The following is a 57671-nucleotide window of genomic DNA, read 5'->3' as shown; positions in this document are numbered from 1 at the left end:
AGCACGGTCAGCGCGGTCGACAGGGCGTCGGCCAGCATGCATTCGGCATGCAGCACCGTGACCGAGGCCAGCGCGTGGCTGGCCGGATAGCCGGTGCGTGGGTCGAGCGTGTGGGCATAGCGGCGGCCGCCGCAATCGAAGTAGCGGCGGTAGTCGCCCGAGGTGGCCACCGCCAGGCCGTAGAGCGCGACCAGCGTGCGGGCGCCGCCCGTATCCGCGGCGGGCGTTTCCAGCTCCACCCACCACGGCGTGCCATCGGGCTTGGTGCCCGCGCCGCGCAGTTCGCCGCCGATCTCCACCAGGTGGTGCGGCAGGCCGAGCGCCGCCAGCCGGCGCGAGACCGCGTCCACGGCGAAGCCTTTGGCGATGGCGCACAGGTCGAGCGAAAGGCCGCCGGGCTGCTGCAGGCGGCGCTCGGCCGCGTCGAAGCCGACGCGTTGCCAGCCGCAGCGCGCGCGTGCCAGCTCGACCTCGGCCGGCGCGGGCGGCGTGCTGCGCCGTGGCGCCGGCCCGAAGCCCCACAGGTCGACCAGCGGGCCCGCGCTCGGGTCATAGGCGCCGCCGCTGTCGCGCGCCACCTGCAGCGCACAGGCGACCACCGCGGCCGCGTCGGCGGGCAGGGTCAGCCAGGTGCCGGGCGCGGCGCGGTTGTAGCGGCCGATGTCGGAATCCCCGCGCCAGTTGCTCATCTGCGCGACCACGCCGGCGAGCACGCCGTCGATGGCGGCCTGCACGGCGTCTGTGCTTTCGACCCCTGCCAAGCCTTCCACCGCGTCCCTGCCTTGCGCACCGTCCGCGACGCCGGTGCCCGCCCGCGCGGGCAGCGCCGCCAGGACCGACCAGGTGGTCCCCATCGCTTCGCCCTGCCAGCGGCACAGGCGCGCGCCGGGCGCGTGCGGTGGCGGTGCCTGACCGGCCGCGGGCGAGAGGGGAATGAGGACGCGGTTCATCGGAGCGGGTGCGGGACGGGATGGTGCGGGACGGAGGGGACGGTGCGGGACGGCCGCCGCCGTCCCGGCGCGGCTTACTGCGGCAGGACTTCCACGGTGGCGGCGTAGCTCGCGCGGCGCTGCCTGGCCGGCGCGATGGTGGCCTTGTCGTCGCGCACGTCGGCTTCCAGCCAGTACATGCCGGCGGACGGCCACTTGACGCTGAACTTGCCTTCGCCGTCGGTGGTGGCGTGGAGTTCGTTGAGCTGGTCGCGGTAGCGGATGCCGCCCGGCACCACGTCGACCTTGACGTTGGCCGCGGGCTTGCCGTCGAGCAGCAGGCGGAAGCTGGCGGCATCGCCGGCGACGAGATCGTTCGGGTGCGTGATCGGCACCAGTTCGAGGCCGTGCCCAGTGGGCTTGAGCGCGTCGCCACCCGGCTTGCCGGCGGTGACGAAGGTCTCGACGCGGCCTTCGGCCTGGGTCACCTGCAGGTCCTGCGCGTTGGCCGGCACTTCCTTGGCGAAGGCCTCGGCGGTACCGCGCCAGCGCTTGGCCTGGCCATCCACCTTGTAGCTGGCGAACAGGCCGCTGTTGACCACCGCCACGCGGTAGGTGCCGGGCTTGTCCAGGCGCACGTCGAAGGTGCTGCGGTAGCGGCCGGTGGAAGCGTTCTCGGCCTTGGCGGCGGCGCCGTCGGGGGCGGTCACGGCCAGGCCGTCCAGGCGCAGCGGGAAATGCTCGAAGTAGAACAGGTCGTTCGAGACGGCGGCATCCACGGTCACCCAGGCGTCGCTGCCCGACAGCACGGTGGCCGAGGGCAGCAGCCACTGGCGGTGCGCGTGGGCGGCCAGCGGCGCCAGCGCGGCCAGGGCCAGCACGGCCACGCGGGTGGCCAGGCGCCGCGCGGGCCGGGCGGACGGACGGGACGGGTGGAGGCGTGCGGAAGTCTTCATGGTCGTGCTCCTCGTGATGGCGCGATGGCGTGATGGCGGCGGCCTGGCCGCCGGTGGCAGGTGTCGGGGCGGCGGGGCCGCATTACGGCTTCAGTTCGAGCGAGACCGTGCCGAGCTCGTGCTCGCCCTTGGCCTTGGCCGCCTGCACCGCCTTGGGCGGCCAGCTGAACGGCACGCGCAGCAGTTCGCGCCCGCCGACCTCGCGCGCCGCCTCGACCACCAGCTGGTAGTCGCCGGCGGGCAGGCTGCCCAGCGGTGCCTTGCCTTCGCTGAAGGTGAGCGCGTGCTCACCCGGTGCGCGCGTGGCACCCGAGACGCCGTCGGCCGGCATCTTCATGTCGCGGCCGGCCTTGCGCCACCACTGGCGCATGTCCTTGAGCCACTTGGTGCCTTCGCCGTCCTTGTGCTTGACGTCGTACCAGACCGCCAGCGTGGCGGCCGGGCTCTGGTCGGCGCGCTCCAGCCATAGCGCCACATAGGGCTTGTGGTACTCCGCCACGTTCAGGCGCGGGATCTCCACCTTGACGTTCATCTCCGCGGCCAGGGCGGGACCGGCGAGCGGCACGGCGGCCAGGCCGCTGAGGGTGACGGTGAACAATCGGCGCATGGGCAAGACCTCGTCAGGGAAGGGAGTCGGAGAAAACGTCAGTGGATGAACAACATGGCCAGCAGCAGCGGCACCACCAGCCCCAGCCCGACCAGCGGCCAGGTGGCGACCCGCCCGCCGGCATGCAGCTTGAGCAGGAACAGGCCGGTGAGGCAGAACACCAGGCAGGCGAAAGCGAACACGTCGAGGAACAGACTCCATGCCCGTCCTGCGTTGCGGCCCTTGTGCAGGTCGTTCAGGTAGGAAATCCAGCCGCGCGTGGTCTTCTCGTACTGCGTGCGGCCGTCCTCGAGCGCCACGCTGACCCAGGCGTCGCCACCCGGACGCGGCAGCGCCACGTAGACCTCGTCGCCCTGCCATTCGGCTTCGCGGCCGCCGGCATCGATGCCCAGCGCGTCCGACAGCCAGGCCGCCAGCGCCGCCGGCACCGGCCCCTTCGGATCGCCGCCGCCCTGGCCGGCCGCCGGCGTGGCGGCCTTGAGCGCGGCCAGCAGCGGCGCGGGCGCGGTGGCCTCGCGCGTCTCCACCTTGGGGCGCGCCTCGATCTGGCCGGCATGGTTGAGCGTGAATCCGGTGACGGCGAACAGCAGCATGCCGATCAGGCAGATCGCCGAACTGATCCAGTGCCACTGGTGCAGGTGCTTGAGCCAGAAGGCGCGGCGCTGCGAGGCCGCGGCAGGCTGGGAGTCGGTCATGGACATCGGTCGGGTCGTGGCGCGGCTGCGGCCACCGCGCGGCGGCCGTGCCGCGGCGGTTCCCGGCAAACGGCGCCCTCGTCAGAACTCGCGCCCGACGCCGGTGCAAGCGTTCGCGCCTGCATCGCCGCCCGCCGGGCAAGAGCTGAAAAGGATAATGGTTCTCATTTAAAAAGGCAATGACACGCGCACGCCACCCTGTTACAGCGGCTTACAGCACCGACACAGTCGATACGCAGGGCACGCGGGCCGCCGGTGCACCATCGCCCGCGCCGCGCCATCGAGGAATCCCCCTAGTCGCGCAGCGTCAAGTTGTGCCGAAACCAGGTCGATATCTTGAGAAATTCCGGCAATGCGCCGCGACTATGCCTTAAGAGCCACTGATACGGGAGACTTGTGATGTTGGATAACCTCAGTCTGAGGAAGAAACTGCTGCTGCCGCTTGTGCTGAGCTGGATCTGCCTGCTCGGCCTGACCCTGTGGGATGCCTGGCAGATGCGCGCGCTGCGGCTGGAGGAGCGCCGCCTCGACCTGGTCCACGTGACCAACACCGCGATCACGACCGTCGCCACGCTGGAAGCCGAGGCCCGCGCCGGCAAGATGACGATGGACGAAGCCCGGCAGCGCGCCATCGAGCAGGTGCGCGCGATGCGCTTCGGCGGCGACGGCTACTTCACGCTGATGCGTTCCGACGCCGTGGTGGTGATGCATCCGTTCAAGCCGGAGATGAACGGCCAGAACATGGAACAGACCAAGGACCCGACCGGCACCTTCCTGTTCCGCGACATCGCCGCCATCGGCAAGGGCCCGGGCAAGGGCTACCTCGAATACCAGTGGCCCAAGCCCGGCGCGCAGGAACCCCAGCCCAAGCTGAGCTACGTGGAGAACTTCCGGCCCTGGGACTGGAACTTCATCTCGGGCGTCTACCTCGACGACATCAATGCCGCGTTCCGCCTTAGCCTGATGAAGTCGCTGGGCCTGCTGCTGGGCATCGGCCTGGTGATGACGGTGGTGGTGCTGCGCATCGCCAGGAACCTGCAGGGGCAGCTCGGCGGCGAGCCGACGCAGACCTCGCTGATCGCCACGCGCATCGCCGAGGGCGACCTGTCCACGGCGGTGGACACCCGCCCGGGCGACCAGCGCAGCGTGCTGTTCTCCATGCAGCAGATGCAGCAGCGCCTGACCGGCGCCATCGGCAGCATCCGCGGCTCGGCCGATGCCATCGCCGGCGCGGCCAAGCAGATCGCCGCCGGCAATGCGGACCTGTCGCGCCGCAGCGAAGAGCAGGCCGCCTCGCTGCAGGAAACCGCGGCCAGCATGGAGCAGCTCACCGGCACCGTGCGCCAGAGCGCCGAGAACGCGCGCCAGGCCAGCCGCCTGGCCGAAGGCGCCAGCGAGATCGCGGTGCGCGGCGGCGGCATCGTGACCCAGGTGGTCAGCACCATGGGCGAGATCAAGACGGCCTCCGGCAAGGTGGTGGACATCATCGGCGTGATCGAAGGCATCGCCTTCCAGACCAATATCCTGGCGCTCAACGCGGCGGTGGAAGCGGCGCGCGCGGGCGAGCAGGGACGCGGCTTCGCGGTGGTGGCGGGCGAGGTGCGCAGCCTGGCCCAGCGCAGCGCCACCGCGGCCAAGGAGATCAAGGCCCTGATCGGCGACTCGGCACAGCGCGTGGAGGATGGCTCCGCCCTGGTGGAGAACGCCGGGCGCGCGATGGAAGAAATCGTCGAGGCGGTCAAGCGGGTGACCGACCTGATGGGCGAGATGCGCGCCGCCACCGAGGAGCAGAGCGGCGGCATCGAGCAGGTCAACCAGGCCGTCACGCAGATGGACCAGATGGCGCAGCAGAACGCCGCGCTGGTCGAGGAAGCGGCCGCCGCCGCGGCCTCGCTGGAGGAGCAGGCCGCCGCCCTGCACCAGGCCGTGGGCACCTTCCGCCTGGCGGCCTGAGCGGCGGCGTTCCGGACGGCCGTGCCGCAGCCGGCATGGCCGTCCGATATCGATATGCACCATCCTTCGTTCGCGCCGCGCGCCGCCGTTCCTACAATCGGAGCCCTGGTGCCCCATCAGGTCCCAGGTCCCATAACGCCCCGCAGCGGGCACTCCGATACGGCAAGGCCGGCGCGCGATGTCCCGTCAACTCCACCTCAACCTGTTCATCCACGGCCGCGGCCACCATGAAGCCGGCTGGCGGCATGCCGGCGCCACGCGCCAGGCCCTGACCGATCTCGACTATTTCAGCGCCCTGGCGCAGCGCGCCGAGCAAGGCCGCTTCGACTCGGTCTTCCTGGCCGATGCGCTGGCGCTGGGCGACGGTGCCGCACACGTCGCCACCGGCGCGCTCGAGCCGATCACCACGCTCGCCGCGCTGGCGCAGACGACCCGGCACATCGGCCTGATCGCCACCGCCTCGACCACCTACACCGAACCGTTCAACCTGGCCCGGCAGTTCGCCTCGCTCGACCACATCACGCGCGGCCGCGCCGGCTGGAACATCGTCACCTCCTGGGTGCGCGGCGCCGGCCCCAATTTCGGCCACGCGCACCAGATCGAGCACGCCGAGCGTTATGCGCGCGCGCACGAATTCCTCGACGTGGTGACCGGGCTGTGGGACAGCTGGGCCGATGACGCCATCGTGGACGACGCCGCGGGCGGCCGCTTCCTCGACCCGGCACGCATCCGCCCGGTCGCGCACCAGGGCCGCTTCCACAGCGTGGCGGGCCCGCTCAACCTGCCGCGTCCGCCGCAGGGCTGGCCGGTGCTGGTGCAGGCCGGCTCCTCGCCCTCGGGCCGGCAGTTCGCCGCCCGGCACGCCGAGGCGGTCTTCACCGCCCATCTCGACAAGGCCAGCGCCGCGGCCTTCTACGCCGAACTGAAGGGCGCCGCGGCGGCGCTCGGACGCGCACCGGCGCAGATCGTCATCCTGCCCGGCCTGAGCGCCGCCATCGGCGCGACCGAGGCGCAGGCACGCGCACTGCTCGAAGAACTGAACGCGCTGACCGATGTCAGCGTGGGCCTGGAGCGCCTGTCCAACCGCTTCGGCGGCCATGACTTCTCGCACCTCGACCTGGACCAGCCGCTGTCGGTCGACGACTTTCCCGATCCCGCCACCGTGCAGGCGGCGCAGAGCCGCGCCGCGGTCATCACCGGCCTGGTCAGGCGCGAGCGCCCGACGCTACGGCAGCTGCTGCACGAGCTGGCCGGCGCGCGCGGGCACTTCACCTTCGCCGGCACGCCGGAGCAGGTAGCCGACGTCATCGCCGACTGGTTCGCCACGGGCGCCGCCGATGGTTTCAACCTGATGCCGCCGGTGCTGCCCGCCCAGCTCGATGCCTTCGTCGAGCACGTGGTGCCGCTGCTGCAGCGGCGCGGCCTGTTCCGCACCGAGTACACCGCCACCACGCTGCGCGGCCACTACGGCCTGGCGCGGCCGGCCAACCGCTTCTTCGCCGCCCGCGATGCGGCCTGACGCCATGAACCGTTGCCGCCGTGCCGCCGCCTGCGCGGCCTTTGCCAAGAGGCTGGCGGGCGCGCTCGGCGCCTGCGGCCTGCTCGCCGCCCTGCTCGTCGCGCCGCTGCAGGCCGCGCACGCCGCCGACGCCTGGCCCGGCGAAATCCGCATCGGGGTGCAGAAGGGCGACGGCCTGGTCGCGCTGCGGGCCTCCGGCCGCCTCGAGAAAGCGCTCGCGCCGCATCACGTCACCGTCAAGTGGATCGAGTTCGTCTACGGGCTGCCGATGGTCGAGGGCATCAACAGCGGCGACGTCGACGTCGGCACGGTGGGCTCGACGCCCCCCATCTTCGCGCAGGCGGGCGGCGCGCCGTCCCTGGTCTACGTGGCCTATGCGCCGAAGCTGCAGCGCAGCTACGCCATCGTCGTGCCCAAGGACTCCACGGTGCGCGACGTGCGCGGGCTGCTGGGCAAGCGCATCGCCGTGGCCAAGGGCTCGCAGGGCCATCTGTTCGTGCTCAAGGCCCTGCAGGACGCCGGCCTGGACGCCGGCGCCGTGCAGCTCGCCTATCTCGCCTACGGCGAAGCGCGCGCAGCCTTCGAACGTGGCGACGTCGATGCCTGGGCGGTACCCGACCCGCGCTATGCGGACGCCGAGCTCGGCGCGGGCGCGCGCGCGCTGCTCGAGATCGGCAAGCTCTCGGTGCCGCAGTATGGCTTCTACATCGCCACGCGCCGCTTCGCCGCCAGCTATCCCGCCGCGCTGCGGCTGCTGTTCGAACAGGTCGAGGCCCAGGCGCGCGACAGCGCCGCCCACCCCGCCGCCACGGCAGCGCTGCTGGCGGACAATACCAAGGTGCCGCTGGCGGTGTGGCAGAAGGCCGTGCCGCGCGTCGACTGGGGCGCGCGCTATCCGCTCGACGCCGCCGTGCTCGATGCCCAGCAGGACAGCGCCGAACTGGCCCTGCGCCACAAGCTGATCCCGCGCCGCGTCTCCATCCGCGATGCGGTGGTCGACATCCGCTGAGGCCGTCGGCCGGGATGTTCCGCGCACGCCATCCCCACACGCCATCCCCACACGCCATCCCTTCACGCGCGGCGCTACAACCGCAGTTCCGTCAGGATCTGCTCGGCGAGGAAGTCGCAGGGCGGGCGGTTGGAGCGCGCGCTGCGCGCCAGCACGATCTCCAGCTCGGGCAACGCCGGCAGGCCATGCGCGCGGCCGAGCTGCTGCAGCGAGGGCGGCACCGCGCAGCGCGCCGACGGGGCCACCGCCAGGCCGGCCTCGACCATGCTGAGCAAGCCCATCAGGCTGGGACTCTCATAAGAGGTGCGGAAGCCGATGCCGGCGCGCTCCAGCGCGCGGATGGCATTGGCGCGCGCCGTGCTGCCGGCGCCGAACACGGCGATCGGCAGCGGGCGCTCCAGCCACACCTCCCGTCCGCCCGCCGCCGGCCCGGCCCAGACCATGGGTTCGAGCCGGATGAACTCGCCGCCCAGGCCCTTCATGCGCGTGACGCAGGCCAGGTCCAGCTTGTTGTCTTTCAGCAGCGGCGCCAGCGCGTGGCTGGGCAGGCCGATCACGTGGATCTCCACCTTGGGATAGCTGGCCGAGAACTTGCGCAGCACCGCCGGCAGCAGCGAGGAGGCATAGTCGTCCGGCACGCCGATGGCCACGCGGCCCTTGACCTCGGGATGGACCATGGCTGCCCAGGCCTCGTCGCGCAGCGCCAGCATGCGGCGCGCGTAGGCGATCAGCACCAGCCCGTCCGGGGTCGGCGAAACGTGGCGCGGGCCGCGTACGAACAGCGTCTTGCCGAGCGTGTCTTCGAGCGCGCGGATCTGCATGCTGAGCGCGGACTGCGAGCGGTGCACCAGCGCGGCGCCGCGCACGAAGCTGCCGGCATCGGCTACCGCCACCACCATCGCCAGCACATCGAGGTCAAGGGATTTCATCGGGACACACCGCTCCAGGTCATGCGCACGCTGCCCGGCCGGCCCCGCCCGGGAAGCGACGGGGCGGGACGGGAAGGCACGGTGGTGCGCGTGGGAAAGCACCCTGCCATCAGAAAACCTGATCAAAAGCATCAATATAACGCGTTTGCCTGAAGGCATGCGCCTCCGCATACTGGCGCCGTTCCCCCACTTTCCGCTCAAAGGAGACGCGCGTGACGCCGCACACCTACCACCAGTTCAAGCAGCTCGGCATGCGCCTGGACATGTCGCGCGGCAAGCCCGCGCCGGAGCAGCTCGAGCTGTCCCGCGCCCTGCTCGACGATGCCGCGGCGGCCGGTCACCTGTCGCGCGACGGCATCGACTGCCGCAACTACGGCCACCCCCTGGGCCTGCCCGAGGCGCGCGAGCTGGGCGCCGCGCTGCTGGAGGTGCCGCCGGCGCAGGTGGTCGCCGCCGGCAACTCCAGCCTGGAACTGATGCACGATGCGCTCGCCTTCGCCATGCTGCACGGCATGGCCGGCGGCACGCCCTGGGTGCGCGGCGAGGCCGCCGTGCTGTGCCCGGTGCCGGGCTACGACCGCCACTTCGCCATCTGCGAGGCGCTCGGCATCCGCATGATCCCCGTGCCGATGCGCGCCGACGGCCCGCATTTGGAGGCGGTCGAGGAAATGGTGCGCGACATCCCCAGCATCAAGGGCATGTGGTGCATGCCGCTGTACAGCAACCCGAGCGGCGCCATCTATTCGGCCGAGGTGGTGCGCCGGCTGGCGGCGATGCCGACGGCCGCGCCCGACTTCCGCCTGCTGTGGGACGACGCCTACCGCCTGCACCACCTGACCGACACCCCGCACGCCACGCCCGCCGTGCTTGCGGCCTGCGCCGCGGCCGGCCACCCCGACCGTGCCCTGGTGTTCGCCTCGCTGTCCAAGGTTACGATGGCCGGCAGCGGCGTCGCCTTCCTGGCCGGCTCGCCGCGCAACGTCGCCTGGTGGCAGCAATGCAGCGCGGTGCGTACCATCGGTCCGGACAAGCTCAACCAGCTGCGCCATGTGCACTGGCTGCGCGACCGCGCCGGCGTCGAGCGGCTGATGGCGGCGCACCGCGCGCTGCTGCGGCCCAAGTTCGACGCCGTGCTGGCCGCCTTCGGCGAACTGCTGGCAGACGTGCCGGGCGTGCGCTGGACCGTGCCGCAGGGCGGTTACTTCATCAGCCTGTACACGCCGCCTGGACTGGCGGCGCGCACGGTGGCGCTGGCGGCCGAGGCCGGCCTGGTGCTGACCCCGGCGGGCGCCGCCTTCCCCTACGGCCGCGACCCGCACGACAGCCACCTGCGCATCGCGCCGACCTTCCCCTCGCTGGCGGACGTGCGCGTGGCCGCGCGCGGCATCGCGCTGTCGCTGCGGCATGCGCTCGAGACCCGCGAGGCGGCCGTGCCGGCAACCGCGTAGCCGCGCTCGACGGCGACGGAGACGGCGACGGCGACGGCGACGGAGACGGCGACGGCGACGGCGACGGAGACGGCGAGGCGACGGCAGCGCGGCACCAGCGCTCTACGGGAAAGCCCGCCCTGAAGGCGCGAGGCGCTTCAGGCTACACTGCGGCACCGCCGCGGCGGCCACATCCCCGCCGCGCCGGCCGGCGCCTGGGCCGGCCGCCCCAGCCAGCCCAGGCGGCGGGCACCGCAGCAGCCACCGGAGACGCCGCCATGGCAGCCCATTCCCCGAGCACCAACGCCGCCATCGTCGAAGCCGGCATCGCCGGCCTGCAAGAGGCGATGCTGGGCGGACGCACCGACAGCCGCAGCCTGGTCGCCGCCTGCCTCGACCGCATCGATGCCATCGACCGCCACGGCCCCTGCCTCAACGCGGTGATCGAAATCAATCCCGACGCCATCGACATCGCGCGCGGGCTCGACGCGGAACGGCAGGCCGGCCGGGTGCGCGGGCCCCTGCATGGCATCCCGGTGCTGCTCAAGGACAATATCGCCAGCGCGGACAAGATGGAAACGACGGCGGGCTCGCTCGCCCTGCTCGGCGCGCGGGCGCCGCGCGACGCCTTCCTGGTCGAGCGGCTGCGCGCGGCCGGCGCCGTGATCCTGGGCAAGACCAACCTGTCCGAATGGGCCAACTGCCGTTCGCCGCGCACCGTGTCCGGCTGGAGTTCGCGCGGCGGGCTGACGCGCAACCCCTATGCGCTCGACCGCAGCGCCAGCGGCTCGAGCTCGGGCTCCGCAGTGGCGGTCGCCGCCAGCCTGGCCGTGGTGGCGGTCGGCACCGAGACCGACGGCTCCATCATCTCGCCGAGCGCGGTCAACGGCATCGTCGGCATCAAGCCCACCGTCGGCCTGGTCAGCCGCGACGGCGTGGTGCCGGTCTCGCATTCGCAGGACACCCCGGGCCCGATGGCGCGCACCGTGGCCGACGCGGCCGCGCTGCTGAGCGTTCTGGCGGGCCGCGATGCGCGTGACCCGGCCACGCTGGCGGCCGACGGGCAGGCGCAGGATTACACCCTCTGCCTGCGCACCGACGGCCTGCGCGGCCGGCGCCTGGGCGTGCTGCGCAGCCATTTCGGCGCGCGCAACGACCTCGTGAGCGCGCGCATCGAGGATGCGCTGAAGGTGCTGCGCGAGCAGGGCGCGACCCTGGTCGAGCTGCCCGAGCTGCCGGGCGAGGCCGGGCTGGGCGCGCATGAGTCGGTGGTCTTGCGGCATGAGCTGAAGGCCGGCCTGGCCGCCTACCTCGCCGAGTTCGCGCCGGGGTCGCCGCACCGCTCGCTGGCCGACATCATCGCCTTCAACGACCGCCACCGCGAACGCGTGATGCCTTACTTCGGCCAGGACACGCTGCGGCGCGCGCAGGCTTGCGGCGGCCTCGACAGCGCCCCCTATCTCGAAGCGCTGGCGCAGGCACGGCGGCTCGCGCGCGAGGACGGCATCGACCGCGTGCTGCGCGAGCACGAGCTCGACGCGCTGGTCGCGCCCAGCGCCAGCCCGGCCTGGCTGACCGACTTCGTGCGCGGCGACTTCGGCGGCGCCGGCTTCGGCAGCGCGGCGGCGGTGGCCGGTTATCCCCACATCACGGTGCCCGCCGGCCTGGTCTGCGGCCTGCCCTGCGGCCTCTCCTTCGCCGCCACCGCGTGGCGCGAGGCCGACCTGATCGCCATGGCCTATGCCTACGAACAGGCCAGCCTGGCGCGGCGCCCGCCCGCCTACGCCGCCAGCGTGCCGCGGCCCGCGACGCCGCGCTAGGACGGTGCCGGTGCCGCACCGATGCCTGCCGATGCCGCGCCCCGATGCCGCACCTTTTCCGCACTCCTGCAACGCAGGCGTCACATTTCCCGCTTAGGCTGCCGCTCCGCCCGAAGCCGGCGTGCCGTGCCCCAGGCACGGCCGCGCCTGCGCACCGGTCAACTCTTTTGCGGATCCCGCGTTAAGCGGACATCACGCCACCGCCATCGACGGGATGGCATCGGCCGGGCAGACCGGGGGCGCGATGCACAACGAATCACCAAGCGAAGAACAGAGATAAAGGGAAGGTCACCATGGCAAGCTACAAGGAACTGCTGGTGCAGCGGGAGGCGCTCGACGCCGCCATCGCGCAGGCGCGCAAGGCGGAGATCGGGGCCGTGATCGCGCAGATCCACGGGCTGATGGCGCAGTACGGGCTGAGCACCGATGACCTGACGCCGCGCCGCGGCCGTCCGCGCGGCAGCAAGTCCGCATCGGTGGCGAAGTACCGCAATCCGAAGACGGGCCAGACCTGGTCCGGCCGCGGCCGCGCGCCGGCATGGATCGGCAAGCAGCGCGAACGCTTCCTGATCACGCAGGCCTGAGCCGGCGGCGCGGCAGGCGCCGCCACGGCCAGCCCTGGTCCACCGCGCATCACCGGGAGCAGGCGGAGCCCCCTGCTCCCGTGACCCGGCGGATCAGCGCAGCAGCGTGAAGGTCCGCGCGCGCACGGCCTGCGAATCCAGCCCGACCTGCACGGTGAACTCGCCCGGCTCGGCCACATAGTCGAGCCGGTCGTTGAAGAATTTCAGCCTGTCTTCATCCAGCATGAAGCGCACCTGGCGGCTCTCGCCCGCCTTGAGGGCGATCTTGCGGAAGTCCTTCAGTTCCTTGACCGGCCGCACCACCGAGGCCGCCTCATCGCGCAGGTAGAGCTGCACCACGGTCTCGCCGTCGCGCGTGCCGGTGTTCTTGACGGTCACGCTGGCTTCGATGCTGCCCTGGCGCGGCATGGTGGTGGCCGACAAGGTGATCCCGGACAGCGCGAAATCGGTGTAGCTCAGGCCGTAGCCGAAGGGATAGAGCGGGCCGGATTCCTCCTCGAAGTACTGCGAGGTGTAGTTGGGCGGCTTGCCCGGCGTGAACGGACGGCCCAGGCGCAGGTGGTTGTAGTAGGTGGGGATCTGGCCGACCGAGCGCGGGAAGGAGACCGGCAGCTTGCCCGCGGGGTTGTAGTCGCCGAACAGCACGTCGGCGATGGCGTGCCCGCCTTCGGTGCCGGCATACCAGGTCTCCAGCAGCGCGTCGGCGTTGCCCTTCGCCCAGTTGAGGTCCAGCGGGCGGCCGTTCATCAGCACCACCACCAGCGGCTTGCCGGTCGCCTTGAGCGCCTGGAGCAGGGCCAGCTGGCTGCCGGGCAGCGACAGGCTGGTCCGGCTCGAGGCTTCGTGCGACATGCCGCGCGATTCGCCCACCGCGGCCACCACCACGTCGGCGCCGCGCGCCGCCTCGACCGCCTCGTCGATCATCTGCTGCGGCGGGCGCTTGTCCTGCACCACCTCCGGCTTGTCCCAGTTGAGGAAATTCAGGTAGTTCACCACCCGCTCGTCGTCGGTCACATTGGCACCGCGCGCGTAGACCACGCTGCCGCGCCCCGCCAGCGCCTCGCGCATGCCCTGCAGCAGGGTCACCGACTGGCGCGCCTTGGCCGCCGCCGACCAGCTGCCCAGGATATCGATGGGCGCGTCGGCCAGCGGCCCGACCAGCGCCACCGTGCCGCCCCTGGCCAGCGGCAGGGTGCGCTGGCGGTTCTCCAGCAGCACCAGCGAGCGGCGCGCGGCGTCGCGCGCTTCGGCGCGGTGCAGGCGGCCCTCGGCGTCGACGTCGGGCGGATCGTCGCGCGCGCTGCCGATGCGGCGGTAGGGGTCCTGGAACAGACCCATGTCGTACTTGACGCCCAGCACCTCGCGCACCGCCTCGTCGATGCGGGCGACCGGCACTTCGCCGGATCGCACCAGCGCCGGCAGCTCCTTCAGGTAGAGCGAATCGTGCATGCTCATGTCGACGCCGGCATCGATCGCCAGCCGCGCCGCCTCGCGGCCGTCCCTGGCCACGCCGTGGCGCATCAGCTCCTCGATGGCACCGTGGTCGCTCACGGTGACACCGTGGAAACCCCATTGCCCGCGCAGCAGGTCACGCAGCAGCCAGCGGTTCGAGGTGGCCGGCACGCCGTTGATCGAGTTCAGCGCGATCATCACGCCGCCCGCGCCGGCATCGATGCCGGCACGATAGGGCGGCAGATAGTCCTGGAACATGCGCAGCGGGCTCATGTCGACGGTGTTGTAGTCGCGCCCGCCCTCGACCGCGCCGTACAGCGCGAAATGCTTGACCACTGCCGTCACGCTGTCGGCCCGCGCCGGCGAACTGCCCTGGAAGCCGCGCACGCTGGCGCGCGCGCACTGCGAGACCAGGTAGGGATCTTCGCCGAAGCCCTCCGAGGTGCGGCCCCAGCGCGGATCGCGGGAAATGTCGACCATCGGCGCGAAGGTCATGTCGAGTCCGTCGGCGCTGGCCTCGATGGCAGACACGCGCGCGCTGCGCTCGACCACGTCCATGTCCCAGCTTGCCGCCAGGCCGAGGCTGATGGGGAAGGCGGTGCGGTGCCCGTGCACCACGTCGTAGGCGAAGAAGATGGGGATCTTCAGGCGGCTGCGCTGCACCGCCGCGTCCTGCAGCGGCCGGTTGTCGGCGCGCGTGACCGAATTGAAGGTGCCGCCTACGCGCCCCGCCGCGATCTCCTCGATCAGGCGGGGCTGGGGCATGTCGGCGCCGATGCTGATCAGGCGCAGCTGGCCGATCTTCTCGTCCAGCGTCATGCGCTGCATCAGGGAGGCGATGAAGGCATCCTTGGCGGCGGCGGAGCCGCCCTGGTTGCCGCCGGCCGAGGCCGGCTCCGCGCCGGCCAGCGCCGGCGCTCCAAGCAGGCTGGCGGACAAGGCCAGCGTGGACAACAGTCTCATCAGGTCGGTTTCCCCGGTGACGGTGACGGTGACGGTGACGGCGCCGGACACGCCCGCCCTCGCGCACGCCCCGTATGCCCCGTATGCCCCGTATGCCGGCTTGCGCGCGGCCCGGCGGGACACACGGCGGCAAGCGTTACTTTCTGCACTTTCCTTGTGCGCAGTTTACCCCTATTAAACTAGGGGCTTGCCGCGCGGCCGTCCGGGCCACCCACCCGCCGCAGCCGCCGGCATGCGTTTTCACCTGCCTTCCTGGAGAGATCCGTGCTTCTTGCCGCCTTCGCCGCAACGCTGCGCCCCATGATGCGCCCGACGATGCGCGCGCCCCTGCAGACGCTGACGCTGGCCCTGTCCGTGCTGTGCGCCGCACATGCCCACGCCTTCTCGCTGGACGACGTACTGGCCCGCGCCCGTACCCTGGCCGACCAGCCCTACCAGGCGCCGGCCAACAACCTGCCGCCGGCCTTCCGCCAGATGCAGTTCGCCGACTACATCAAGATCCAGCCGCGTCGCGACCAGATGGAGTGGAAGGACCAGGGCACGCCATTCCGGCTGGCCTTCTACCACCAGGGCATGCAGTTCAGCAGCCCGGTGCGCATCAACGAGATCGTCGGCGGCGCGGTGCAGGAGATCCGCTACGACCCCGCCCGCTTCGATTTCGGCGACCTCAAGCTCGACAAATCGGCCACCGCCCGGCTCGGCTACGCCGGCCTCCGCGTGCTGTACCCGATCAACCAGGCCGGCAAGGACGACGAGATCATGAGCGTGCTCGGCGCCAGCTACTTCCGCGTGGTCGGCAAGGGCCAGGTCTACGGCCTGTCCGGGCGCGGCCTGGCGATCGACACCGGCCTGCCGGTGGCCGAGGAATTCCCGGCCTTCCGCGAATTCTGGCTCGTGCGCCCCGCCGCGCGCGACAAGCAGCTGGTGTTCTACGCGCTGCTCGACTCGCCGCGCGCCACCGGCGCCTACCGCTTCGAGCTGACCCCCGGCCTCACCACCTCCGACACCACCCTCAAGGTACAGGCGCGCATCCTGATGCGCGGCCCCGTGGCCAAGCTCGGCGTGGCGCCGCTGACCAGCATGTTCCTGTTCGGCCCCAACCAGCAGCGCGATCCCTACAACTACCGCCCGGCCCTGCATGACTCCAACGGCCTGGCCATCCACACCGGCGGCGGCGAATGGCTGTGGCGCCCGCTCAACAACCCGCGCCAGCTTGCCATCAGCACCTTCCAGGTGACCAATCCGCGCGGCTTCGGCCTGTTGCAGCGCGGCCGGGCGTTCTCCGCCTTCGAAGACCTGAAGGACCGCTACGACCTGCGCCCGAGCGCCTGGATCGTGCCCGAGGGCGACTGGGGCAAGGGCAAGGTCGAGCTGGTGGAGATTCCCACGCCGGACGAAACCAACGACAACATCGTCGCCTTCTGGACGCCGGACACGCTGCCGCCCAAGGGCCAGCCGCTGCGCGCCGACTACACCATCCACTGGACCCTGGACGAACGCGCGCTGCTGGACCAGAAACTGGCCTGGGTCAAGCAGACGCTGCGCAGCGCCGGCGAGGTCATGCAGCCCAACCTGATCCGCCACCTGGACGGCAGCATCGGCCTGACCGTCGACTTCGAGGGTCCGGTGCTGGCGACGCTGCCGGCCGGCACGCCGGTCCAGCTCCAGCTCAGCGCCGGCGACAACGCCGAGATCCTGGAGCAGACGCTGCAGCCCAACCCGCCCATCCAGGGCTGGCGCAGCCAGCTGCGCCTCAAGGTCAAGGATCCGCAGAAGGCCGTGGAGATCCGCGAGGCCCTGGTCTCGGGCGGCCGCACGCTGAGCGAGACGTGGAGTTATCAGTTGCCGCCGAACTCGGTGCCTGCCCGGTAGGAGGAACCTCAACAAGCGCCTCGGGCAGCACCTGGCGCCGGATCCCGGCGCCGCGCCTCCTCCACGGGCTCCGCGCCACCACCGCCAACGGCCCGCCGCGCTGCGCGGGCCCTGTGCAGGCCGCGCGGTCCGTCCGGCCAGCGGCGCCAGCTCTCCCCTGTCTTTTCCTTCACTTCCAGCCCAGCCCTCCCTTCGTCCGTAGGGGGTAAATCGCGGCTTCCGGGCATTCCAATGTGATAAAAATAATACAAAGACTATAAATAGCACTTCGCGGTAATTCGAATACTCCCGTGCATGCTTCACGGGGTTTTGTTCCGGCGACATGGCTGTCGCCGCCTGCGGGCCGGGAAGCCCATGCGGGGAAAGCGATCGATGTCGAAGGCCAGCGCTAAGACGGGCCCGGCGACAGGAACGTCATCCGTGCGGCAGGCGAAGCGCAACAACACAGTACAAGCCAACGCATGGCGATCGCATCGGTTCCGGCGGCTCCGCGCCGGCCCGGACGAGGCGACCGTACCTGCGAGCGAAGAACAAGATAACGGGTAAGCCGGTCGTTCCGGCGGCATCCCGCCCGCGCCCCCATCCGGCGACGCGGCGCGGCCGCTGCGATCGACCGATTCTGGTTTCAAGGGGGTTAGCTTGATCGATATTCACCTGCCACGGCATCCCGCGGTGCCAACCGGACCTGGCCGCGCCACGGCGCACCGGCTCATCGCCACGGCGCGACGGACCGCCCGTTTCGCCATCCCTCTCCAGCACCCACCCTCAGCACTGCCGGCTTAAGCCCTCGGCATCCGCCGACCTCTTCGCGTGACGCGAGAGGCCGGGGCCGACGCGCGCCGGTGGCCTGACAGGCCCCGCCTTTTGCTACCCGTGCCAGGCACGGGCGGCTGCGCTCGTCCCGCGATTCGCTCACGCCTCGACAGATTCAAGACACCAAGACAAAGCGAGTGGAATCATGAACAAGACATACCGCCTCATCTGGAGCAAGCGGCATAGCGCCTATGTCGCCGCCTCCGAACTGGCCAGCGCGCACGGCAAGGATGGCGGGGGCACGACGGCGGCACGGCCGGCGCTGGCTCCGGCGCGCGTGCAGGGTCGGCTGTTCGCCCTGAAGCGGCTTGCCGGCGCGGTCCTGCTCTCGTGCGGCTTCGTCGCGCTGGCGGGCGCGACACCGGTGCTGGTGACGGAGAATCCGTGGGGCACCACCGACGACCAGACCGCGATGAATGCCGCCTACGGCATCAACAACTGGACGCTCTATACCAATTACGCCAGCGCGACGACGAATGTCGGGTCGATCTTCAACAGCAGCACCCGCTTCGTCATGCTGGAAGGCAGCGCGAACACCGATATCGACCTGAGCGCCTTCCTGAGCGCCAACTCGTCGACCATCCTGGGCTGGGTCAACAGCGGCGGCAGCCTGCTGCTGCAATCGGCGGGCTGGGATACCTCGATCACGTTCGGCGGCGTCACGCTGAACCATGGCGACGGCTACGCTTCCAGCTCCGGCAGCCTGACGCAGGCCGGCCTCAGTCTGTTCACCTCGACACCGATCGGGGCGACCGGCCGCATCGGCGGCTACCTGGCCCACGACACGGTCACCGCCTCCGGCGGCATCACGCTGACCAGCTATGTGCAGGGCCAGACGGATGGCTTCGGGCTGCAGCCCATCGTTGCCGGATACCAGTACGGGCAAGGCTACCTGATGTACAGCGGCCTGACCGCCTTCAGCTTCCACTCCGCGGCGAACGGCAGCGACCTCGGCGCCGACGGCCCGAGCTGGCTGGTGAACATGATCGGGGCCACCCCCGGTCCCGTGGCCACCGACATCACCGGCGCCGGTTCGCCCCATGCGGCCTCGGGCCTGGCGGGCGGCTCGCTGAACCCGGCCTTCGACGGCGGCACGCTGAAGATGGATACGGCCCAGGGCGCCTACGGGCAGAACTTCACGCTCAACGCCAACGGCGGCACCATCGACCAGAACGGCAACGGCTCCACCTTCAGCGGCGTGATCGCCAACGCGGCCACCGGAGGCGGCACGCTGACCGTCACCAACAGCGGCACCGGCGGCTCGGTGACGCTGACCGGGGTCAACACCTATACGGGTGCCACCGCCATCGACAGTGGCGCCACGCTCGCCCTGGCCGGTGCCGGCAGCATCGCGGCCTCGTCCAAGGTCACCGACAACGGCACCTTCGACATCTCGGGCACCAGCAGCGGCGCGTCGATCCAGTCGCTGGCGGGTAACGGCCTGGTCTCGCTGGGCGGCAAGACCCTGACGCTGACCAACGCCAACGACACCTTCGGCGGCGTGATCGCCGGCTCGGGCGGCGTCACCGTCAACGGCGGCACCGAAACGCTGAGCGGTTCCAACACCTACACGGGTGCCACCACCATCGGCAGCGAAGGCACGCTGGCCCTGGCCGGCACCGGCAGCATCGCGTCGTCGTCCAAGGTCACCGATAACGGCACCTTCGACATCTCGGGCACCAGCAGCGGCGCGTCGATCCAGTCGCTGGCCGGCAATGGCAATGTCGCCCTCGGCGGCAAGACCCTGACGCTGACCAACGCCAACGACACCTTCGGCGGCGTGATCGCCGGCTCGGGTGGCGTCACCGTCAACGGCGGCACCGAAACGCTGAGCGGTTCCAACACCTACACGGGTGCCACCACCATCGGCAGCGAAGGCACGCTGGCCCTGGCCGGCACCGGCAGCATCGCGTCGTCGTCCAAGGTCACCGATAACGGCACCTTCGACATCTCGGCCACCAGCAGCGGTGCATCGATCCAGTCGCTCGCCGGCAATGGCCTGGCTTCCCTCGGCGGCAAGACCCTGACGCTGACCAACGCCAACGACACCTTCGGCGGCGTGATCGCCGGCTCGGGCGGCGTCACCGTCAACGGCGGCACCGAGACCCTGTCGGGCGCCAACACCTACACCGGTGCCACCAGCGTCGGCAGCGAAGGCACTCTCGCCCTGTCGGGCAATGGCAGCATCGTGGCGTCATCCAAGGTCACCGACAACGGTACCTTCGATATTTCCGCCACCACCAGCGGCGCTGCGATCCAGTCGCTGGCCGGCAATGGCCTGGTCACGCTGGGCGGCAAGACCCTGACGCTGAGCAACGCCGCTGACACCTTCTCCGGCGTGATCGCCGGCTCGGGCGGCGTCACCGTCAACGGCGGCACCGAAACCCTGAGCGGCGCCAACACTTACACCGGCGCCACCACCGTCGGCAGCGAAGGCACCCTCGCCCTGTCGGGCAACGGCAGTATCGCCAGCTCCAGCAAGGTCACCGACAACGGTACCTTCGATATCTCGGCCACCACGAACGGCGCCTCGATCCAGTCGCTCGCCGGCAATGGCCTGGCTTCCCTCGGCGGCAAGACCCTGACGCTGACCAACGCCAACGACACCTTCGGCGGCGTGATCGCCGGCTCGGGCGGCGTCACCGTCAACGGCGGCACCGAAACCCTGAGCGGCGCCAACACTTACACCGGCGCCACCACCATCGGCAGCGAAGCCACCCTCGCCCTGAGCGGCGCCGGCAGCATCGCGGCCTCGTCCAAGGTCACCGACAACGGCAGCTTCGACATCTCCGCCACCACCAATGGTGCGTCGATCCAGTCGCTCGCCGGCAATGGCCTGGCTTCCCTCGGCGGCAAGACCCTGACGCTGACCAACGCCAACGACACCTTCGGCGGCGTCATCGCCGGCTCGGGTGGCGTCACCGTCAACGGCGGCACCGAAACGCTGAGCGGTACCAACACGTTTACGGGTGCCACCACCATCGGCAGCGAAGCCACCCTCGCCCTGTCGGGCAACGGCAGCATCGCGGCCTCGTCCAAGGTCACCGACAACGGCACCTTCGACATCTCCACCACCACGAACGGCGCCTCGATCCAGTCGCTGGCCGGCAGCGGCAATGTCGCCCTGGGCGGCAAGACCCTGACGCTGACCAACGCCAATGACACCTTCGGCGGCGTCATCGCCGGCTCGGGTGGGGTCACCGTCAACGGCGGCACCGAAACCCTGAGCGGCGCCAACACGTTTACGGGTGCCACCACCGTCGGCAGCGAAGGCACTCTCGCCCTGTCGGGCAATGGCAGTATCGCGGCGTCGTCCAAGGTCACCGACAACGGCACCTTCGACATCTCCACCACCACGAACGGCGCGTCGATCCAGTCGCTGGCCGGCAACGGCAACGTCGCCCTGGGCGGCAAGACCCTGTCGCTGACCCATGCCAGCGACACCTTCTCCGGCGTCATCGCCGGCACCGGCAACGTGGTCGTCTATGGCGGCACGCAGACCCTGGGCGGCACCAACACCTACACCGGCCTCACCGGCGTCGATACCGGCGCGACCCTGGCCCTGAGCGGCACCGGCAGCATCGCCGCCTCCCAAGGCCTGATCGCCCTGGGCACCTTCGACATCTCCGGCACCAGCCAGGGGGCCACGCTGCAGGCGCTGGCCGGCAACGGCAATGTGGCGCTGGGCAGCCAGACCCTGACGCTCAGCAACGCCAGCGACGCCTTCGACGGCGTCATCGCCGGCGCGGGCGGCCTCACCGTCAACGGCGGCACCCAGGCCCTGGGCGGTGCCAGCACCTACACCGGTGCCACCACCATCGGCAGCGGGGCCACCCTCGCCCTGACCGGCGACGGCAGCATCGCGGCCTCGTCCAAGGTCACCGACAACGGCACCTTCGACATCTCCACCACCACGAACGGCGCCTCGATCCAGTCACTGGCCGGCAGCGGCAATGTCGCCCTGGGCGGCAAGGCCCTGACGCTGACCAACGCCAATGACACCTTCGGCGGCGTCATCGCCGGCTCGGGTGGCCTCACCGTCAACGGCGGCACCGAAACCCTGAGCGGCGCCAACACTTACACCGGCGCCACCACCATCGGCAGCGAAGCCACCCTCGCCCTGAGCGGCGCCGGCAGCATCGCGGCCTCGTCCAAGGTCACCGACAACGGCAGCTTCGACATCTCCGCCACCACCAATGGTGCGTCGATCCAGTCGCTGGCCGGCAACGGCAACGTCGCCCTGGGCGGCAAGACCCTGTCGCTGACCCATGCCAGCGACACCTTCTCCGGCGTCATCGCCGGCACCGGCAACGTGGTCGTCTATGGCGGCACGCAGACCCTGGGCGGCACCAACACCTACACCGGCCTCACCGGTGTCGATACCGGCGCGACCCTGGCCCTGAGCGGCACCGGCAGCATCGCCGCCTCCCAAGGCCTGATCGCACTGGGCACCTTCGACATCTCCGGCACCAGCCAGGGGGCCACGCTGCAGACGCTGGCCGGCAACGGCAATGTGGCGCTGGGCAGCCAGACCCTGACGCTCAGCAACGCCAGCGACACCTTCGACGGCGTCATCGCCGGCGCGGGCGGCCTCACCGTCAACGGCGGCACCCAGGCCCTGGGCGGTGCCAACACCTACACCGGCGCCACCACCATCGGCAGCGAAGGCGCGCTGGCCCTGAGCGGCAGCGGCAGCATCGCGGCCTCGGCCAAGGTCACCGACAACGGCATCTTCGATATCTCCGCCACCACCGGCGGCGCGTCGATCCAGTCGCTGGCCGGCAGCGGCAATGTCGCGCTGGGCGGCAGGACCCTGACGCTCAGCAACGCCGCTGACACCTTCTCCGGCGCCATTGCCGGCGCGGGCGGGGTCACCGTCAATGGCGGCACCGAAACCCTGAGCGGCGCCAATACCTACACGGGTGCCACCACGATCGGCAGCGGCGCCACCCTGGCGCTGTCGGGCAACGGCAGCATCGCCGCGTCCGGCAACGTGATCGACAACGGCGCCTTCAGCATCGCCGCCACCAATGCCGGCGCGGCGATCCAGAGCCTGTCCGGCAATGGCAGCGTCGACCTGGGCAGCAAGACGCTGGCCCTGGTCAACGCGAGCGGCACCTTCGCCGGCACCATCGGCGGCAGCGGCATGCTGGCCGTCACCGGCGGCACGCAGACCCTGTCGGGGGCCAATACCTACAGCGGCGGCACGCTGGTCAACGGCGGCGCCACGCTCAAGGTATCGGCCGACGCCAACCTCGGCACCGGCACGCTGGCGCTGAACGGCGGCACATTGCAGAACACGGCCACCTTCTCCAGCGGCCGGAACGTGGTGCTGGGCCGCAGCGGCGGCACCTTCAATACCGATGGCGCCACCACGCTGACGCTGAACGGCAGCCTGTCCGGCAGCGGCATGCTGACCAAGGCCGGCACCGGTACGCTGATCCTGGGCGGCGACAACGCCGGCGCTCCGGCGCACACGCCCGGCACCGGCTGGACCGGCGGCCTGACCATCAATGCGGGCCTGGTCGAGGTCACCAATCCGTGGGGCCTGGGCTGGGGCAACGTGATCGTCAATGGCGGCACCATCAACACCACCGTCAACATCCTGACCGGCCAGACCATCGCGCTGGGCGGCGGCACCAACGTCAACACCGCGGCCGGGACCACCACCACCCTGTCCGGCACCATCGGCACCGCCTCCTCGGGCAGCGGCTGCTTCGTCAAGAGCGGCCAGGGCACGCTGGACGTGACCGGCAGCGCGACGCTGTCGAACGGTACCTGCGTGCAGCAGGGCACGCTGCTGGCCAACGGCACCATCAACGGCGATGTCGACGTGACTTCCGGCGCGCGGCTCGGCGGCGCGGGCACCATCCAGGGCACGGTCAACGTGCAGGGCACGCTGTCGCCCGGCAACTCGCCCGGCTACCTGACCGTGGCCGGCAGCGTCAACATGCTGTCCGGCAGTACCTACCAGGAAGACATCTCGGGCAAGCTGCAGGCCGGCCCCGGCACGCCGATCGGCACCCCGGGCTACTACTCCTTCCTGCGCGTGACCAACGGCGGCCAGTTCTCCATCGCCGCCAACACCACGCTGGCGCCGCGCCTGAGCAACCTGTTCTCGCCCAGCGAGGCAGGCTACGGCAGCGCGGCCTACAAGCCGGTGCTGGGCGACACCTTCCGCATCGTCACCGCCGACGGCGGCATCTCCGGGCGCTTCGCCACGCTGGCGCAGCCCGGCGGCATGAGCGACGGCACGCGCTTCGCGGTGTTCTACAACACCTTCGGCAGCAACAGCATCGACCTCAAGGTCCTGCCGACCTCCTACGCGCAGTGGCTGGCCGGCGGCAACCGCAACGCCGTCACCGCGGGCGGCGTGCTGGACCGCATCCTGGCCGGCGACCAGGCCGGCACCGCCACCACGGCGCAGGACAAGCTGCTGTACGTGGCCGCCAGCCAGAACGCGGCGACGCTGCCCGGCTTCGCGCGCGCCCTGGCCGGCGAGGTGCACGCCGCCATGGCCGCGGCCGCGCCGCAGGCCGGCCTGCGCGTCAACAACACGGTGATCCGCCAGCTCGGCGACACCAGCGTGCTGGGCGCGGCGCCGGCCACCACCACCGCCACCACCAGCGAGCCGGCGCGCCGGCGCGGCCTGTGGGTGGACATCGGCGCCGACCATGGCCGCTGGGACGGCGACGGCAGCGCCTCGCAATTCACCACCAACCGCTCGCAGTTCGTGCTGGGCGCGGACATGCTGGGCGGCGAGTCGACCCGCTTCGGCCTCGGCTTCGCGTACACCAACACCAACGTCGGCGCCACCGGCGGCTCGGGCTCGGTCGCGGAGTACATGGGCTTCGCCTACGGCCAGGGCACGCTCGGCCCGGTGGTGGTGGACGGCATGGCCGGCTTCGGCAGCAATGACTGGAATACCCAGCGCGCCGATCCGACCGGCCTCTCCAGCACCGCGCTGAAGACCGACGCCAGCGGCAACAGCACCCAGGTCGGGATCGGCCTGCGCACGCCGCTGGCGCTGGGCGCGACCACGCTGGAGCCGTTCGCCCGCTTCCTGTGGCAGAAGAGCACGCGCGGCGCCACCGACGAGGGTTCGGCCACGCCGGCCGCGCTCAGCCTGGGCCGCTACGACGCCACCGGCAACCGCGTCACGCTGGGCCTGACGGCACGCTCGGCGCAGCGCAGCCCGCTGTCCGACACGCTGACCTACCAGTTCAGCGCCGGCATCGGCCGCGACAACGGCAACCTGGCGCAGACCACCGTGCAGGCCAACCTGGCCGGCTACAGCATGGGCATCGTGTCACCGCAGGTGGGCCGCCTGTTCGGCCAGGCCAGCTTCACCGGCACGCTGCGCCTGGGCAAGCAGGCCTACGCCTACCTGGGCCTGAACGGGGAAGTGCGCCGCGGCAAGAACGACGTCGGCGTCAACGGCGGCCTGCGCGTCGCCTTCTGATCCCGACCGGTCCGGCATGCCTGCCCGTCCGCCGCCCGGCGGGCGGGTGGGCAGCCTCCCCGAGGGCTTCGGGCCGCGGCCCCCCCCGCTGCGGCACGGGCCTGGCGTTCCGCGCCGTGAACACCACGAACGCCATGAACACCACGAACGCTGTCAGCGCCGTGAGCGCCCGTCAGCGCCGCCAGCACCCTCAGCGCTGGCGGCCGCCCGCCAGCGCCGGCGCCGCTTCCCGCGCGCGCTGGCAATCCATGCAGCGCCTGGCCGTCGGATAGGCCAGCAGGCGCGGCGGCGGAATCTCCTCGCCGCACTCGATGCAGAAGCCGTAGGAGCCGTTGGCAAGACGTTGCCGCGCCGCGCTGATATCGGCCAGCTCCCTGCGGGCATGCGTCTCCACCGCTTCTCCCATGCGCAGGTCGGTGTCGCGGTCGGCCTGATCGGCCTGGTCGCTGGGCTCCGGCGACGGCGGCGCGGCGGCCGATGCGGTCAGCTGCGCGCGCGCGCGCAGTTCCGCCTGGTCCAGCAGGCTCGCCACGCGGGCGAGTTCGGCGTCGGTCAATGCGGTCATCACGGTCCCCTCGGCGGATCGGCCTCCGATGCCCCTCATTGTGCGCCCCTGGCGCGCCGCCGGCTTGGGCTTTGTCTTGGCGAACGAGCGGCAGCCATCACTCGGGCACCGCCACGAACCGCAGGCAGCACATGCCGGCGCGTCGCTTCCGGCACACCCGCCCGGCCCTCGGGCGGGCGGCGCGGCCGGACGGCCTGATCAAGGCCCCGGAGCCGGCCGGACGGGAGCCGGCGCCGCCGCATCCTCGGCCTCGAAACCGTCCAGCCAGGCACCAAACACACGTTGCGCCGCCGCGGCCAGCGCCTGCCCGTGCGCGAGGGCCTGGGCGCGCAGCATGCGTGGGTCGATGCCGGCCAGCTCCAGTTCGCAGGCATGGCCGAGCAGCCAGCCTTCGATGGTGCCGGCATCGGCCTCCAGGTGGCACTGCAGGCCGAGCACCCGGGGCCCGACGGCGAATGCCTGGTTGGGGCAGGCCGCCGTGCCGGCGAGGCGCTGGGCGCCATCGGGAATGGCGAACTGGTCACCATGCCAGTGCAGCACCGCGGCCCCCTGCAGGCCGGCCAGTGCCGAAGCCTGCCCTGCCTCGCTCAAGGCGAGCGGCGCGAAGCCGATCTCCTTCACGCCCATCGGACGCACCGCCGCGCCGAGCGCGCGCGCCATCAGCTGGGCGCCGAGGCAGATGCCCAGCAGCGGGCGTCCGGCCTCGAGGCGCACGCGCACGGCCCGCAACTCCGCGGTCAGCCAGGGATAGCGCGGCTCGTCGAAGGCGCCGACCGGGCCGCCCAGCACCACCATCAGCGCCGGCGACAGCACGTCGAGCGCGGCGAGGTCGTCGCCGGCAGGGTCGACGTAGCGCACGTGATAGCCGCGCGCGCGCAGCAGCGGCTCCAGGGTGCCGAGGTCTTCGAAATGGATGTGGCGGATGGCGAGGACGGTCTTCATGGCAGGAGCCTCGGGTTCGGATGGATGCCGGCGGCGCCGACGGGATGCGCGGCGTCCGGGTCGGAAGCCGGGTCGCGGATGGCGTCCGGGCCGGGGCCCGTGCCCGTGCCCGGCCAATAGTAATGGTCCGGCGTGGCGCGCGCGCCGTAGATGGCCTGGCCCACGCGCACCACGGTGGCGCCTTCCTCGATGGCAATCTCGAAGTCGCCGGACATGCCCATCGACAGCTCGTCCAGCGCGATACCGTCGGGCGCCTGCTGGCGCAGCCGGTCGCGCAGGGTGCGCAGGCTGGCGAAACAGGCGCGCACGCGCTCCGCCTCGCCCGACAGCAGCGCCAGCGTCATCAGGCCGCGCACGCGCAGCGCGCCGAAGGCCGGCAAGGCGCGCAGGAAGGCCCCGACCTGCCCGGGCGGCAGCCCGTACTTGCTGTCCTCGCCCGAGGTATTGACCTGCACGAACACGTCGAGCGCGCGCCCCTCGGCCTGCAGGCGCCGGTCCAGCACCTCGGCCAGGTGCAGGCTGTCGAGCGCCTGGAACTCGTCGGCGAAGCGCGCCACCACCTTGGCCTTGTTGCTCTGCAGGTGGCCGATCACCGACCAGCGCAGCCCGGGCAGGTCGGCCAGTGCCGCCTGCTTGCGGCTGGCTTCCTGCACCTTGTTCTCGCCCAGCATGCGGCAGCCGGCCGCATAGGACAGGCGGATACGCGCCTCGTCCACCGTCTTGCTGACCGGCAGCAGGCGCACTTCGGCGGGATCGCGGCCGGCGCGCCGCGCGGCGGCCGCGATGCGGGCCCGCACCTCGGCCAGGTTACGGCGGAAGTCGTCGACCGTGCGGGCGTGCGGATAGAGGCCGTGGTGTTCGTGCCGGGTCGGCGTGGGGAACGGGGATGGATCGGGCGGAGCAGGCAAGTCGTGGTCCTCCAGCACGTGGCGGCAGCCTCGCGGCGGGATGCCGGAGACGGCCGTGTAGAATGTCCTGTGCCAAATTATATATTGTCATAGGACAAAATGGATATTTCCGGGAAGACTGCGGCCGAGATCTTCGACAACGTGCGCCAGCAGGTGCTGTCCGGCCGCCTGCGGCCGGGCGAGGCGCTGCCGCCGGTGCGCGAGCTGGCGGCACGGCTCGACGTCAACCGCAACACGGTGGCCGCCGCCTACAAACGCCTGGTCACGGCCGGGGTCGCGCTGACCCAGGGCCGGCTCGGCACCGTGATCCGCCACTTGACCGAGGCCGGCGAGCAGGAAGGCACGGCGCCCGGCAGCGCGCTGGCCGACCTGGCCGGCGGCAATCCCAACCCCGCCTGGCTGCCCGACGCGGCGGCGGCGCTGGCGGCCCGGCCCTGGCGCCCGCGCTTGTATGGCGAGACGCTGGTCGACGCGCCGCTGGCGCAGCATGCGCAGGCCTGGTTCGCCCAGGACTGTCCGCCCGGCTTCGCCGTCGACCTCAGCTACGGCGCGGTCGACGCGATCGAACGCCTGCTGGCCGCGCACCTGGTGGCGGGCGACAAGGTGGTGGTGGAACACCCCTGCTTCCTGGGCAGCATCAACACGCTGCGCGTGGCCGGCCTGCAGGCGGTGGGGGTGCCGGTCGATGCGCAAGGGCTGCGCGCCGATGCGCTGGAAGCGGCGCTGGAGGCGGGCGCCCAGGCCGTGATCCTGACCCCGCGCGCGCACAACCCGACCGGCTGCAGCCTGAGCGCGGCGCGCGCCCGCGTCCTGCGCGACGTACTGGCGCGCCATCCGCACGTGCTGCTGGTGGTCGACGATCACTTCGCGCTGCTGTCGGCCGCGCCCTACCATGACGTGATCCCGCCGGCGGCGCAGCGCTGGGCCCTGGTGCGCTCGGTGTCCAAGGTGCTGGGGCCCGACCTGCGGCTGGCCTGCATCGCCTGCGACCCGCACACCTCGCAGCGGCTGCGCCTGCGGCTGGCGCCGGGCACGCAGTGGGTCAGCCACCTGCTGCAGGACATCGTCGCGCGCTGCCTGTCGTCGCCGGCGGTCGCCGGCCGGGTTGCGCAGGCCCGCGACGACTATGCGCGGCGGCGTGCCTGGCTGGCGCGGGCGCTCGCCGCGCAGGGCCTCATGCCGGATGCACCGGATGCACCGGACGCAGCGGCCACGCCGGCCGACGGCCTGAACCTGTGGCTGCCGCTGGCCGCCGACAGCCAGCCGCTCGTCCTCGCGCTGGCGCGCCGCGGCTGGCTGGTGCGCAGCGGCGAGCCGTTCGGCGTGGCGGCGCCCGCGCACGGGCTGCGCATCACGGTGTCGACGCTGGAGGAAGAGGATGCCGGGCGCCTGGCGCTCGATATCGCGCGCTGCCTGGCCGAGGCCTGACGATACGAGGCGGCGCAGCGGCGCCGGCATGAGGGCCGGCGCGGCGCGGGAATGAAGGAAGGAGCGGGAAGGAGTGGGAAAGAGCCGGACCAAAGGAAGAGGAAGGGCGTGGCCGGCGCCACGCCCGGAGCGGCCACCACGCGGCGCGGCCCCGGAAGAGCGGGCCGCGCGTCCTCAGTCGTCACCGACCTTGCGCGACTTCCAGCGGCCGTCCGCCTGCTTGCAGAACCAGCCGGTCCACTCGTCGTGGCTGCTGCCGCGCGTCAGTTCCGCCTTGAGGCGGCGGCACGACTGGCCTTGGTCGGTCTTCGAACGCAGCGGCGTGATGCTGGCCTCGACGGCCTCGCGGCCACGGCGCGCGGGGGCGCTCCAGGCCGACGGCGCGCCGTCCTCGCCGTCGGTCAGCACCTTCAGCACAGCCTTGGCGAACGAGGCAGCCTCGGCCTTGTTCATCGATCCGACCACGGTGTTGTGGATGAAGTTGTCGAAATAGGCAAACGCGGGGCTGGCCACGGTCAGCGGCAGCAGGCAGGCCGCCACCGTCAGTGCACGTCGCATGGGCATGGGCATGGAAACTCCTGAATCTGGGACTGGGACTGGGCGGGCACGGAGCCCGCGGGCCCCCGAGTTTACTCCACGGCTTCGCACGAAGTGAAGCAAGGTGCGCCAGGCCGCGCGGCGCCGCCCGCGCTGTGCGGCCAGCGTCTCGGCGTTTTCCCGCACTGTCACGGTATGCAAAGAACTTGTCCCGCAATGTCAAACCATCTTTGACCTATCCCCGATACTCCCAGCCACCGAACGCGCACGCCACCACCGGCGGATGCGCAGCCGAAGCGCCGGGCCTCGCGCCACATACATGGCGCCGGCCTGCCGAGAGGAGCTGACATGCTGGGACAACATCCGAATCGTGCCGCCATGGCCGCCGGCGCCGAGCGCGCCGCAGGCAACGCGGCTTCCAGGGCGGCCGAGGCCACGGCCGGCGGCGCGGCCAGGCGCTGGTATCCGTGGCTGGTCTTCGCGCTCAGCTTCGCCCTGCTGCTGTCGGACTACATGTCGCGCCAGGTGCTCAACGTGGTCTTCCCGCTGCTCAAGGCCGAATGGGCGCTGAGCGACACGCAGCTGGGCGCGCTCGGCGGCGTGGTCGCGCTGATGGTGGGCGTGCTCACCTTTCCGCTCTCCATCCTGTGCGACCGCTGGGGCCGCGTGCGCAGCCTGGCCTGGATGGCGGCGATGTGGAGCCTGGCCACGCTGGGCTGCGCGCTCGCCACCAACTTCGGCGAGATGTTCCTGGCGCGGCTGTGCGTCGGCGTCGGCGAGGCGGCCTACGGCAGCGTGGGCATCGCCCTGGTGCTGTCGGTCTTCCCGCGCCACCTGCGCGCCAGCCTGAGCGCCGCCTTCATCGCCGGCGGCGCCTTCGGCTCGGTGCTGGGGATGGCGCTGGGCGGCCTGCTGTCGTCGCACTTCGGCTGGCGCTGGGCCTTCGCCGGCATGGCGCTGTTCGGCCTGGCGGTCGTTGCGCTGTTCCGCCTGTGCATCACGGAGTCGCGCGTGCTGGCGCGGCGGCGGGCCCTGGGCGAGGAAGAGGCCGCGGCCGCGGCCGCCGCCCCCGGCCGGACCGCGCTGCGCCCGCTGCTGGTCGCCCTCTTCTCGGCGCCGTCCATCCTCTGCGCCTACGTCGGCAGCGCGCTGCAGCTGCTGGTGATGAGCGCCCTGCTGGCCTGGATTCCCAGCTTCCTGTCGCGCTACTACGGCATGGCGACCGATCGCGCGGGCGTCACCGCGGCCGGCTTCGTGCTGGCCGGCGGGACCGGCATGATCGCCTGCGGCGCGCTGACCGACTGGCTGGCCCGCCACGCGCCGGCGCGCAAGTGGCTGGTGTCGATCGCCTATAGCGCGCTGTGCTGCGTGCTGCTGGCCGTGGCCTTCCGCCTGCCGGCGGGCGGCGCACAGCTCGCGCTGCTGGGCGCCGGCATGCTGCTGGTGGGCGGCACCGCGGGTCCGGCCAGCGCCATGGTGGCCAACCTCACCGACCCGCGCATCCACGGCACCGCCTTCGCCACGCTGACGCTGGCCAACAACCTGCTCGGCCTCGCGCCCGGCCCCTTCCTCACCGGCATGCTGTCCGATCACATCGGCCTGCTCGCCACGCTGCAATGGATTCCGCTGGCGGGACTCGGCGCCACCGTGGCCTTCGCCCTCGGCCGGCGCCACTACGCGGCCGACCTGGCGCGGCTGCAGCGCCGGTGCGCGGCACGCGCGGGCTGAGCCATCGCACCACCGAGCCACACCGAGCCATACCGATCCGCACCACCACCCGGACATTCCGGACACCCGAAGCATCCCAGGCATTCCATGACGTTCGATCCCGCCCTCACCTTCCTCCTGGTACCCGGCCTGCGCGACCACGTGCCCGAGCACTGGCAGACCCTGCTGCAGGCACAACTGCCGAACGCCCGCTCGGTGCCGCCGCTGGAGCACGACAAGCTCAGCCGCGACGCCCGCGTGGCCGCGCTCGACGCCGCACTGGCCGACATCGACGGCCCGGTGGTGCTGGTGGCCCACAGCGCAGGGGTGATGATCACCGTGCACTGGGCCGCGCAGCACCGGCGCCCGATCCACGCCGCGCTGCTGGCCACGCCGCCGGACTTCGACCAGCCGCTGCCGGCCGGCTATCCCGACAAGGCCGCGCTCGAAGCGAACGGCTGGCTGCCGGCGCCACGCGCGCCCCTGCCCTTCCGCAGCCTGGTGGCGGCCAGCCGCAACGACCCCCTGGCCGCCTACGAACGCGTGCGCGGCATGGCCTATGCCTGGGGCAGCCGCCTGGTCGACCTGGGCGAGGTGGGCCACCTGAATCCCGCCGCCGGCTACGGCCCGTGGCCGCAGGCGACGGAGCTGTTGGCCGAGCTGCTGGCCGACGGCTGAGGCGCGCCCGACGGCACGCGCCGACACGGCCGCGCGGCAGGCCGCGCGATGGCCGCGCCCGCCCCGACCCCAGCAATATTCCCCCACCACATCGAAGAAGGAACGAGGAGACACCATGCCATTGAAGAAGGCCGCCCTGGCCGCCCTGATCGCCTGCCCGGCCCTGGCCAGCGCCCAGTCCAGCGTCACGCTCTACGGCGTGGCCGACATCAACGTCGAGTTCGCCAACCATGTCGGCGCGATTCCCTCCGCCGCCAACGGCTTCAACCCCGGCACCTCCAACAGCGTCTACCGCATGGACTCCGGCGGCCTGTCCGGCTCGCGCTGGGGCCTGCGCGGCACCGAAGACCTCGGCAACGGCCTCAAGGGCGTGTTCGTGCTGGAAAGCGGCTTCAACCTCGACACCGGCACCTCGCAGCAGGGCGGCCGCCTGTTCGGCCGCCAGGCCTACGTCGGCGTGCAGTCGGCCACGCTCGGCCAGATCAGCCTCGGCCGCCAGTACACCTCGATGTTCGAGGCCCTGGCCAACTTCGCGCCGGCCGCCTACGCGACCCAGTACGAACCCGTCGTGCTGCAGTCCGGCGCCAACTTCCGCGAGGACAACACCGTCAAGTACACCGGCCAGTTCGGCCCCGTCACCGCCCTCGCCCACTTCTCCTTCGGCACCGGCCTGGCCCTGCCGCAGACCGGCGCCTCCGCCATCGCCGTCGGCGGCAACGGCGAGGTCCCCGGCGCCTTCCGCCGCGACTCCGCCTACGGCGCCGCCGCCACCTATATGGCCGGTCCCCTCGGCATCGCGCTCGGCTACGACCAGTGGAATCCCACCATCGGCACCGGCAGCGGCACCTTCCGCAAGGCCGCCGTCGCCGCCAGCTACACCTTCGGCCCCGCCAAGGTCATGGGCGGCTACCGCTGGGGACAGAACAAGAACGCCGCCGGCGCCGGCATCGCCCGCGACGACTTCTACTGGGTAGGCGCCAACTACCAGGTCACCCCGGCACTGGGCCTGACCCTGGAGTACGACTACGACAAGGTGCACAACCTCTACGGCAGCACCCAGGTCGCCAATCCGTGGCAGGTCGCGCTGGTGGCCGACTACAACCTGTCCAAGCGCACCGACGTCTACCTGTCCGCCGCCTACGCCCGCAATGCCGGCCTGACCCTGGACTCGGTGGCCACCGCCTATGCCACCAGCCTCTCGCTGGGCAACAGCTACGCCCTGGCCAGCGGCCAGAACTCCATGGTGGGCGTGGCCGTGGGCGTGCGCCACAAGTTCTGATCCCGGGCAGGCGCCGCTGCGCGCGGCGCCCGCCCCGCCGTTCCCTGCTCGACCTTGGCGCCGCCGCTCGGACTTCGTCCGGTGGCGGCTTTTTTTGTGCGGCGGCGGCAGGATCGGGCGTGAGGCGTGAAGGTTGAGGGGTGTTCCCTCTGGCCACAAGAAGACGTTCGATGAGCGCCCCGGCGAACGATCCCGCCGGACAAAAAAAAACGCCAACCCGCGATGGGTTGGCGTTTTGCTTCGGGTATGACGATTACGAGAACTGGTTCATCGTGTTGTCCTTGCCCGCTGCCTTCAGGGCTGCTTCGCCGCTGAAGTACTCCTTGTGGTCGTCGCCGATATCCGAGCCGGACATGTTCTGGTGCTTGACGCAGGCGATGCCCTGGCGGATTTCCTTGCGCTGCACGCCAGCCACGTAGCCCAGCATGCCCTGGTCGCCGAAGTATTCCTTGGCCAGGTTGTCAGTCGACAGCGCGGCGGTGTGGTAGGTCGGCAGCGTGATCAGGTGGTGGAAGATACCGGCTTCGCGCGATGCATCGGCCTGGAAGGTGCGGATCTTCTCGTCGGCGAGCTTCGCCAGTTCGGTCTGGTCGTATTCCACGCTCATCAGCTGGGCGCGGTCGTATGCCGACACATCCTTGCCCGCAGCCTTCATCGCGTCATAGGCCTGCTGGCGGAAATTCAGGGTCCAGTTGAACGACGGGCTGTTGTTGTACACCAGCTTGGCGTTCGGGATGACCTTGCGGATCTCGCTGACCATGCCGCCGATCTGCGCGATATGGGGCTTTTCGGTTTCGATCCACAGCAGGTCGGCGCCGTTCTGCAGCGAGGTGATGCAGTCGAGCACGCAACGCGCTTCGCCCGTGCCGGCGCGGAACTGGAACAGGTTGCTCGGCAGGCGCTTCGGACGCAGCAGCTTGCCGTCGCGCTTGATGACCACGTCACCGTTGCCCAGCTGGTCGGCCGACAGTTCTTCGCAGTCGAGGAAGGCGTTGTACTGGTCGCCCAGGTCGCCCGGCGTGTTGGTCACGGCGATCTGCTTGGTCAGGCCGGCGCCCAGCGAGTCGGTACGGGCCACGATGATGCCGTCGTCCACGCCCAGTTCCAGGAAGGCGTAGCGGATCGCGCGGATCTTGGCCAGGAAGTCCTCGTGCGGCACGGTGACCTTGCCATCCTGGTGGCCGCATTGCTTCTCGTCGGACACCTGGTTCTCGATCTGGATGCAGCAGGCACCCGCTTCGATGAACTGCTTGGCCAGCAGGTAGGTGGCTTCCGCGTTGCCGAAACCGGCGTCGATGTCGGCGATGATGGGCACGACGTGGGTGACGTGGTTGTCGATCTTCTGCTGGATGGCGGCCTTGGCGGCGGCATCCTTGGCAGCATCCAGCTCGCGGAACAGGCCACCCAGTTCACGGGCGTCGGCCTGGCGCAGGAAGGTGTACAGCTCGCGGATCAGCGCGCTGACGGAAGTCTTCTCGTGCATCGACTGGTCCGGCAGCGGGCCGAACTCCGAGCGCAGCGCGGCGACCATCCAGCCGGACAGGTACAGGTAGCGGCGTTCGGTGCTGTTGAAGTGCTTCTTGATCGAGATCATCTTCTGCTGGCCGATGAAACCGTGCCAGCAACCCAGCGACTGGGTGTACTTGGACGGGTCGGCGTCGTAGGCGGCCATGTCGGCACGCATGATCTTGGCGGTGTACTTGGCGATGTCCAGACCCGTCTTGAACTTGTTCTGGGCACGCATGCGGGCGGCATACTCGGGGTTGATGGCATTCCACGCGCTGCCGTGGTTCTCCTTCAGACCAGCAACTGCCTTGATGTCGTCTTGATACTGGGACATTTGAATTTCCTAAGAGTGAAGCGCGTTTGAGAGAAATCGCGGGTGCCGCTACGGGTGCCGAAGCAGGATGTCGAAGCAAGCAGCGTGAAGTCATTGTATGGCGTTCTTGGTGCGTTGCGGCGAACTCTTATATAAGACATAAGACTTGCTTTATCCTTATTTTTCAATGAGATAGCAACAAGATCCTGCGATGTGGAACACGTTTTCAAGAGCCGAAAAGCCAAGACGGGAAAAATCCGGCCCGGATTCCACAATATGAAAAGCGCTTTCAGTTCTCGGAGAATGGGCCCGCGCGGATGGCTCGGGCAACGACAGCGGGAGGGAATGACAGCGGTCTGTCGACGCACAACGTCATGAGCCGGCGCAGCGCACGGCCCAGGCGCCGGCGCCCGACGCGACGAGCGCCAGCACCAGCACCAGCACCTGGGACGTGCGCCTGGCCGGGTTCCGCTAATCGGCCCGGCACCACCGCCCCGAGTCGGGACTGACGGTCACCCTCTCACCTTGCCGCCGCACCTGCTCCGCGTCGAGCGTCGCCGCGGTCGCAGGGTCGGCATCGAAGACGACCTCGAGGGACCTTGCGACATGGACATCCTCGACCGGCAGTTCCCAGGTCAGGAACAGCTGTGAGTCGTCCCGGCCGTCCGGGAAGTCGGCGGCGGCGAAGCCATCGCTGCCACGTCGGATCACCCCATGCGGCTGGCAGGTATCGAACACCACGGCCAATCCTCGCCTGAGCGGAATGCGCAGGTCCAGCGACGGGAAATGCAGGTCCTGCCCCTTGTCCTCGCTCAGGAAGAGATTGCAGAAGACCGCGCCGCCGTACTGCTCGCCGTCATGGTGGTACCTCGCGCCGCGGCACACCATCAGCGCGACGTCACTGCCGGCCAGCACGCCGGGCAGGCCAAGCCGGCCGGTCCAGTCGGACACCGCCCGCACGCACTGCGAGTACTGCGGCCAGCGCATGCGTGCGCGGGCCAGGGGCATCACCTCGACATCGCCCGCGTCCAGGGTCATGTGCGACGAGATCTCCCGTGCCCAGTCGGCACGCAGCCGCGCCGGCGGTTCCGGCACCTCGAGCATGCCGCTCAGCACGACCTCGCTCACGCGCCGGCTGCGCATGGTGTCACCGCTCCAGAAATAGGAAAGCGGGGAGGACCGGGCGGGCGGTGGCGTGGCCTTGTCCAGCAGCCCCAACCGCTCGTCGTAGCCGACGGTGCCGCGCGATACGCCCGCCCGCTTGCAGAGTTCGCCGATCCGCATGATGGACTCCCATCCCAGTCGTGGAGTGCTATTTACGCTTGACCGTTGCCTATAGTCAACGGTTTGGAGTGCATCGCATGGCACGGCGATGGCGAGCCTGTGCAACGACGCCGACTGCCTGGCGGCGCTGTCGGTCGCGAGTGCCGTCCACATGACGCTTCACAACTAGTCGGAGTGTATTGAGCTGCCGGAACGCGGGCTGGCCGGCGGCGCCTTCCCGCCACCGCCGGCGCGCCAGCGTGTCACGCTGCAGCCGAAGCGGTCGGCGAACCAGCGCGAGAACGCGCTCAGGGACGAGAAGCCGAGCAAGGTGGCCACTTCGGACAGCCGGCGTTCCGGATTCTCGATATAGCGCTGCACCAGGCTGGCGCGCGCCTCCGCCACGATCTCCAGGTAGGTGGTGCCCTCCTGCTCCAGGTGGCGGTGCACCGTGCGCCGGTCCACGCCCAGGTGCTGCGCCACGCGCTCGACCGAACACATGCCGGAAGGCAGCAGCAGATAGACCAGCTTCCTCACCTTGTCCCGCAGCGTGGTGCTGGACTGCGCCAGCAGCGTGCCGAGATAGCGTTTGACCTGCTGCGCCATGACCGGATCGTAGGACGGCAGCGGCGCCTCCAGGTCGGCGGCGCGGCAGACGATGCCGTCGAAATCCTGGTTGAACAGCGCCGGCATGCCGAACACGCGCTGCCAGGTGGCGGTGCTGGCCGGGGCCGCGTGCGAAAAGCTGATGCTGCGCGGGCGCCAGGACGGGCCGAGGAACACGCTCAGGATCCGGAACACCACGCCGACCGCCAGGTCGGTGGCCTGGCGCAGCGGGCTGGCCTCGTCGCTCAGCAGCTGCAGGCGGATGATCACCAGTTCGCCTTCGCGCTCCACGCGCATCGACAGCGACTCGTTCTGCAGGTCCATGTGGCGCACCATCGACTCCAGCGCGCGCAGCAGGTTGGGCTGCTCCTGCACCACGAAGGCCAGCGGGCCGAGGTTGGACAACTGGCGCAGCTCGGCCATGCGCAGGCCGAAGTCGTCGACGCCGGCAGCCTTGGCCGAGGCCTCCATCAGCCGCCCCACCTGGGCCGCCGGAATGCGGATGTCGGGATCCAGCAGCACGCTGCGGCCGATCCGCGCCGCGCGCAGCTGCTGGTAGGGATCGAGCCCCAGGGCACGCGCGACTTCGACGTAGTTGGTGAGACTGGCGCTGCGAAGGTAGTAGGACATCGTGTTTTCCCTGACTGTCCCTGAATGTAAATTGATCGTCCCGGATCGTCAAATGCCCGGGCGCCGTTGCACGATACTTCCGACACCGGAAGCGATCCGCCCGCAGGCTCCCGCCCGGCTCGCGATATGCATCATGCGCCGGCGAGGCCAGAACACTGAACTGGAGAGACGACATGCAATTCCTCGACGATTCCCTGCACCCCGAGAACCAGGACAAGGTGGTCATCACCGTGGCCCCCTACGGCCCCGAATGGATGCCGCAGGACTTCCCCGAGGACATCCCGGTGACGATGGAGGAGCAGATCCAGAAGGCGGTGGACTGCTACAACGCCGGCGCCACCGTGCTGCACCTGCACGTGCGCGAGCTCGACGGCAAGGGCTCCAAGCGCCTGTCCAAGTTCAACGAGCTGATCGCCGGCGTGCGCGCGGCGGTGCCCGACATGATCATCCAGGTGGGCGGCTCGATCTCCTTCGCCCCCGAGGACGAAGGCGAGGCCGCCAAGTGGCTGTCGGACGACACCCGCCACATGCTGGCCGATCTGACCCCGAAGCCCGACCAGGTCACGGTGGCCATCAACACCACCCAGATGAACATCATGGAACTCCTGTATCCGGAGTACCTGAAAGGCACGTCGCTGGAAAACCCCGCCTACCAGGCCGCCTACAGCGAGATGACCGTGCCGGCCGGCCCCGCCTGGGTCGAGGAGCACCTGCGCCGCCTGCAGGCCTCGGGCATCCAGCCGCACTTCCAGCTGACCGGCATGCACGCGCTGGAAACGCTGGAGCGCCTGGTGCGCAAGGGCGCCTACAAGGGGCCGCTGAACCTGACCTGGATCGGCATCGGCGGCGGCTTCGACGGCCCCAACCCCTTCAACTTCATCAACTTCGTGCATCGCGCGCCGGACGGCTGCACGCTGACCGCCGAATCGCTGCTGAAGAACGTGCTGCCCTTCAACATGATGGCCATGGCCATGGGCCTGCATCCGCGCTGCGGCATCGAGGACACCATCATCGACCAGCACGGCAAGCGCATGACCTCGGTGCAGCAGATCGAGCAGTGCGTGCGCGTGGCCCGCGAGCTGGGCCGTGACATCGCCTCGGGCCAGGAAGCGCGCCGCATCTACCGCATCGGCACCTGGTACGACAGCGCGGAAGAAACGCTGGCGGCCAACGGCATGGCGCCCAACCGCCGCGCCGGCGAGCGCAACCTGCCGCTGCGCAACGCGGCCTGAACCGCGGCCTGAACCGCTACCTGAGCCGCTGCCTGAGCGACCGCCTGAAACGCTTGCCCGGCCCCGGCTGCGCGACTTTCCCGCGCGGCCGGGCCAACCGGGCCTCTTCGCCGCGCCGCGCGCGCAGGAGGACACCGATGTCCCACACCGATCCCGCCCCGGCCGATGCCGCCATCGGCAATCCCTGCATCAACATCTGCCGCATGGACCAGGCCGGCAAGTACTGCCAGGGCTGCGGCCGCACCGCGCTGGAGATCGGCCGCTGGGACCGCTTGACGGCGCAGGAGCGCGGCGCCGTGCTGGCCGAGGTCGCGCAGCGGCGGCCGTCGCTGCGCGGGCTGGCCGCCATGCCGCGGACACTGCAGCCGCCGCAGCCGCCGCGCGGCTGAAGCGCTGACGGGCCGGTGCGCCGGCACGGCACCCCCGCTTCCCCTGACCCCGCCGCCGCCCGCCGGGCCGCGGCAATCTTTCCGTCCGCCTCGCCATGACCCTGCAGCCTTGCTTGACGGTCGACGTGTACTTCGACCTGATCTGCCCCTGGTGCCTGATCGGCAAGCGCCATCTCGACGCGGCCCTGGCCCGCTGGGCGCACGAGCGGCCCGAGGTACCCGTGCGCGTCCGCTGGTGTGCCTATCCGCTGCTGCCCGCCGTGCCGGCCGCCGGCCTCGACTACCGCGCTTTCTACCTGGCCCGCCTGGGCGACGCCCGCGCCGTGGCGGCGCGCCGGGCCCAGGTGCAGGAAGCCGCGCGCGCAGCCGGCCTCGAACTGCCGCTGGCGCTGGAGCGCATCGAGGTGCTGCCCAACACCCTGGCCGGACACCGGCTGATCCAGTACGCCGCGCAGGCGCATGGTGCTGCCGCCGCCGGCGCGCTGACCGAGGAGCTGTTCACGCGCTACTTCATCGCGGCGCAGCACATCGGCGACCCCGAGGTGCTGCGCGCGGCGGCCGACGCCTGCGGCATCCGCGCGCCCGGCCCCGTGCACGACGACGCGCCATGGCTGCCGCCGCTGGCCGTACCGCAGGCGCCGCCGCGCTGGGCCGGCCAGGGCGTGCCCCTGTTCGTCTTCGGTGGCAGGCATGGCGTCAGCGGCGCGCGTCCGGCCGCCGTCCTGTTCGACGCCATGCAGCAGGCGCTGGCTTTCGCGCCGCGGGACCTCGCCGCCTGCGGTTGAACCGCGGCGGCGAAGCGGTGCCGCGGATGCCGGCCCGAACGGCCGGGGCGGCCGGGCATGGCGGGACAAACGCAACGACAAACGCAACGACAAACACAACAACAAACACAACGACGGACGCAGGCACGCCAAAGCGTCCGCCCCCCCACCAAGAGGAGACACCATGCCACGCATCATCCGACCTTCCACGCTGCGCCGAACCGGCGCTGCCCTGGCCCTGGCGCTGGCCGTGCCGGCCGCACTGGCCTGGACCGGCAAGCCCGTCCGCATGCTGGTGCCGGCCCCGGCCGGCGGCACCATGGACGTGATCGCGCGCCTGCTCGCCGATCAGTTGTCGGCGGACCTGGGACAGCCGGTGGTGGTCGACAACAAGCCCGGCGCCGGCGGCAGCATCGCCATCAGCACCCTGCTGGCCGCGCCCGCCGACGGCCAGACCATCATGGTCACCGCCAGCAATGTGCTGACCGAGGTACCGCACGTGCTGAAGACGCCGTTCGATCCGCTCAAGGACGTGCGCCCGATCGCCGCGGTGGCCCGCTCCCGCCTGCTGCTGGTCGGCACGCCTTCGCTGCCCGCCAGGGACCTGGCGAGCCTGGTCGCCTACGCCAGGGCCAATCCCGGCAAGCTGTCCTTCGCCTCGTACAGCGCCGGCACCGCCTCGCACTACGCCGGCGCCATCCTGAACCAGAAGGCCGGCCTGGACCTGCAGCACGTGCCCTTCGCCGGCTCCGGCCCGGCGCTGGCCCAGGTCATGGGCGGGCAGATCCCGCTGATGTTCGACGGCATGGTGACCTCGCTGCCGCTGCTCAAGGGCGGCAAGCTGCAGGCCTATGCGGTGGCGTCGAAAACGCGCTCGCCGCTGCTGCCCCAGGTGCCCACCTTCGCCGAACTGGGCTACCCGGAACTGGACTTCAGCAACTGGGTCGGCGTGATCGGCTCGGCACGGCTGCCCGAGGCGCTGGCCGCCAGGATCGCCGCGGCCAGCTACCGCGCCGCGGCCACGCCGCGCGTGCACGAACGCATGAAGGATCTCGGCTACGAACCCATCGAGGCCCAGTCCCTGCCCCAGCTCGGCCAGGCCGTACGCACGGAATTCGAGCGCAACGCAGGCATCGTCAAGGCCTTCGGCATCCAGCCCTGAGTCGCCGCCGCACGCCGTGCCGCCGTGCCACCAGCCGGCGCGGCGCATGCGCCGGATCCCTGCAGGAACCGATTCTTGCGCGCGGCCGATTTCTCTTCTGCGGCCAGCCCGCTGTTTCGCCGCGCGGTCGGCCCGTAGAGTGGCTCCGTTCTCAACCCGGAACGGAGTTTCCATGCAAGCGGTACAGATCCAGCAATACGGCGCGGCGGATACGCTCGCCTTGGTCGACGTCGCCACCCCGGCCCCGGGGCCGGACGACGTCGTCGTTCGCGTGCACGCCGCCGGCGTCAACCGGCTCGACGTGCTGCTGCGCGATGGCAGCGTGTTCCAGGTGCCGCTGCCGCGCATCCCCGGCACCGACTTCGCCGGCGAGATCGTCGAGGCCGGGGCCAATGTCGACCGCCGCCGCATCGGCGAGCGCGTCTTCGCCGCCCCCATCCTCTCCTGCGGCCACTGCGAACACTGCCTGCGCGGCGAAGACAACCGCTGCAGCCACTTCGGCACGGTCGGTTCCACCATCGACGGCGGCTATGCGCAGTTCGTGCGCGTGCCGTCCCGCAACGCCGTCGCGCTGCCCGAGGCGCTCGACTACGTGCGCGGCGCGAGCTTCGCCCTCACCTACGCCACGGCGGCGGCCATGCTGCGGCGCGGGTGCCTGGCGGCAGGCGAGTCGGTGATGATCCTCGGCGCCAACGGCGGGCTGGGCTACGCCGCGGTCGAACTGGCCAGCGCCATGGGCGCGCGCGTGATCGCCATCTGCCGCAGCGCCGGCACCGACGAGGCACTGCGCCGGGCAGGCGCCGCCGCCGTGGTGCTGGCCGGCCCCGGCATGGCGGAAGAGGTGCGCGAGCTCACCGGCGGGCGCGGCGTGGACCTGGTCTTCGAGCATGTCGGCGCCGCCACCTTCGAACAATCGGTCGCCGCGCTCGCCATGGACGGCCGGCTGGTGCTGGGCGGCGTGACCACCGGCACCATGGCGCCGCTGGACCTGAAGGCGGTGTTCACCCGGCGCCTGGAGGTGCTGGGCTGCCGCGGCAGCGGGCGCCGCGACCTCGACCACGTGCTCGACCTGGTGGCGCGCGAACGGGTCCGCCCCTGCATCCAGCAGGTGCTGCCGCTCGCCCAGGCCGCGCAGGCGCACCGCCTGCTGGAGTCAGGCGTCACGCTCGGCAAGATCATCCTGACCGTCTGAGGCAACCATCATGTTCATCGTCCTGCTGCACTACGTGCAACCGCTGGCCGCCATCGAAGCCAGCCTGGCGGAGCATCGCGACTTCCTCGACCGCCACTACCGCGCCGGCCATTTCCTGGCGTCGGGACCGCAGGTACCGCGCATCGGCGGTGTTATCCTCGTGCGCCGGCTCGATCGCCGGCAGCTCGACGCCGTGCTGGCCGAAGACCCCTTCTACCGCGAGGGGCTGGCACGCTACGACATCATCGAGTTCACTCCCAGCAAATTCGCCGACGGCGCCGAACCGCTGTTCGTCCCGGCCGGCTGACAACCGATGGAACCCCCGGCATGGACCTGCTGAGCGCGATGCGCGTCTTCCAGAAAGTGGCCTCGACGCTGAGCTTCACCGAGGCCGCCGATCTGCTCGGCATCGCCGCCTCCAGCGTGTCGCGCCAGGTCGACGCGCTCGAAGCCAGGCTGGGGGTCAAGCTGCTGACTCGCACGACACGCCGGCTCGCCCTGACCGAGCCCGGCCGCACCTACAAGGAACAGCTCGACACCTTGCTGGCCGAGTTGGACGCCGTCCACGAGGGAATCGCGTCCTACGCCGGCCAGCCGCGCGGCCGCCTCAAGGTCAGCTCGCCGCGGGTGTTCGGCAAGCGCCTGCTGACGCCGCTGATTCCGGCCTTCCTGGCCGCCAACCCCGGCGTCACGCTGGAACTGTCGCTGACCGACGACTACGTCGACCTGGTCGAGACCGACACCGACCTCGCCATCCGCATCGGCACGCTGGCCGAATCCAGCCTGGTCAGCCGCCCGCTGGGCCGCTACCGGCGGCTGGCCGTCTGCCATCCCGACTACCTGCGGCAACGCGCCGCACCCGCCGCGCCGGCCGACCTGCTCGCGCACAACTGCCTGCGCTACCGCCGCGCCGGCGAGCGCGTGGTCTGGAGCTTCGCCGGACCCGATGGCGAAGCCGGCATCGAAGTCGTGCCGCAGGGCGACCTGGTGGCCAATGACGTCGAGGTCCTGCTGGAAGGCACGCTGGCCGGCAGCGGCATCGCCCTGCTGCCCTACTGGCTGGTGCGCGACGCGCTGGAGGCCGGACAGCTGGTCCAGGTGCTGCCCCGCTACCCCTCGGCCAGCACGCTGCAGAGCGCCGGCATCCACTTCGTCTACGCCATCAACCGGCGGCAGTCGCGCAAGGTGCATGCGTTCATGGATTTCGTGGTGCAGCGCACGGCCGGGCTGCTGGTGTGAGCGTTCCCGGCACAGGCAGCAGCGCGGCCATGCGTGGCGAAGACCAACCAGGCGACGCCTCCGCAACTCCGCCGCCGACACAGACTGCATTGCCCTGACGCCCCCCCCGCATCCCCCGCTCGCGCCACCTGCCCGGCAGCGGGCATCGCGCGAAGCAACGGCCCTGCCCCTGCCTTGCCGCCCAGCCGCCCACATGGCAAAGCGAAGGCCACGATGTCCGCCCTGCGCCGCCCTGGCGGCACCGGACCGTGGTGCAGCGGGCCCGCGACGTGATGCCGCCGGGACGACGGCGGATCCGAGCGATGCCACCCAGCCAGGAACGGATCCGGTCACTCCATTCGCATTAATCGACCTCTTTATATCAACCACTCGAATGTAGGGATTCATAAAAAAGATATACAAAATCCATCTTCATCGCATTATCAAATGAACATATGAATTAAAAAAACTTCAATTGCAACATCCAGGCGCCCATGCAAGACTCTCGGCCCGATTCCGGGAAACAGGTCTCCTCGCCATACCCATTCCTTCCCTTGGAACGCGGCAGTAAAAAGGCCGCCAAGATCTGCCGCATTGCGAATGATGATCTTCGCCGCCGCCTCCCGCCTGCCGATCGCGCCAGGGGTAATCGATGCAGGCGTTCCATGCCGATGGGAGAATATTTCCGCGCCTTCATCGAGATCGCGGATCCTGCTGTCCCGACCAGAATTTATGCCCATCCATCCTAATGAATCCGATTTCAATCGGGAAAGAGCAATGGTGAATCATGAGCACCCCCCGTTGGCAGGAAGAATTGATCGTCGAGATGGAAAAATGCACGTGTGCACGCGAGGCTTTCCATCGCATCGAGCGCGCGACAAATGCGCTCGGCTTTGACATGTTTGCCGTGGGGATCCGCACGCCGCTTCCGCTGTCCAGGCCCAGAACCACGATACTCAGCAACTTTCCGACGTCCTGGCAGGCCCGCTACAAGGAAGCCAACTACCTGAGTATCGATCCGACCGTGGCACACGGGCGGCGCACCACGGTACCGCTGGTGTGGACCGACGACGTCTTCGCAACCACGCCCGCGCTCTGGGTCGAGGCGCAGGCCGTCGGGTTGCGCGTGGGTTGGTGCCAATCCTGCTTCAGCCCGGATGGCGTGGGAAGCATGCTCTCCCTGGTGCGATGCGGCAGCCCCATTTCGGCGAGTGAACTGGAATGCAACGAGTCGAAGATGCGTACGCTGGTCAGCGTAGCCCACCTGGCCTTGTCCCGCCTGTTCGACGCCCGCCCCCCCACGGCTTCCGCGCGGAAGCTGACCTGCCGCGAAACCGAGATCCTGCGCTGGGCGGCGGACGGCAAGACCTCAGGGGAAATCGCCTGCATCCTCAATCTGTCGGTGGACACCGTCAACTTCCATATGAAAAACGCCGTCCGCAAGCTCGATGCCCCCAACAAGACCGGCGCAGTGGTGCGCGCCGCCATGCTCGGGCTGCTGCACCACTGACCCGCATCACTGTGCGTCGCGGATCCGGATATCGCTGAGCGAAAGCAGACGCTGCCCGTCGACCAGCGCCATCGCGGCATCAACGATCGACTGGCGCTGCGCCTCGGTGACGACGATGCCGGCCTCCGGCAGCTTGCCGGCGACATAGATCAGCAGCACGGTCTCGTCGAGCCGGTAGCCCGGGCTCGCCTCGCGGTGCAGATGCCAGGCCAGTGCCGCGCAGGCACAGGCCAGCAAGGCGGCGTAGCGCTCGCTCAGTTGCATGAGGTCGACCGCGTCGTGCGCCGGCGTCGCGTGGGCCATCGCCACCTGGCAGTCGACCAGCCACCGGCGCACAGCGCCTTCGAGCGCGTCGAGGGCGACGGCGACCGCCGGCGGCACCTCGCCATGCGTGCGGCGCAGCGCGAAGAACGCGGGCAGCAGGCAGTCCTCTCCGCTTGCGCCCAGGCGCAGGTCGGCCTGCGCCGGCCAGCCCTGGCAGCTGCCGTCGCGCCACAAGAGCGTCGCGGCCTTGTCCAGCCAGCCCGGACCCGGCCCCGCCTCCAGCCGCTCCCGCAGGCGCATGCTGAGGGCGCGCAGCTGCGCGGAGATCAGGCTCAGGTTGACCTGCGTGCTGCCGTCAAAGAGGCTGACGACCTGGTTGTCGCGCATCTGCTTCTCGAACACCCCCCAGGGAAACTCGCTGCGCACGTAATGCCGGGCTCCCAGCACGAGCGCCAGTTCCCGTGCAATCGCTTCGGCCTCGCTGGGCACATGGAACTTCGCCACGGCCGATAGAACGCTGAGTTCGGCGGGCCGCGCGCTGATGGCACGGCAGGCCACCTGCGCCACCAGGTCCCCCACCAGGATGCCGACGTAGCAGCGCGCCAGCCTGGCGCGCACCATCGGGATCTCGATGGCCAGCTTGCCGTAGAGCCGGCGCGCGCGTGCGAAGCGCAGTGTCAGGCGGAACATGGTATCGACGGCGCCGAGCGAGAAGCCGGTACAGAGCACGCGCGAGATCTGCAGCGTCTTGAGCACCGTCGGCAGCGCGCCTTCGGGACAAGGCAGCAGGGCGCCGGACTCGCAGTGGTGGGCCTCCAATTGCAGGCCGCTGATATCCGCGCCACGGATGCCGTGCGTCCGGATCTTGCTCAGCGGCCGCCAGCTCGAAGGAAGTTCTCCGCTCGGCCGGCGCAGCCACAGCAGGCCCAGGCCAGCGCTGCCGTCGCCCTGCTCGATGCGGCACAGCACCGTCAGGCTTGCGCCGCGCCTGGCATTGTTGATCAGCCACTTGCTGCCGTCGGCGACCAACCCGGACCCGCCCGCCCGGACCCGGAATCCGGTGGAAAGGATATCGCTGCCGTGTTCTCTCTCTGTCAGGGCGAGACAGGCCAGGCCGCCGTCGCGCAGCAGCGCGGCCGCCTGCTGCCGCTGTTCGGCACTGCCGCCCAGCCAGATCGGAATACTGCCGAGGAAAGCCTGGCCGAACGCGATGGCGGTGGTAAGGTCGCGCCGCGAAACCAGACGCGCCATCAGCATTGCCTGCTCCAGCTCGCCCAGGCGGCCGCCCAGCGACTCCGGGATCAGCTGCTCGAAGCAGCCAAGCTCGCGCAACCGTTCCAGGTTCCGCTGCGGAAATGCTTCCTGCTCGTCGAGTTCTAGCACCGACTGGAAGCTGATTGCCGAACAGGCCTCGTAGGGATTGCCGAGCGCCGTCTCGATGGCCTCGCCGAACGCGATCGCCTTGGGATCCATCACATTCTCCTTGTACTTGCCAAATGTCCTTCACTGCGCGCAGGCCGAGCGCCGACGCCGGAATCAGGCCGGCAACACCAGCACGTGCGCCATCCCGGCCTCCACCGCGCACCATGCCCGCCAGCGGTTCGCTTCGCGCGCCAGCCTCACGGCGAACTCCTCCTCCAGCGCGTGCGCCTGCCATTGCGGCCGATCGGGCGGCTGCCAGCCGGCCAGGTGCAGGGCGCTGGCGAACCGGGCGAATCCGCCTGCGCCCACCACCTTGAAAAGCGCTTCCTTCAGGCACCATGCGAGCGCCCGCGCCGAGTCCGTGCGCAGCCCCATCGCCTGGCGCAACACGCGCACTTCGGCCGGCCTCAGCAACGCGACCAGGCTGTCCGCACGCAATGCGTCGACACTCTCCACGTCCACACCAAGCGGCTCGGTCCCCACGGCCGCCATGGCCAACTGCCGGCTATGGCTGATGGACAGGTGCAGCGGCATGCCATCGAAGACGGGACGCCCGTCGGCATGGTGGACGACGCGGCAGGCACGCGGCGCCCTGCCCGCCCATCCTTCGCGCGCATAGAGCTGGCCCAGTGCGCGTTTGGCGGCGAGCCGTCCGCCCAGCCACTCGATACGACGCTTGTTCAACGCGAAACTCTGCAGGCGGTCGAGTTCCTGTGCATCCAGCCACTCGCTGGCGGGCCAGCGCGCGCAATCCCGGTCCAGGCAATCTCGCGCCAGCGCGGCGAGATCGATGCGCCAGCAGCACGGCCCGGGAACCGCCATGGCGACCGGCCCCGGGCCGAGACTGCCGGGAGGCTCACGCATGGCGCACATAACCCGGCGGGATGGGCTCGCCGGCCAGCTGGCCGACCACGGCGGCCAGCTGCTCGAAGCGTGCCCGCAGACCGTGGAACAGCGGCGATTGCATATCGCGCTCGAAATCGCACCATGAGCTCACATGGATGATCTCGAAGAAATCGCAGTCGCCTCCTCCGGCGCCCTCGCCCCCCTCGGCGTCCCCTCGAACCTCGACCACCTCGACCACCTCGAAGCGAAGCACGCTGGGAAGATCCCGGCAGGCGGCATAGTCCACCTCCCGGACCCATTCGATGAAAGCCGCACGGCATGCCGGGCTGTGGAGCCGGATACGGTCGATCAGGATCTGCATGGCTGGTTCCTCCTAACGGGATGCCTTCCGGCCTTCCGGCGCCGCGCCGGATTCGATGTGGACCTCGCCCGTCTCGCCGTCCAGGGAGACCCAGTCCCCGGTGCGGATACGCGCCGTCGCGTGCACCGTGTTGACGACGCAAGGCAGGCCGAATTCGCGCGCAACGATCGAGCTGTGCGACAACATCGACCCCACGTCGGTGACAATGCCGCCCGCGAATGCGAACAGAGGCGTCCACGACGCGTCGGTGAAGCGCGTCACAATGATCTCGCCCTTCTGCAGTTCGCCCGCCTGGGCCTCCAGGTCATCGATCACGCGCGCCATCGCGCGGACACAGCCACGCGAGGTGCCAAGGCCGCGCAATGCACCGTCCGCCTCCTGGCCAGGCACGGCGCCGCCTGCACGCGCGATGGGCGCCTCGCCGATGAAGGTCATCGGCGGCTCCTCGCCCCGCGCGCGCGACTCGTGCAGTCCGCGCGCCGCCTCGATCCGAGCGCGCGGAAAGCACTCGGCCGCGCTGGCCTGGCCGTTCAGATAGGCACACAGATCCTGGAAGTCGAGATAAGCGAGTTCGCTCTCATCGGCAAGCACGCCCTCGCTCCGCAAGCGGCTCGCCACCTCGACCAGGATGCGGCGGACCAGCCAGATCGAGGTGATCATGCTCATGCGCGTTTCCTCCCGCAGTTCGCTGCAGCCGCAATACAGACGGATGACGCGACGCATGACGGCACGCTTGAACAGGGGAAGCCGGCGCAGCAGGACCTCGGTGTCGTCGTCCGCCATGCCCCCTCCGTCCTCCTGCCCGTGCTCCCTCCTCGCACCGGCGGACGCAAGGCGCTCCGCGACGGTATTGCCGCGCCCGAGGTAGATCTTCAGGATCTGGAAAACATAGGTGGGGTCATCGATCCAGCGCGGATGGCTCAACTCCATCTCCTGGCGCGCCCGCATGCCGTTCTCACGCAGGAACGGCGCCAGTTCGTCCCGCAGGAACGCGACGCCTTCCGGATGTTCCCGCAACGCCACCAGCACCTTTCCCGCCGGCATGGCGCGCAGCAGGCCTTCAACCCGCGGATAGCGCGGCAGCGATTGCCGCAGCGTCCAGATATCGCGCGCGCTGCGGATGGTGCGCAGGTTCGACATATCGCCTTTGAGCCGGTTCTGCAGGTGCTGCCCATCCCCGGGCAGCCAGGCCTGGCAGAGTTGCTCGAGCAGCCCGTACGTACCGAAGGCATTGATGTAGAACGGCAGGTAGCCGATGTGCATCGCGCGGAAATAGTCGAGCGCGTGCGTCAGTTCCTCGCGCAACCGATCCAGGTCCATGCCGCCTAGGTCCTGCGCGCTGGCCCGGTCGAACTCGCGGAACCGCGACGCGACCATGCGCGCCGCCCGCGCCTTGGCGCCGGCCAGTTCACCCAGCGTCTTCCCGATCCAGTACCCCCAAGACCGCCAGCGCGGGCCGCGATGGCGCTCTCCGTAAGGGTTCCGGTAGCCGTCCAGGTCGACATCGCCGCTGGCGAAGCGCCGCAGGAAGAGCCCCTGGTCCTGCCCCGCCGGTGTCTGCGACAGCAGGTGGGCGGTATAGGCCACGTTGAGATACACATGGCCCTTGTAGTAACCCATGTACTCGTCCGGCTCGCCCAGGTCCAGCAAGCCGATGCCTGTGCCGCAGGCCTGGTGCACCTTGTACTGGTAGTGGCGCGCGAACGAGAGCCCGAGCGGCGTCATGCGGCCGGTGAAGATCTCGCCGATGTCCATGCGCGACCATAGGGCCCGCTGTGCCACCTCCGGCCCGGGTCGTCCCTGGTGCGGGGAGCGCGCTTCGACCACGCCCGTGATGGGGCGGCTCTGCAGCAGCCAGGTAACGCCGTCGTGCTGGGCCCATTCGATGTCCTGCGGCCCGCCGAAGAGCGCATTGCAGCGCACCAGCAAGTCACCGATGGTCCGTGCGCGGGCCGTATCCAGCACCGCCGCCTCGCGCTGATCTTCCGGCACCGCCTGCTCCTCGACCCGCCCTGCGCCGGCATGCCAACGCATGGCCGACGCCTTGCTCCGGACCTGCCGTTCGACGAGCGCGAGGTCCACGGCATCGAGAACGTAGAGGTCCGCGCTCGCACGTCCGGAAACCAGCCCCTCTCCCAGTCCGTAGCACGCCTCGACGAGCACCTGGTCATCTCGCCCGTTGAGTGGATTGCGCGCGAACGCAACACCCGCGCATTGCGCCGCCACCATCGCCTGGACGACGACGGCCATGGCAGGCACGCCGCCAGCGCCTGCCGCGCCGCTCAGACGGCTGCGGCGATAGGCCAGCGCGCCGGCATTCAGGATCGACGCCCAGCAGTCGCGTACGCGGTCCAGGAGGCTGCCGCTGCCGTTCACGTACAGGAAGCTGTCATGCTGTCCGGCAAACGAGTACGCGGCCGAATCCTCGCCGATTGCCGAGGAACGCACCGCCACCGGGCCCGAACCCAGCGCGGCGTAGGCCAGCAGGATCTCGCTGGCCGCGCCTGGCGGAAACTCGCCCTCGCGAATGCGCCGGGCCAGCGTGGAAAGTACCGCATGGTCATGGTCTGCCCACGCCTGCGCCAGCGGAAGGCCGTTGAATGCCAGGAAGCGCTCGAATGCGTGCGAGGGCAGGCAGAATCCCGCGGGGACGGGCATCCCATTGGCGTGCATCTGCACCAGGCCCCAGCCCTTGCCGCCGAGCTCGTCCGCACTCAGCGACACCGCAGCGCCAAAGCCCAGTGCCCAGGGCTGCCCGGCCGGCGGAGCGGAACCGGCGGCCCCCGCTGCGTGGCGGACGGCCGGAGCCGCCCCGTCGAACCTGCTGTCGGCAATGGGCAGGCCGTGCGGCGTGGTGCCGAGAGAATGTGTGGTCATGGTAAGGCTCCGGATGGTATCGGTTCAGCTCGATGGCCCGCCGCCCCGGTCAGGCGGAGCCGGCCAGGAAGGCGAAGTAGCTCTCGCCCGGCAGCACGCGCTTGTCCTCCACGGCATCGAAGCCGTGTTCGCGCAGCATCTGTCGCATCGCCCCGCGCTCCGGCAGTCCGTCCGTCACCTCGGACAGCTTCCACCACAGGTGCAGCGCGGCGATCGCCGCGCTGCCGCCGCGGCAACTGGTCGTCAGCAGCAGGCGCCCGCGCGGCTTCAGCAGCGAGCGCACCTTGCGGAGCAGCGCCGCGCGGCGCTCGCCGCCGAAGTAGTAGATATTGTTGTGCAGGGTGACCAGGTCGAAGCGCTCCGTGGTATCGAATGCCAGGATGTCCGCATGCTCGACCGCCACGTCCGCCCCGCTCCATCCACTCATGGCCAGTACCTGCCTGGCCGCGTCGGCCACTTCCTGCTGGAAGTCGAGCGCGACCAGCCGCAAGCCGGGACGTCGCGACAACATGTAGCCGAGATAGTGGCCGGCGCCGCAGCCGACCTCCAGCACCGAGGCGTTCGAAGCCGGCAGGGCGGCGAAGGCCCAGTCGACCGCTTCTTCGACCAGCGGCTCCAGGATGCGCGAGGCTCGCGCGATCAACACACCGTCCTGGTCCGCCAAGGTATAGCGCTGCGCGCTGCGCAGCCGTTGTGGCGCCTGCAGGATCGCGTCGTAGTGATAGCGGCTCACTTCCTCGAACAGCGCGCCGAGCGTCGCGTTGCCGCCGTCGGCGAGCATCCGCGACAAGCGTCCGCGGAGGCGGTAGCGACCGTCCCTGCGTGCCAGTTCGCCGGCCTTGACGCCACACTCGAGCCAGGCCTCGACGGCTGGCAGCTGGCCCGCATCCAGCCCCATGTGGGAGGCGATGGCATCGGCGCGGCTCGGGCCGCGCGCGAGCAGTGCCAGCACGCCGCTGGCGCCAGCGGATGTCGCGAACGCGCTGCGGTACAGGTGCCTTGCCTGTCCGTCCAGGCGCAGCATGGCGGGGAGGTTCTTTTCGAAGATCAGCTTGCGCAACGTCGCAAGATTCATGATGTGCGGGTCTGGAAAGAAGTTGAGGGCTGCCGCCCCGGCCCGATTCGGCGCGATTCGGCCCGAAGATCGGCAGTCAGAAGTACCAGTCCAGCCCGAGCTGCACGATGCGCCCGGCCTGCCAGTACTCGCTTGCCACGCCGCCACGCCGGCCGGTCCCCGTCAACGGTCCGGCCACGCTGGCGCGCAATACCACGTTGCGCTGGGGCGTGTACCGCATCGCCAGCGTCAACTGCTGTCCCTGGTCAGTCAGGTTCACGAACCACAGGCCGTCGAGATGGACAAGTGGATGCGCCTGATACGAGGCCGAGGCACCCAGGTACTGCCTGCCCGACCCGATCCATGGCAAGTCCGCCTGCCGGCTGAGCGGGGTCTGGTGGAAATACTCGAGCGTACCGATCGTGTTCGCCGCCAGTTTCACGCTGGCACCGACCACGGCCCGGTGCCCCCAGCCGCCGCGCATCCCGCCACCGTTGGCCGAGCAGTTGTCCGCTCCGGCGGCGCGGCCGCGGTACGCCAGCGCCTCGCCGTACCAGTCCGCGCCGACGACGCCGGTGACCAGGTAGCCTGCGGCGAGCAGGTCGCAGTGCCGGCGCTGGCCAACATAGGCGAAGGACTTGCTGCGCTCGCCGCTGTACTCGATGCGCTGCAGCCACTTGGCCTGCACGCCGCCGCCGCTGCCCTCCCTGTGCTCCCTGTCCACGCTGACGACGCTGAGCGTACTGAGCCGGTCGCTCAGGTAGTAGTCGAGGCGGACCGCATCCACGCCGGCCTTGTAGAGTCGTTCGAGGTCACCTGGCAGGAACGGCGCATGGATGTCCGCTGGCGACCACAAGCGCGACAGCGTCAGGCTGATGGGCTGCCGCCCGACCGTGATACGTGCCCGCGACAGGCTCGCCTGCGCATACAGCCAATCCATGCCGATCGCCTGCAGCGAGCCGGCATGGCGCTCCCGCAGCGCCAGCCCGCGGATCCGGTCGGTCCGGCCTTGCCCGTCCACCATCGAGGCGAGCAGCGACGGCCGGCTGGCCCGCCAATCCTCGACATTCATGTGCGCAACCCAGCGCAGCGTCCCGTAGTCGGCCTCAGCGGTGAGGCGCAGCGTCGCCATGCTGGCGTAGCCCGTGCCATCCTGCCCGCCCGGGCGGCTGGCAAGCGCGCGGTATTGGAGTACGCCGCCCAACGCCACCTCCTGCCAAGACGACCGCTCGCCGCCGGGTGTCGCCGTACCGGTCAAGTCCGCCGCCGTGTCGGCCACCGCCGACAGGCCGAGCGCTTCGAGCACGGCCTGGTCCTGCCCGGCCGCGGCATCCGGCGTCCCGAACCGCATCAGCGACAGCATCATCGCGCTCCTGCAAGCAAGGCGGCAGACGCCGCTACGCCAGCGCATCGAACGCGACGGTCTGCTGGTCGGCCACGATCCTGCCGTCCCGCAGCGAGATCACGCGCCGGCCCCGTTCGATGACCTGCGGATCGTGCGAGCTGAACACGAAGGTAATCCCCGCCTGCTCGTTGAGGCCCACCATCAGGTCCATCAGGTTCCGCGCGGACTTCGAGTCCAGGTTGGCGGTCGGTTCGTCGGCAATCACCAGCTTGGGACGGCTCGCGATCGCTCGCGCCACCGCCACCCGCTGCTGCTGGCCACCGCTCAGCTGGTCGGGGTAGCGATGCATCAGCCCGCCGAGCCCCAGCTGCTCCAGCACCTCGCGGGACACCCGGCGGCGCTCGGCGGCCGGCCGGCCCTGGAATTCCATCACCATTTCCGTGTTCTCGGCCGCGGTCAGCACCGGCATCAGGTTGTAGGCCTGGAAGACGAAGCCGATCTCATCCCGGCGGATGCGCGCCAGCTCCGCGAGCGACGCCTGCGACAGCGGACGCTCGCAGAACGCGAGATGTCCTGCCGTGGGCGTGTCGAGCAGGCCGATGATATTCAGCAGCGTCGTCTTGCCCGATCCCGACGGGCCCGCGATCACGGCGAAGTCGCCATGCCGGATGCCCAGGTCGATGTCGGTGAGGGCGCTTACCTGTTGCTGCTTGCGGCGGAAAACCTTGCCGATGCCGCGTAGCTGGATGATGGGCGCGAAGGCGTCTTGCTCAGCCATGTTGACTCGCTTGAAGTGGGGAAAGGCGCCCGGCCCGGAAGGCCGGGAAGACCGTGACGACGACGGTCAGCAGGAACACGAAGCCGGCGCCGGCAAACAGCTTCCCCGGCTGCAGGTAGGAACGGAATCGGTCCGGCAGCATCACGCCGCCGGCTTCGAGGCTGGTACCGAAGATCTCCCTGAAGTTGAGGCCCTCGGTGGCAAAGTGCAGGTGCGCTGCGTAGCCGAGCGCGAGCCCCAGCGCCACGCTCGCCGCCGCCAGGTACAAAGCCTCACGCAGCACGACCCGGGTGACCAGCATCGGGCTTGCCCCGAGCGCCAGCATCACGCTGAACTCGCGGGCGCGCTTCATGACCGACATCACGATCGTGTTCAGGATGCCGGCCGCCACCACGATGAAGACGATCACCATCAGCAGGTACATGCCCGCCGCATCGAGCATCACCGCGGAATAGAGCTCCGGCGCCGCCTCGCTCCAGCTTCGTACCTGCAGCGGCTGCCCTTGCGCGAGCGCCTCCAGCTTCCCGCGCAGCGACACCGCCGCCGGCGCCAGCTCGGATTCGTCACGCAGGTAAACCGCGATCTCGCTGACACCGCCGGTACGCGCCAGCCGCTGCGCCTCGTGTAACGGCAGCTCGACCCAGAAGGCATCGAGTTCGACCATGCCGGTATGGAAGATGCCGGCGACCCGGAAAGCCGCGCGCGAGAAATCGGAGCCCAAGGCGGGCTTGACCGTCAGCGTCAGCCGGTCACCGAGTCCCACCGCCAGAGCACGCGCCAGGCGTGAGCCGATGACGATCGGCGGCAACTGGCCGGCAGGCGTGGCGGCGGCGGGCGGCATCAGCGGCTCACCTTCGAAGACGGCTTTGCGATCGGCGATGCCGGACACCTCGGCCTCGAGTCCGGGCACGACGCCGGATGCCGTCACCGCCACGGTGTTGCCGCCGGACTGTGCCATGGCGTTCAGCCTCAGGCGCGGCACGACATGGGTCGCCTGCGGCAGCCCTGCCTGTATCCGCTGCGCCAGCGCTTCGCCATCGGCGACCAGCCGATCGAGCCCCGGATTGTCGGCGTACCCCCGCGCGGTCACGATCATGTGGCCGAGACCCATGCGCACCCCGACGTCGATCATGGCGCGGTGCCCGCCTTCGGACAGCCCCTGGAATACCGTCATCAGCGCAACCGTGGCAACCACGATCAGCGCCGTCAGCACGCTGCGGCGGCGGTTGCGCAGCAGGTTGCGCACCGCGAGTCTGTGTTCCATGCTCATTTGATCGATAATCCTTGCGCAGCCGGAATGCGCGTAGCCACGGCCGCTGGCACCACGGCAGCCAGCAGGTTGATGAGGAACAGGCATAACAGCGGAATCACTGCGTTGACGGGCGAGAGGCTCGCGCGCAGCACCGGTGCCACGCTGACCCCGGACATGGAGAAGCCGCCGAAGGCCGACACATCGATGCCATGCACGTGGAGCCACGCCTGGGCCAAGTAGCCGATGGCGAGGCCGGCCAGGCACGACAGCGCTGTCAACCAGCACGTTTCCAGCATCACCAGGCTCATGATGCTGCGCGGCGCCTGGCCGAGTGCCTTGAGCAGGCTGATCTCGTGCTGGCGCTCCAGCACGCTGACCAGCATGGTGTTGAGCACGCCGATGCCCGCCACCAGGAACACGATGAAGACAAGCGTCCCCATCAAGGCCTGGTTGGACGCGATCAGCGCCGTGATGTCGGGCCGCAGTTGCGACCACGCCAGTACCGAGCGCGGCGGCGCACCGGGGGTGGCGGCCAGCGTGCGCCCGAGCGCTGCCGCCACGTCCACGGCCTCGCGCGGATCACGGATCCGAATGGCGATCTCGTGTGCCTGCCGCTCCAGCAGCAGCAGTTTCTGCAGGTCTTCCATCTGCAGCAGCACGCGGGTGCGGTCGACGGCATCGAGTCCCGAACGCGAGATGCCCACGACCTCCAGGTCAATGGTGGATTGCGCGCCCAGCGTGTTCTCATACAGCAGGCTGACGCGGTCGCCGATGCTCACACCCAGGTTGCTTGCCAGCTTGCTGCCGAGTACCGCAGCCGGCGGCCGCTCAGGGCGTGGTGCCAGCTGCTCCGCGATGCCTGCCGTCTCCTGCACGCGCCGCGCCGCCGCCGCACTGCCCGGCCGCCGGCCGGCGTCTTCGATGCGCGCGAAGGCATCGTCCACCGCATCTTGCGTCAGCCGCCGGTCGAGCGCCGCCTGCGCCGCGCTCAATGGCCTGGCACTGCGCCAGGGTGTGGGCTGCCCGGGAACGAAACGCCCCTGCACGAGGGTCCGTTCCATGGTGGTGACGCCACGTTCCGCGTCCGGCTCGATACCCATCAGCTGCACGCCGCCCGAGCGCTGACCATGGCTCAGGTAACCCCATGCATAGAGCCGCCTGGCCACCTGCCGCACCTGCGCCGGTTCGCGCAGGCGCGCGACGTCGTCCGCGCCGGCCGGCACCGTCTTGAGGACCTGCCGGGTGGCGAGATAGTCCGGGTGGTGGACCTGGATATGGCCCACCTCGCCATCGACCGTGCCCTTGATCAGGTCGAGGCTCAGGCCGTCCATGATGCCCAGCGTTGCCATGCACAGCGACATGGCGAGCGCGATGCCGGCACCGGCGATGAAGCTGCGCTTGCGATTGCGGCGCAGGTTCCGCCACGCCATCTTGAAGGTGGAACTGGTCATCGGCAAGCTCAGCGGAAGGCCCGTTCAGTGAACTCGTCGGCCTTCAGGTCGAGGCCGAAGCGGATGCGCTTGTAGTCGATGCGGGTGTACTCGCCAGGCCGGTCGAACACACTCATGGTGAGACGCGTCGGTACCGCCTTGCCGTCCATCGTGCGCACGTCTTCGTAGTCCAGCGCGCGCGCGGGCTTTTCATCGCCGGCCCGGCGGAAGTACTCCACCCGCCTCGGATAGGCCTGCCGGTCCGCCCCCACGTACAGCCGGTAGAGCACCTTGCCCCAGGACACGGGTGCGGTCGGCAACGGCGCCAACGCGATCGTGTGCTCCTCGACCGGCTGCCCGGCGGCGTCCTTGCCCGGCGCGCTGCCGACCAGCACATAGCTGTAGTGCCGCGACAGATCGGTCTCGCGCATCAGGTCGTCATTGGTGAAATGGCTGCCCATCCAGTTGTCGCCGAGCATCGAGTTCCCCATCACGGTGATGCGGTTCGTGCGCGGATCGTAGAAGCTGATCTTGTCGCCGACCTTGAGCGTGGCGTTATCGCGCCAGAGCGCCGGGCCGAGCATGCGCAGCAGCACCTTGGCCGCGGGGGCGCGGTCGTCCGTCATCACCAGCAGGTCGTACTCGCGTTCGAAGCTGGTCTTCTTGATGGTCATGCTCATCACGGCCGCCGAGGTCTTGCCTCGGAGGATGTGCTCGGCGCCGTAGATCCACTGCGCCAGCGTGCGGTCGTCGGGCTGCCCGGCCGCGGGCGCTACCGCCTCGCCACTGGACGCGGCCCGCGCCAGCGGGATGGATGCGGGCGCTGTCCAGGCCACGCAGGCGGCCAGCAGGCAGAGCATTCGGGAGGATGTCGGGAACATGGGCATTGCGGTCATGACGGGAAGACGGAGGCGCCTGGTGGCGGCGAGCAGAAATCCGCAGGAGCACGGCGGTAGCGGTGATGCGGGTCACCGTCCTGCAGCGGACGTCCCGCGCGGGCGATGAAGAGCAGCGGGTCGGCGCAGCCGAGCAGTCCGCCCAGCAGCTCGCTCAGGTCCGGGTGCTGCAGCGCGACGGAGAGCGGATGCAGGCTCAGCCCCGCTTCGCCCGCCGCCAGCCACAGGCGGACGACCGCCTCGCCCGCAAGCAGGTCGCGGCCCGGTGTCGCGCCCGTTGCCGGCGAACTCAGCACGAGCACGGTCGGACTGCTGCGGATCAGCCAT

At 70.3% G+C, this 57671-nt stretch carries 45 protein-coding genes (2 of these 45 cut by a window edge); 20 read left to right on the top strand and 25 right to left on the bottom strand.

The features are described 5' to 3' along the window. The 4 genes from BKK81_RS22860 to BKK81_RS22845 all read right to left on the bottom strand — a co-directional run. A protein-coding gene (locus BKK81_RS22860; RefSeq protein ID WP_071017969.1) for an FAD:protein FMN transferase crosses the window boundary here: on the bottom strand, positions 1-950 show its 5' portion. It extends 121 nt beyond the left edge of the window; the window shows 950 of its 1071 coding nt (coding positions 1-950); the start codon lies at positions 948-950; its stop codon lies beyond the left edge, outside the window. 74 nt (positions 951-1024) lie between these two features. After that, complete coding sequence (locus BKK81_RS22855; protein ID WP_071017967.1) at positions 1025-1885, bottom strand: DUF4198 domain-containing protein; 861 nt, start codon at positions 1883-1885, stop codon at positions 1025-1027. A gap of 82 nt (positions 1886-1967) precedes the next feature. Next, the gene (locus BKK81_RS22850; RefSeq protein ID WP_071017966.1) at positions 1968-2492 is read right to left on the bottom strand and encodes a DUF2271 domain-containing protein; all 525 of its coding nucleotides are present in this window, start codon (positions 2490-2492) and stop codon (positions 1968-1970) included. A gap of 38 nt (positions 2493-2530) precedes the next feature. Beyond that, entirely contained in the window at positions 2531-3187 is a 657-nt protein-coding gene (locus BKK81_RS22845) for a PepSY-associated TM helix domain-containing protein (RefSeq protein WP_071022082.1), read from the bottom strand. A gap of 399 nt (positions 3188-3586) precedes the next feature. On the opposite strand from BKK81_RS22845, the gene BKK81_RS22840 reads away from it, so the two are divergent. From BKK81_RS22840 to BKK81_RS22830, 3 genes are all read left to right on the top strand, one after another. Then, complete coding sequence (locus tag BKK81_RS22840; protein WP_071017964.1) at positions 3587-5140, top strand: methyl-accepting chemotaxis protein; 1554 nt, start codon at positions 3587-3589, stop codon at positions 5138-5140. A gap of 178 nt (positions 5141-5318) precedes the next feature. Further along, positions 5319-6659, top strand: coding sequence for an LLM class flavin-dependent oxidoreductase (locus BKK81_RS22835; RefSeq protein WP_071017962.1), 1341 nt, complete (start codon positions 5319-5321; stop codon positions 6657-6659). Positions 6660-6663: 4 nt separating this feature from the next. After that, positions 6664-7668 (top strand): aliphatic sulfonate ABC transporter substrate-binding protein, encoded by a 1005-nt coding sequence (locus BKK81_RS22830; RefSeq protein ID WP_071017960.1) that lies wholly within the window; start codon positions 6664-6666, stop codon positions 7666-7668. 74 nt (positions 7669-7742) lie between these two features. Here BKK81_RS22830 and BKK81_RS22825 read toward each other — a convergent pair whose 3' ends face one another. Continuing rightward, positions 7743-8597: a LysR substrate-binding domain-containing protein gene (locus BKK81_RS22825; protein WP_071017958.1), complete on the bottom strand. Its 855-nt coding sequence runs from the start codon at positions 8595-8597 to the stop codon at positions 7743-7745. Positions 8598-8848: 251 nt separating this feature from the next. On the opposite strand from BKK81_RS22825, the gene BKK81_RS22820 reads away from it, so the two are divergent. The 3 genes from BKK81_RS22820 to BKK81_RS22810 all read left to right on the top strand — a co-directional run bounded on the left by BKK81_RS22820 (position 8849) and on the right by BKK81_RS22810 (position 12428). Further along, positions 8849-10045, top strand: coding sequence for an aminotransferase class I/II-fold pyridoxal phosphate-dependent enzyme (locus BKK81_RS22820; RefSeq protein WP_071022080.1), 1197 nt, complete (start codon positions 8849-8851; stop codon positions 10043-10045). A gap of 257 nt (positions 10046-10302) precedes the next feature. After that, positions 10303-11844 (top strand): amidase, encoded by a 1542-nt coding sequence (locus BKK81_RS22815; protein WP_071017956.1) that lies wholly within the window; start codon positions 10303-10305, stop codon positions 11842-11844. 293 nt (positions 11845-12137) lie between these two features. Then, on the top strand, positions 12138-12428 hold the full coding sequence (locus BKK81_RS22810) for an H-NS histone family protein (protein WP_071017954.1): 291 nt from the start codon (positions 12138-12140) through the stop codon (positions 12426-12428). 93 nt (positions 12429-12521) lie between these two features. On the opposite strand, the gene bglX is transcribed toward BKK81_RS22810, so the two are convergent. Further along, positions 12522-14843 carry a beta-glucosidase BglX gene (gene bglX / locus BKK81_RS22805; RefSeq protein ID WP_083384735.1) on the bottom strand — a complete coding sequence of 774 codons (2322 nt, stop codon included), beginning with the start codon at positions 14841-14843 and terminating at the stop codon, positions 12522-12524. Between the two features lie 300 nt (positions 14844-15143). Here bglX and BKK81_RS22800 point away from each other — a divergent pair, with 300 nt between their 5' ends. Beyond that, on the top strand, positions 15144-16715 hold the full coding sequence (locus BKK81_RS22800) for a glucan biosynthesis protein G (RefSeq protein WP_071022075.1): 1572 nt from the start codon (positions 15144-15146) through the stop codon (positions 16713-16715). A 958-nt stretch (positions 16716-17673) separates the two neighbouring features. Beyond that, complete coding sequence (locus BKK81_RS22795) at positions 17674-24990, top strand: autotransporter-associated beta strand repeat-containing protein (RefSeq protein ID WP_071017952.1); 7317 nt, start codon at positions 17674-17676, stop codon at positions 24988-24990. A gap of 190 nt (positions 24991-25180) precedes the next feature. Here BKK81_RS22795 and BKK81_RS22790 read toward each other — a convergent pair whose 3' ends face one another. The 3 genes from BKK81_RS22790 to BKK81_RS22780 form a co-directional block, all read right to left on the bottom strand. Continuing rightward, on the bottom strand, positions 25181-25555 hold the full coding sequence (locus BKK81_RS22790) for a TraR/DksA family transcriptional regulator (RefSeq protein WP_071017951.1): 375 nt from the start codon (positions 25553-25555) through the stop codon (positions 25181-25183). A gap of 198 nt (positions 25556-25753) precedes the next feature. Beyond that, positions 25754-26497: a glutamine amidotransferase gene (locus tag BKK81_RS22785; RefSeq protein ID WP_071017949.1), complete on the bottom strand. Its 744-nt coding sequence runs from the start codon at positions 26495-26497 to the stop codon at positions 25754-25756. Beyond that, entirely contained in the window at positions 26494-27405 is a 912-nt protein-coding gene (locus BKK81_RS22780) for a YggS family pyridoxal phosphate-dependent enzyme (RefSeq protein WP_197524042.1), read from the bottom strand. Before BKK81_RS22780 ends, BKK81_RS22785 begins: the two co-directional genes overlap by 4 nt. 99 nt (positions 27406-27504) lie before the next feature. On the opposite strand from BKK81_RS22780, the gene ptsJ reads away from it, so the two are divergent. Continuing rightward, positions 27505-28833 (top strand): MocR-like B6 salvage transcription factor PtsJ, encoded by a 1329-nt coding sequence (ptsJ, locus tag BKK81_RS22775; protein WP_071017947.1) that lies wholly within the window; start codon positions 27505-27507, stop codon positions 28831-28833. Positions 28834-29007: 174 nt separating this feature from the next. On the opposite strand, the gene BKK81_RS22770 is transcribed toward ptsJ, so the two are convergent. Further along, positions 29008-29397 (bottom strand): hypothetical protein, encoded by a 390-nt coding sequence (locus tag BKK81_RS22770; RefSeq protein WP_071022073.1) that lies wholly within the window; start codon positions 29395-29397, stop codon positions 29008-29010. Positions 29398-29718: 321 nt separating this feature from the next. Between BKK81_RS22770 and BKK81_RS22765 the strand changes: the two genes are divergently transcribed. The 3 genes from BKK81_RS22765 to BKK81_RS22755 all read left to right on the top strand — a co-directional run bounded on the left by BKK81_RS22765 (position 29719) and on the right by BKK81_RS22755 (position 33034). Next, complete coding sequence (locus BKK81_RS22765) at positions 29719-31098, top strand: MFS transporter (RefSeq protein ID WP_083384365.1); 1380 nt, start codon at positions 29719-29721, stop codon at positions 31096-31098. A gap of 87 nt (positions 31099-31185) precedes the next feature. Continuing rightward, positions 31186-31755, top strand: coding sequence for an RBBP9/YdeN family alpha/beta hydrolase (locus BKK81_RS22760; RefSeq protein WP_071017945.1), 570 nt, complete (start codon positions 31186-31188; stop codon positions 31753-31755). Positions 31756-31870: 115 nt separating this feature from the next. Further along, positions 31871-33034 (top strand): porin, encoded by a 1164-nt coding sequence (locus BKK81_RS22755; protein WP_071017943.1) that lies wholly within the window; start codon positions 31871-31873, stop codon positions 33032-33034. A 253-nt stretch (positions 33035-33287) separates the two neighbouring features. On the opposite strand, the gene BKK81_RS22750 is transcribed toward BKK81_RS22755, so the two are convergent. The 3 genes from BKK81_RS22750 to BKK81_RS22740 form a co-directional block, all read right to left on the bottom strand. After that, positions 33288-34874, bottom strand: coding sequence for an isocitrate lyase (locus tag BKK81_RS22750; protein WP_071017941.1), 1587 nt, complete (start codon positions 34872-34874; stop codon positions 33288-33290). A gap of 450 nt (positions 34875-35324) precedes the next feature. Next, a complete protein-coding gene (locus tag BKK81_RS22745) occupies positions 35325-35996 on the bottom strand; it encodes a hypothetical protein (protein WP_231908228.1) in 672 nt (223 codons plus the stop codon). Positions 35997-36302: 306 nt separating this feature from the next. Further along, positions 36303-37352, bottom strand: a complete 1050-nt coding sequence (locus BKK81_RS22740) for an AraC family transcriptional regulator (protein WP_071017939.1) — start codon at positions 37350-37352, stop codon at positions 36303-36305. 173 nt (positions 37353-37525) lie between these two features. Between BKK81_RS22740 and BKK81_RS22735 the strand changes: the two genes are divergently transcribed. The 7 genes from BKK81_RS22735 (at position 37526) to BKK81_RS22705 (ending at position 43330) form a co-directional block, all read left to right on the top strand. Beyond that, on the top strand, positions 37526-38584 hold the full coding sequence (locus BKK81_RS22735) for a 3-keto-5-aminohexanoate cleavage protein (protein WP_071017937.1): 1059 nt from the start codon (positions 37526-37528) through the stop codon (positions 38582-38584). A 137-nt stretch (positions 38585-38721) separates the two neighbouring features. After that, a complete protein-coding gene (locus tag BKK81_RS22730; RefSeq protein WP_071017935.1) occupies positions 38722-38973 on the top strand; it encodes a DUF1289 domain-containing protein in 252 nt (83 codons plus the stop codon). A 95-nt stretch (positions 38974-39068) separates the two neighbouring features. Beyond that, positions 39069-39758 carry a DsbA family protein gene (locus BKK81_RS22725; RefSeq protein ID WP_071017934.1) on the top strand — a complete coding sequence of 230 codons (690 nt, stop codon included), beginning with the start codon at positions 39069-39071 and terminating at the stop codon, positions 39756-39758. A 163-nt stretch (positions 39759-39921) separates the two neighbouring features. Further along, positions 39922-40899, top strand: coding sequence for a Bug family tripartite tricarboxylate transporter substrate binding protein (locus BKK81_RS22720; RefSeq protein ID WP_071017932.1), 978 nt, complete (start codon positions 39922-39924; stop codon positions 40897-40899). Positions 40900-41071: 172 nt separating this feature from the next. Continuing rightward, on the top strand, positions 41072-42091 hold the full coding sequence (locus BKK81_RS22715) for an alcohol dehydrogenase catalytic domain-containing protein (protein WP_071017930.1): 1020 nt from the start codon (positions 41072-41074) through the stop codon (positions 42089-42091). A gap of 10 nt (positions 42092-42101) precedes the next feature. Continuing rightward, a complete protein-coding gene (locus tag BKK81_RS22710; RefSeq protein ID WP_071017929.1) occupies positions 42102-42398 on the top strand; it encodes a YciI family protein in 297 nt (98 codons plus the stop codon). 20 nt (positions 42399-42418) lie between these two features. Then, positions 42419-43330 carry a LysR family transcriptional regulator gene (locus tag BKK81_RS22705; protein ID WP_071017927.1) on the top strand — a complete coding sequence of 304 codons (912 nt, stop codon included), beginning with the start codon at positions 42419-42421 and terminating at the stop codon, positions 43328-43330. Between the two features lie 422 nt (positions 43331-43752). On the opposite strand, the gene BKK81_RS35590 is transcribed toward BKK81_RS22705, so the two are convergent. Further along, positions 43753-44049 carry a hypothetical protein gene (locus BKK81_RS35590; protein WP_156811424.1) on the bottom strand — a complete coding sequence of 99 codons (297 nt, stop codon included), beginning with the start codon at positions 44047-44049 and terminating at the stop codon, positions 43753-43755. 47 nt (positions 44050-44096) lie between these two features. On the opposite strand from BKK81_RS35590, the gene BKK81_RS22700 reads away from it, so the two are divergent. Beyond that, positions 44097-44819, top strand: coding sequence for an autoinducer binding domain-containing protein (locus BKK81_RS22700; RefSeq protein WP_071017925.1), 723 nt, complete (start codon positions 44097-44099; stop codon positions 44817-44819). Between the two features lie 6 nt (positions 44820-44825). On the opposite strand, the gene BKK81_RS22695 is transcribed toward BKK81_RS22700, so the two are convergent. From BKK81_RS22695 to BKK81_RS22645, 11 genes are all read right to left on the bottom strand, one after another. Then, positions 44826-46556, bottom strand: coding sequence for an acyl-CoA dehydrogenase family protein (locus BKK81_RS22695; RefSeq protein WP_071017923.1), 1731 nt, complete (start codon positions 46554-46556; stop codon positions 44826-44828). A gap of 63 nt (positions 46557-46619) precedes the next feature. Beyond that, positions 46620-47369, bottom strand: a complete 750-nt coding sequence (locus BKK81_RS22690) for a 4'-phosphopantetheinyl transferase family protein (protein WP_197524041.1) — start codon at positions 47367-47369, stop codon at positions 46620-46622. Further along, a complete protein-coding gene (locus tag BKK81_RS22685) occupies positions 47362-47712 on the bottom strand; it encodes a hypothetical protein (RefSeq protein ID WP_071017919.1) in 351 nt (116 codons plus the stop codon). Before BKK81_RS22685 ends, BKK81_RS22690 begins: the two co-directional genes overlap by 8 nt. A gap of 12 nt (positions 47713-47724) precedes the next feature. After that, on the bottom strand, positions 47725-50589 hold the full coding sequence (locus BKK81_RS22680; protein WP_071017917.1) for a PEP/pyruvate-binding domain-containing protein: 2865 nt from the start codon (positions 50587-50589) through the stop codon (positions 47725-47727). A gap of 49 nt (positions 50590-50638) precedes the next feature. Further along, positions 50639-51664 carry an SAM-dependent methyltransferase gene (locus tag BKK81_RS22675; RefSeq protein ID WP_071017915.1) on the bottom strand — a complete coding sequence of 342 codons (1026 nt, stop codon included), beginning with the start codon at positions 51662-51664 and terminating at the stop codon, positions 50639-50641. Between the two features lie 76 nt (positions 51665-51740). After that, positions 51741-53009, bottom strand: a complete 1269-nt coding sequence (locus BKK81_RS22670) for a hypothetical protein (protein WP_071017913.1) — start codon at positions 53007-53009, stop codon at positions 51741-51743. A gap of 31 nt (positions 53010-53040) precedes the next feature. After that, positions 53041-53766 carry an ABC transporter ATP-binding protein gene (locus tag BKK81_RS22665; RefSeq protein WP_071017911.1) on the bottom strand — a complete coding sequence of 242 codons (726 nt, stop codon included), beginning with the start codon at positions 53764-53766 and terminating at the stop codon, positions 53041-53043. After that, positions 53759-55012, bottom strand: coding sequence for an ABC transporter permease (locus tag BKK81_RS22660; protein WP_197524040.1), 1254 nt, complete (start codon positions 55010-55012; stop codon positions 53759-53761). The genes BKK81_RS22665 and BKK81_RS22660 overlap by 8 nt, the downstream gene beginning before the upstream one ends. Before the next feature lie 20 nt (positions 55013-55032). Continuing rightward, entirely contained in the window at positions 55033-56469 is a 1437-nt protein-coding gene (locus tag BKK81_RS22655; RefSeq protein WP_071017907.1) for an ABC transporter permease, read from the bottom strand. An 8-nt stretch (positions 56470-56477) separates the two neighbouring features. Beyond that, complete coding sequence (locus tag BKK81_RS22650; protein ID WP_197524039.1) at positions 56478-57329, bottom strand: outer membrane lipoprotein-sorting protein; 852 nt, start codon at positions 57327-57329, stop codon at positions 56478-56480. An 11-nt stretch (positions 57330-57340) separates the two neighbouring features. Then, on the bottom strand, positions 57341-57671 hold the final stretch of the coding sequence (locus BKK81_RS22645; RefSeq protein WP_071017903.1) for a hypothetical protein. It continues 827 nt past the right edge of the window; only the last 331 of its 1158 coding nucleotides appear in the window; its start codon lies off the right edge, out of view; it ends in the stop codon at positions 57341-57343.

Origin of the sequence: Cupriavidus sp. USMAHM13, assembly GCF_001854285.1 — a bacterium.
Taxonomy (GTDB): domain Bacteria; phylum Pseudomonadota; class Gammaproteobacteria; order Burkholderiales; family Burkholderiaceae; genus Cupriavidus; species Cupriavidus malaysiensis.
Note: the sequence above shows the minus strand (reverse complement) of the source record. Positions and strands in the feature narration are given on the sequence as shown.

Coding starts and splice junctions, on each gene's coding strand:
- BKK81_RS22855 (WP_071017967.1), bottom strand. CDS start 1,885: ATGAAGACTTCCGCACGCCTCCACCCGTCCCGTCCGTCCGCCCGGCCC.
- BKK81_RS22850 (WP_071017966.1), bottom strand. CDS start 2,492: ATGCGCCGATTGTTCACCGTCACCCTCAGCGGCCTGGCCGCCGTGCCG.
- BKK81_RS22845 (WP_071022082.1), bottom strand. CDS start 3,187: ATGACCGACTCCCAGCCTGCCGCGGCCTCGCAGCGCCGCGCCTTCTGG.
- BKK81_RS22840 (WP_071017964.1), top strand. CDS start 3,587: ATGTTGGATAACCTCAGTCTGAGGAAGAAACTGCTGCTGCCGCTTGTG.
- BKK81_RS22835 (WP_071017962.1), top strand. CDS start 5,319: ATGTCCCGTCAACTCCACCTCAACCTGTTCATCCACGGCCGCGGCCAC.
- BKK81_RS22830 (WP_071017960.1), top strand. CDS start 6,664: ATGAACCGTTGCCGCCGTGCCGCCGCCTGCGCGGCCTTTGCCAAGAGG.
- BKK81_RS22825 (WP_071017958.1), bottom strand. CDS start 8,597: ATGAAATCCCTTGACCTCGATGTGCTGGCGATGGTGGTGGCGGTAGCC.
- BKK81_RS22820 (WP_071022080.1), top strand. CDS start 8,849: ATGCGCCTGGACATGTCGCGCGGCAAGCCCGCGCCGGAGCAGCTCGAG.
- BKK81_RS22815 (WP_071017956.1), top strand. CDS start 10,303: ATGGCAGCCCATTCCCCGAGCACCAACGCCGCCATCGTCGAAGCCGGC.
- BKK81_RS22810 (WP_071017954.1), top strand. CDS start 12,138: ATGGCAAGCTACAAGGAACTGCTGGTGCAGCGGGAGGCGCTCGACGCC.
- bglX (WP_083384735.1), bottom strand. CDS start 14,843: ATGAGACTGTTGTCCACGCTGGCCTTGTCCGCCAGCCTGCTTGGAGCG.
- BKK81_RS22800 (WP_071022075.1), top strand. CDS start 15,144: ATGATGCGCCCGACGATGCGCGCGCCCCTGCAGACGCTGACGCTGGCC.
- BKK81_RS22795 (WP_071017952.1), top strand. CDS start 17,674: ATGAACAAGACATACCGCCTCATCTGGAGCAAGCGGCATAGCGCCTAT.
- BKK81_RS22790 (WP_071017951.1), bottom strand. CDS start 25,555: ATGACCGCATTGACCGACGCCGAACTCGCCCGCGTGGCGAGCCTGCTG.
- BKK81_RS22785 (WP_071017949.1), bottom strand. CDS start 26,497: ATGAAGACCGTCCTCGCCATCCGCCACATCCATTTCGAAGACCTCGGC.
- ptsJ (WP_071017947.1), top strand. CDS start 27,505: ATGGATATTTCCGGGAAGACTGCGGCCGAGATCTTCGACAACGTGCGC.
- BKK81_RS22770 (WP_071022073.1), bottom strand. CDS start 29,397: ATGCCCATGCGACGTGCACTGACGGTGGCGGCCTGCCTGCTGCCGCTG.
- BKK81_RS22765 (WP_083384365.1), top strand. CDS start 29,719: ATGCTGGGACAACATCCGAATCGTGCCGCCATGGCCGCCGGCGCCGAG.
- BKK81_RS22760 (WP_071017945.1), top strand. CDS start 31,186: ATGACGTTCGATCCCGCCCTCACCTTCCTCCTGGTACCCGGCCTGCGC.
- BKK81_RS22755 (WP_071017943.1), top strand. CDS start 31,871: ATGCCATTGAAGAAGGCCGCCCTGGCCGCCCTGATCGCCTGCCCGGCC.
- BKK81_RS22750 (WP_071017941.1), bottom strand. CDS start 34,874: ATGTCCCAGTATCAAGACGACATCAAGGCAGTTGCTGGTCTGAAGGAG.
- BKK81_RS22745 (WP_231908228.1), bottom strand. CDS start 35,996: ATGCGCAGCCGGCGCGTGAGCGAGGTCGTGCTGAGCGGCATGCTCGAG.
- BKK81_RS22740 (WP_071017939.1), bottom strand. CDS start 37,352: ATGTCCTACTACCTTCGCAGCGCCAGTCTCACCAACTACGTCGAAGTC.
- BKK81_RS22735 (WP_071017937.1), top strand. CDS start 37,526: ATGCAATTCCTCGACGATTCCCTGCACCCCGAGAACCAGGACAAGGTG.
- BKK81_RS22730 (WP_071017935.1), top strand. CDS start 38,722: ATGTCCCACACCGATCCCGCCCCGGCCGATGCCGCCATCGGCAATCCC.
- BKK81_RS22725 (WP_071017934.1), top strand. CDS start 39,069: ATGACCCTGCAGCCTTGCTTGACGGTCGACGTGTACTTCGACCTGATC.
- BKK81_RS22720 (WP_071017932.1), top strand. CDS start 39,922: ATGCCACGCATCATCCGACCTTCCACGCTGCGCCGAACCGGCGCTGCC.
- BKK81_RS22715 (WP_071017930.1), top strand. CDS start 41,072: ATGCAAGCGGTACAGATCCAGCAATACGGCGCGGCGGATACGCTCGCC.
- BKK81_RS22710 (WP_071017929.1), top strand. CDS start 42,102: ATGTTCATCGTCCTGCTGCACTACGTGCAACCGCTGGCCGCCATCGAA.
- BKK81_RS22705 (WP_071017927.1), top strand. CDS start 42,419: ATGGACCTGCTGAGCGCGATGCGCGTCTTCCAGAAAGTGGCCTCGACG.
- BKK81_RS35590 (WP_156811424.1), bottom strand. CDS start 44,049: ATGGGCATAAATTCTGGTCGGGACAGCAGGATCCGCGATCTCGATGAA.
- BKK81_RS22700 (WP_071017925.1), top strand. CDS start 44,097: ATGAGCACCCCCCGTTGGCAGGAAGAATTGATCGTCGAGATGGAAAAA.
- BKK81_RS22695 (WP_071017923.1), bottom strand. CDS start 46,556: ATGGATCCCAAGGCGATCGCGTTCGGCGAGGCCATCGAGACGGCGCTC.
- BKK81_RS22690 (WP_197524041.1), bottom strand. CDS start 47,369: ATGCGTGAGCCTCCCGGCAGTCTCGGCCCGGGGCCGGTCGCCATGGCG.
- BKK81_RS22685 (WP_071017919.1), bottom strand. CDS start 47,712: ATGCAGATCCTGATCGACCGTATCCGGCTCCACAGCCCGGCATGCCGT.
- BKK81_RS22680 (WP_071017917.1), bottom strand. CDS start 50,589: ATGACCACACATTCTCTCGGCACCACGCCGCACGGCCTGCCCATTGCC.
- BKK81_RS22675 (WP_071017915.1), bottom strand. CDS start 51,664: ATGAATCTTGCGACGTTGCGCAAGCTGATCTTCGAAAAGAACCTCCCC.
- BKK81_RS22670 (WP_071017913.1), bottom strand. CDS start 53,009: ATGATGCTGTCGCTGATGCGGTTCGGGACGCCGGATGCCGCGGCCGGG.
- BKK81_RS22665 (WP_071017911.1), bottom strand. CDS start 53,766: ATGGCTGAGCAAGACGCCTTCGCGCCCATCATCCAGCTACGCGGCATC.
- BKK81_RS22655 (WP_071017907.1), bottom strand. CDS start 56,469: ATGACCAGTTCCACCTTCAAGATGGCGTGGCGGAACCTGCGCCGCAAT.
- BKK81_RS22650 (WP_197524039.1), bottom strand. CDS start 57,329: ATGTTCCCGACATCCTCCCGAATGCTCTGCCTGCTGGCCGCCTGCGTG.